Source organism: Sporosarcina saromensis, assembly GCF_054901285.1.
On the sequence record NZ_CM142738.1, the window covers coordinates 1,503,358 to 1,547,500 of the forward strand.

The 44,143-nt window shown below is 41.9% G+C and carries 46 protein-coding genes, 1 pseudogene and 1 riboswitch (2 of these 48 running past the window's edge); of the genes and pseudogenes, 27 read left to right on the forward strand and 20 right to left on the reverse strand.

Annotated features, from left to right (window positions below; all coding sequences use genetic code 11):
- Both ACVHUV_RS07375 and ACVHUV_RS07380 read right to left on the reverse strand, forming a co-directional pair.
- On the reverse strand, positions 1-58 hold the start of the coding sequence (locus tag ACVHUV_RS07375; protein ID WP_462086604.1) for a metal-dependent hydrolase family protein. 1,184 nt of this gene lie to the left of the window's left edge; 58 of the gene's 1,242 nt are visible here — the first part of the coding sequence; its start codon is at positions 56-58; its stop codon lies beyond the left edge, outside the window.
- Positions 59-71: 13 nt separating this feature from the next.
- Positions 72-1,241 (reverse strand): hypothetical protein, encoded by a 1,170-nt coding sequence (locus ACVHUV_RS07380; RefSeq protein WP_462086605.1) that lies wholly within the window; start codon positions 1,239-1,241, stop codon positions 72-74.
- A 397-nt stretch (positions 1,242-1,638) separates the two neighbouring features.
- Here ACVHUV_RS07380 and ACVHUV_RS07385 point away from each other — a divergent pair, with 397 nt between their 5' ends.
- The 5 genes from ACVHUV_RS07385 to ACVHUV_RS07405 all read left to right on the forward strand — a co-directional run bounded on the left by ACVHUV_RS07385 (position 1,639) and on the right by ACVHUV_RS07405 (position 6,874).
- The gene (locus ACVHUV_RS07385; protein ID WP_462086606.1) at positions 1,639-2,472 is read left to right on the forward strand and encodes a glycerophosphodiester phosphodiesterase; all 834 of its coding nucleotides are present in this window, start codon (positions 1,639-1,641) and stop codon (positions 2,470-2,472) included.
- Positions 2,473-2,593: 121 nt separating this feature from the next.
- Complete coding sequence (locus ACVHUV_RS07390) at positions 2,594-3,808, forward strand: carboxylate--amine ligase (RefSeq protein WP_462086607.1); 1,215 nt, start codon at positions 2,594-2,596, stop codon at positions 3,806-3,808.
- A gap of 186 nt (positions 3,809-3,994) precedes the next feature.
- Positions 3,995-4,174 carry a Fur-regulated basic protein FbpA gene (locus tag ACVHUV_RS07395; protein ID WP_462086608.1) on the forward strand — a complete coding sequence of 60 codons (180 nt, stop codon included), beginning with the start codon at positions 3,995-3,997 and terminating at the stop codon, positions 4,172-4,174.
- Positions 4,171-5,622 carry an amidase family protein gene (locus ACVHUV_RS07400; RefSeq protein WP_462086609.1) on the forward strand — a complete coding sequence of 484 codons (1,452 nt, stop codon included), beginning with the start codon at positions 4,171-4,173 and terminating at the stop codon, positions 5,620-5,622. Before ACVHUV_RS07395 ends, ACVHUV_RS07400 begins: the two co-directional genes overlap by 4 nt.
- A 70-nt stretch (positions 5,623-5,692) precedes the next feature.
- The gene (locus ACVHUV_RS07405) at positions 5,693-6,874 is read left to right on the forward strand and encodes a DEAD/DEAH box helicase (protein ID WP_462086610.1); all 1,182 of its coding nucleotides are present in this window, start codon (positions 5,693-5,695) and stop codon (positions 6,872-6,874) included.
- A gap of 53 nt (positions 6,875-6,927) precedes the next feature.
- On the opposite strand, the gene map is transcribed toward ACVHUV_RS07405, so the two are convergent.
- Together map and ACVHUV_RS07415 are read right to left on the reverse strand one after the other, a co-directional pair.
- The gene (map, locus tag ACVHUV_RS07410; protein ID WP_462086611.1) at positions 6,928-7,674 is read right to left on the reverse strand and encodes a type I methionyl aminopeptidase; all 747 of its coding nucleotides are present in this window, start codon (positions 7,672-7,674) and stop codon (positions 6,928-6,930) included.
- 96 nt (positions 7,675-7,770) lie between these two features.
- Positions 7,771-8,112, reverse strand: a complete 342-nt coding sequence (locus tag ACVHUV_RS07415) for a magnetosome magnetite crystal formation protein family (RefSeq protein ID WP_317945798.1) — start codon at positions 8,110-8,112, stop codon at positions 7,771-7,773.
- Between the two features lie 88 nt (positions 8,113-8,200).
- A riboswitch (TPP riboswitch) is annotated at positions 8,201-8,301 on the forward strand.
- A gap of 169 nt (positions 8,302-8,470) precedes the next feature.
- On the opposite strand from ACVHUV_RS07415, the gene thiT reads away from it, so the two are divergent.
- Positions 8,471-9,028, forward strand: a complete 558-nt coding sequence (gene thiT, locus ACVHUV_RS07420) for an energy-coupled thiamine transporter ThiT (RefSeq protein WP_462086612.1) — start codon at positions 8,471-8,473, stop codon at positions 9,026-9,028.
- 33 nt (positions 9,029-9,061) lie between these two features.
- Here the strand turns inward: thiT and ACVHUV_RS07425 are convergent, their stop codons facing one another.
- The gene (locus ACVHUV_RS07425; protein ID WP_317945794.1) at positions 9,062-9,796 is read right to left on the reverse strand and encodes a TspO-related membrane protein; all 735 of its coding nucleotides are present in this window, start codon (positions 9,794-9,796) and stop codon (positions 9,062-9,064) included.
- Positions 9,797-9,955: 159 nt separating this feature from the next.
- On the opposite strand from ACVHUV_RS07425, the gene ACVHUV_RS07430 reads away from it, so the two are divergent.
- Together ACVHUV_RS07430 and ACVHUV_RS07435 are read left to right on the forward strand one after the other, a co-directional pair.
- Positions 9,956-11,758, forward strand: coding sequence for a M3 family oligoendopeptidase (locus tag ACVHUV_RS07430; RefSeq protein WP_317945792.1), 1,803 nt, complete (start codon positions 9,956-9,958; stop codon positions 11,756-11,758).
- 7 nt (positions 11,759-11,765) lie between these two features.
- Positions 11,766-12,311 carry a GNAT family N-acetyltransferase gene (locus ACVHUV_RS07435; protein ID WP_462086613.1) on the forward strand — a complete coding sequence of 182 codons (546 nt, stop codon included), beginning with the start codon at positions 11,766-11,768 and terminating at the stop codon, positions 12,309-12,311.
- 98 nt (positions 12,312-12,409) lie between these two features.
- Here ACVHUV_RS07435 and ACVHUV_RS07440 read toward each other — a convergent pair whose 3' ends face one another.
- From ACVHUV_RS07440 to ACVHUV_RS07450, 3 genes are all read right to left on the reverse strand, one after another.
- Positions 12,410-12,985: a beta-class carbonic anhydrase gene (locus ACVHUV_RS07440; RefSeq protein ID WP_462086614.1), complete on the reverse strand. Its 576-nt coding sequence runs from the start codon at positions 12,983-12,985 to the stop codon at positions 12,410-12,412.
- Positions 12,986-13,076: 91 nt separating this feature from the next.
- Positions 13,077-13,214, reverse strand: a complete 138-nt coding sequence (locus ACVHUV_RS07445; RefSeq protein WP_317945786.1) for a hypothetical protein — start codon at positions 13,212-13,214, stop codon at positions 13,077-13,079.
- Between the two features lie 105 nt (positions 13,215-13,319).
- Positions 13,320-14,552, reverse strand: a complete 1,233-nt coding sequence (locus ACVHUV_RS07450; protein WP_462086615.1) for an aminopeptidase — start codon at positions 14,550-14,552, stop codon at positions 13,320-13,322.
- 175 nt (positions 14,553-14,727) lie between these two features.
- Here ACVHUV_RS07450 and motA point away from each other — a divergent pair.
- Positions 14,728-15,466 (forward strand): annotated as a pseudogene (motA, locus tag ACVHUV_RS07455) (flagellar motor stator protein MotA); the annotation flags it as partial.
- A 104-nt stretch (positions 15,467-15,570) separates the two neighbouring features.
- Positions 15,571-16,290 carry a flagellar motor protein MotB gene (motB, locus tag ACVHUV_RS07460; RefSeq protein WP_462086877.1) on the forward strand — a complete coding sequence of 240 codons (720 nt, stop codon included), beginning with the start codon at positions 15,571-15,573 and terminating at the stop codon, positions 16,288-16,290.
- Positions 16,291-16,384: 94 nt separating this feature from the next.
- Here motB and ACVHUV_RS07465 read toward each other — a convergent pair whose 3' ends face one another.
- Positions 16,385-16,606: a DUF1128 domain-containing protein gene (locus ACVHUV_RS07465; RefSeq protein WP_317945779.1), complete on the reverse strand. Its 222-nt coding sequence runs from the start codon at positions 16,604-16,606 to the stop codon at positions 16,385-16,387.
- 41 nt (positions 16,607-16,647) lie between these two features.
- A complete protein-coding gene (locus tag ACVHUV_RS07470) occupies positions 16,648-18,036 on the reverse strand; it encodes an alanine/glycine:cation symporter family protein (RefSeq protein ID WP_462086616.1) in 1,389 nt (462 codons plus the stop codon).
- Between the two features lie 244 nt (positions 18,037-18,280).
- Here ACVHUV_RS07470 and ACVHUV_RS07475 point away from each other — a divergent pair, with 244 nt between their 5' ends.
- Both ACVHUV_RS07475 and ACVHUV_RS07480 read left to right on the forward strand, forming a co-directional pair.
- Positions 18,281-18,658, forward strand: a complete 378-nt coding sequence (locus tag ACVHUV_RS07475) for a YtxH domain-containing protein (RefSeq protein WP_317945776.1) — start codon at positions 18,281-18,283, stop codon at positions 18,656-18,658.
- Positions 18,659-18,681: 23 nt separating this feature from the next.
- Complete coding sequence (locus ACVHUV_RS07480) at positions 18,682-19,668, forward strand: YihY/virulence factor BrkB family protein (protein ID WP_317945774.1); 987 nt, start codon at positions 18,682-18,684, stop codon at positions 19,666-19,668.
- 312 nt (positions 19,669-19,980) lie between these two features.
- Here the strand turns inward: ACVHUV_RS07480 and ACVHUV_RS07485 are convergent, their stop codons facing one another.
- From ACVHUV_RS07485 to ACVHUV_RS07510, 6 genes are all read right to left on the reverse strand, one after another.
- A complete protein-coding gene (locus tag ACVHUV_RS07485; protein WP_462086617.1) occupies positions 19,981-21,885 on the reverse strand; it encodes a heavy metal translocating P-type ATPase in 1,905 nt (634 codons plus the stop codon).
- A gap of 369 nt (positions 21,886-22,254) precedes the next feature.
- Complete coding sequence (locus ACVHUV_RS07490) at positions 22,255-23,790, reverse strand: fumarate hydratase (protein WP_317945770.1); 1,536 nt, start codon at positions 23,788-23,790, stop codon at positions 22,255-22,257.
- 20 nt (positions 23,791-23,810) lie between these two features.
- On the reverse strand, positions 23,811-23,984 hold the full coding sequence (locus tag ACVHUV_RS07495; RefSeq protein WP_317945769.1) for an SE1561 family protein: 174 nt from the start codon (positions 23,982-23,984) through the stop codon (positions 23,811-23,813).
- A gap of 325 nt (positions 23,985-24,309) precedes the next feature.
- Positions 24,310-24,696, reverse strand: a complete 387-nt coding sequence (locus tag ACVHUV_RS07500; RefSeq protein ID WP_317945767.1) for an OsmC family protein — start codon at positions 24,694-24,696, stop codon at positions 24,310-24,312.
- Positions 24,697-24,769: 73 nt separating this feature from the next.
- Positions 24,770-25,573: a polysaccharide deacetylase family protein gene (locus tag ACVHUV_RS07505; protein WP_317945765.1), complete on the reverse strand. Its 804-nt coding sequence runs from the start codon at positions 25,571-25,573 to the stop codon at positions 24,770-24,772.
- A gap of 52 nt (positions 25,574-25,625) precedes the next feature.
- Positions 25,626-26,525 carry a TIGR01777 family oxidoreductase gene (locus tag ACVHUV_RS07510; protein WP_462086618.1) on the reverse strand — a complete coding sequence of 300 codons (900 nt, stop codon included), beginning with the start codon at positions 26,523-26,525 and terminating at the stop codon, positions 25,626-25,628.
- Positions 26,526-26,614: 89 nt separating this feature from the next.
- Between ACVHUV_RS07510 and recX the strand changes: the two genes are divergently transcribed.
- Positions 26,615-27,427: a recombination regulator RecX gene (recX, locus tag ACVHUV_RS07515; protein ID WP_371391583.1), complete on the forward strand. Its 813-nt coding sequence runs from the start codon at positions 26,615-26,617 to the stop codon at positions 27,425-27,427.
- Positions 27,417-27,749 (forward strand): YfhH family protein, encoded by a 333-nt coding sequence (locus ACVHUV_RS07520; protein ID WP_317945760.1) that lies wholly within the window; start codon positions 27,417-27,419, stop codon positions 27,747-27,749. The genes recX and ACVHUV_RS07520 overlap by 11 nt, the downstream gene beginning before the upstream one ends.
- Before the next feature lie 42 nt (positions 27,750-27,791).
- Here ACVHUV_RS07520 and ACVHUV_RS07525 read toward each other — a convergent pair whose 3' ends face one another.
- A complete protein-coding gene (locus ACVHUV_RS07525; RefSeq protein WP_462086878.1) occupies positions 27,792-28,775 on the reverse strand; it encodes a metal-dependent hydrolase in 984 nt (327 codons plus the stop codon).
- Positions 28,776-28,905: 130 nt separating this feature from the next.
- On the opposite strand from ACVHUV_RS07525, the gene mutY reads away from it, so the two are divergent.
- From mutY to nikC, 9 genes are all read left to right on the forward strand, one after another.
- A complete protein-coding gene (mutY, locus tag ACVHUV_RS07530; RefSeq protein ID WP_317945758.1) occupies positions 28,906-29,967 on the forward strand; it encodes an A/G-specific adenine glycosylase in 1,062 nt (353 codons plus the stop codon).
- 52 nt (positions 29,968-30,019) lie between these two features.
- Positions 30,020-30,208 (forward strand): gamma-type small acid-soluble spore protein, encoded by a 189-nt coding sequence (locus tag ACVHUV_RS07535; RefSeq protein ID WP_317945756.1) that lies wholly within the window; start codon positions 30,020-30,022, stop codon positions 30,206-30,208.
- A 177-nt stretch (positions 30,209-30,385) separates the two neighbouring features.
- On the forward strand, positions 30,386-30,934 hold the full coding sequence (gene ntdP / locus ACVHUV_RS07540) for a nucleoside tri-diphosphate phosphatase (RefSeq protein WP_317945755.1): 549 nt from the start codon (positions 30,386-30,388) through the stop codon (positions 30,932-30,934).
- A gap of 62 nt (positions 30,935-30,996) precedes the next feature.
- The gene (locus tag ACVHUV_RS07545) at positions 30,997-32,742 is read left to right on the forward strand and encodes an ABC transporter ATP-binding protein (RefSeq protein WP_317945753.1); all 1,746 of its coding nucleotides are present in this window, start codon (positions 30,997-30,999) and stop codon (positions 32,740-32,742) included.
- A 285-nt stretch (positions 32,743-33,027) separates the two neighbouring features.
- A complete protein-coding gene (locus ACVHUV_RS07550; RefSeq protein ID WP_317945751.1) occupies positions 33,028-34,050 on the forward strand; it encodes an ABC transporter ATP-binding protein in 1,023 nt (340 codons plus the stop codon).
- Positions 33,998-35,035: an ABC transporter ATP-binding protein gene (locus tag ACVHUV_RS07555; protein WP_462086619.1), complete on the forward strand. Its 1,038-nt coding sequence runs from the start codon at positions 33,998-34,000 to the stop codon at positions 35,033-35,035. Before ACVHUV_RS07550 ends, ACVHUV_RS07555 begins: the two co-directional genes overlap by 53 nt.
- On the forward strand, positions 35,032-36,624 hold the full coding sequence (locus ACVHUV_RS07560; protein WP_317945748.1) for an ABC transporter substrate-binding protein: 1,593 nt from the start codon (positions 35,032-35,034) through the stop codon (positions 36,622-36,624). Before ACVHUV_RS07555 ends, ACVHUV_RS07560 begins: the two co-directional genes overlap by 4 nt.
- A gap of 113 nt (positions 36,625-36,737) precedes the next feature.
- Complete coding sequence (locus ACVHUV_RS07565; RefSeq protein WP_317945747.1) at positions 36,738-37,742, forward strand: ABC transporter permease; 1,005 nt, start codon at positions 36,738-36,740, stop codon at positions 37,740-37,742.
- A gap of 18 nt (positions 37,743-37,760) precedes the next feature.
- The gene (gene nikC, locus ACVHUV_RS07570; RefSeq protein WP_317945745.1) at positions 37,761-38,657 is read left to right on the forward strand and encodes a nickel transporter permease; all 897 of its coding nucleotides are present in this window, start codon (positions 37,761-37,763) and stop codon (positions 38,655-38,657) included.
- Positions 38,658-38,748: 91 nt separating this feature from the next.
- Here the strand turns inward: nikC and ACVHUV_RS07575 are convergent, their stop codons facing one another.
- Together ACVHUV_RS07575 and ACVHUV_RS07580 are read right to left on the reverse strand one after the other, a co-directional pair.
- The gene (locus ACVHUV_RS07575) at positions 38,749-39,831 is read right to left on the reverse strand and encodes an FUSC family protein (RefSeq protein WP_317945744.1); all 1,083 of its coding nucleotides are present in this window, start codon (positions 39,829-39,831) and stop codon (positions 38,749-38,751) included.
- Between the two features lie 81 nt (positions 39,832-39,912).
- Entirely contained in the window at positions 39,913-41,217 is a 1,305-nt protein-coding gene (locus ACVHUV_RS07580) for a glutamate-1-semialdehyde 2,1-aminomutase (RefSeq protein ID WP_462086620.1), read from the reverse strand.
- A gap of 125 nt (positions 41,218-41,342) precedes the next feature.
- Between ACVHUV_RS07580 and bcp the strand changes: the two genes are divergently transcribed.
- The 3 genes from bcp (at position 41,343) to perR (ending at position 43,335) form a co-directional block, all read left to right on the forward strand.
- Complete coding sequence (gene bcp / locus ACVHUV_RS07585; protein ID WP_462086621.1) at positions 41,343-41,819, forward strand: thioredoxin-dependent thiol peroxidase; 477 nt, start codon at positions 41,343-41,345, stop codon at positions 41,817-41,819.
- Between the two features lie 14 nt (positions 41,820-41,833).
- Positions 41,834-42,778 (forward strand): D-2-hydroxyacid dehydrogenase, encoded by a 945-nt coding sequence (locus ACVHUV_RS07590; protein WP_462086622.1) that lies wholly within the window; start codon positions 41,834-41,836, stop codon positions 42,776-42,778.
- A 113-nt stretch (positions 42,779-42,891) separates the two neighbouring features.
- Positions 42,892-43,335, forward strand: coding sequence for a peroxide-responsive transcriptional repressor PerR (perR, locus tag ACVHUV_RS07595; RefSeq protein ID WP_317945736.1), 444 nt, complete (start codon positions 42,892-42,894; stop codon positions 43,333-43,335).
- A 39-nt stretch (positions 43,336-43,374) separates the two neighbouring features.
- On the opposite strand, the gene ACVHUV_RS07600 is transcribed toward perR, so the two are convergent.
- On the reverse strand, positions 43,375-43,746 hold the full coding sequence (locus ACVHUV_RS07600) for a YgzB family protein (protein ID WP_317945734.1): 372 nt from the start codon (positions 43,744-43,746) through the stop codon (positions 43,375-43,377).
- A gap of 185 nt (positions 43,747-43,931) precedes the next feature.
- Between ACVHUV_RS07600 and ACVHUV_RS07605 the strand changes: the two genes are divergently transcribed.
- A protein-coding gene (locus ACVHUV_RS07605; protein ID WP_317945732.1) for a nucleotidyltransferase-like protein crosses the window boundary here: on the forward strand, positions 43,932-44,143 show its 5' portion. Its footprint extends 652 nt past the window's final position; the window shows 212 of its 864 coding nt (coding positions 1-212); its start codon is at positions 43,932-43,934; its stop codon lies beyond the right edge, outside the window.

The following is a 44,143-nucleotide window of genomic DNA, read 5'->3' on the forward strand; positions in this document are numbered from 1 at the left end:
TAGGCTCACCCCCATTGCCGTCAATGAGTAATCCGTTTCGAATAATTGTTTGTTTCATACATATCCCTCCATTATAGCGTTTGAATCAATAGCCCTGCAATGACAACAGAGGCAACAGTCACCGTTGTAAACCCACCAATTAACATCGGAGCTAGTAATTCATTAAAAATGATTTTTTCTTCTTCTTCGTTCCGAGCGATGCTTCTACTCACTTCTTCGCAAAGGATATAATCCCCTGGAAAACCGAATAGTGCAGTTAACGCAACAGGAATTCCTTTGTATGGATGCCATTTCATCAGTTTTGACATGACATATCCTCCGATGACCATACCAACAGTTCCAATAACAAGGATAAGCAAAATGCTTGGTAAATTACTAAGTACTTGAGAAGGTGTGACGCCGCCCATTGTTCCGATGACGACGAATACGATCCCAATCATTGTAATGGTGAATGAATTCGCTTTTTCCAACATTTTTGGTTCTAACAAACCTACTTTTAATCCAATAATCCCAATTGCGAGACACCACAAACTATAGTGAATGGGTGTTACAGTGCCAAGTGCAACGCCAATGGAAGCTCCTAGAAATACATAAAACAGTTTAAGTGTCGTGGTTGATTTGATTTTTTTCTTTGTAGAGTCTTTTTTCTCTGCATCTTGTTCGTCTGCATCTGTCTGACTAGGAGTAAAGCTTCCGTTATCCATACCTTTTTGCATGACAAGTGCGTATTTGCGCATAAAATTCAACGCTAACGGCATGCCCATTACGCCTTGAAAGGCAACGATGAGTGCAGGAATTACAATTAAACTTGTCATTCCAAGTTCAGTCAATTTATCGGAAGTGATGATCAAAGCGATAATTCCACCGCTGATTGGACCAACACCTGCTACAGCAGTTGGATAATCGAAGATGAGAGGAACAATGAGTAAAATGAGCACTCCTGCAAAAATGACGCCACCTAATGCAATCATTACGGCTTTTATTTGGCTTTTTAACAACGAAAATGGAATCATGGTCCCCATGTGTAAAATAGCTGGCCCGATGAGGATTGCTCCTAAAGCGGGGAATTGCGATTTATCGAGAATATCGTTTGGGAAAATTCCAGTCCAGACGAGAACTAGGAAGCCGACCATTGCTGTAAGAAGCATTGGGATCCTTGCTTTGGATAGGATAGAAAGCCATTCCCCAAGTGCGATGAGTGCGAATAATAATGTCGTAGCAATGATAGGGTTGCTTAACATATGATAACCTCCTAATTCTATAAAAACAAATAATTTTCAGATAAAAAGCGGTGGAAAGGTGCTCTTTCACTAGCTTCCTCTGAATTGATATACAATATATCACGCGTAAAAATGATTTGTAAATAGTATTTTGATGATTTGTATAATGTTTTTTCGTGAAAGCGCATACAACTTTATTTCGTAGAATGTAGATTTAATCAACTTTCCGATAAGTTAGTTGAAAGTGAGTAGTTTAAAAAATATAATAAAATACTATTTATTAAGGAATATGCGGAAATATCTTTATGACAAATTGCATATAGATAAGTAGAGGGTATTCAAGACTATGTTTCTGTGTTAAAATAATTTATAGATAATTCGGATTTTATACAGGAATTGGGGAATTGAGGGGATGTATATGAGGAAATATGCTGTCTTGGTTATCGTAATGGTCGGTTCATGCCTTTTGTTTCTCACGGGTTATAATCAGCAAGATAAAAAGGTCCATATGCCAGATATGCTGAGCTTTGCACATCGAGGCGCTTCGAGTGTCGCGCCAGAAAATACACGTGCCGCTTTTGCAAAAGGTGTCGAACTTCAGGCAGACTTTTTAGAGTGTGATGTTCATTTATCGAAAGATGGTGAACTGGTTATCATGCATGATGATCGGGTTGATCGTACGACAAATGCAAGCGGTTACATAAGTGATTTTACATTGGCTGAATTACGTCAATTAGATGTTGGGAGTACATATAGTAAAGAGTTTGCTGGCGAGTCAATTATGACGCTAGATGAATTGTTAGAGGAATTTTACCATCAAGTCGGTTTATTAATTGAATTGAAAAATCCGCAGGCATATCCAGGTATAGAAGAGAAAGTCGCCACGTTACTGTTGGGATATGAAGATGTCAGCTCGATTATACTTCAATCTTTTGATGTTGAATCGATGAGAAAAATGCATGAGCTGTTGCCGGACTTGCAAGTGGGTGTATTGATTCGTCCGACGGATTCATTTTTGTCTGCAAAAAGTATTGAGGACCTTACCTCATTTGCAACATTTATCAATTTTAATGTTTCATTTATAAACAAAAGAATGGTTGATAAAATCCATGCCCAAGGTGGAAAAGTGCTCGTATGGTCCAAAAAGGACAAAAGGCTTTTAGCTAAAGCCCATAAATATGGTGTGGATGGCGTCATTACGGATTTCTCAAATTGGCCAACCAATGACCCGATTTATCTTGTGCAAGAGTGATATGCGCACTAGGGTGTTTGAGCATTCATTGCGCTGCTGAAATTGAACGGTACATCAGGTTTATTGACATCGAAAAACAGGAACTCTACACTAAGTATGAGAAAAGGTTTTGGAGGAAATCATGGAAAATCACCCATTCATCCCGATTATCGTCGGAACAGATATTAATGCATACAATATGGCCATATCTTTTCATGAAGCATATGGCATCAACCCGATACTTGTTGGAAAAGAACCGCTTTCGTTTACAACATTGAGCACAATCCCTGGAGCGATTGAACTGAATGCAAAGTTAGGCGAGCGTGATGTGTTTGCAAGTTTCCTGAAAGAAGTGGCTAAAAAGTATAAAACCCCTGATAAGCAGTTGCTGTTAGTCGGTACGAACGACTTGTATGTACGGTTGATCATTGAAAACCGTGAAGCGTTACAAGAGGATTTTGTGTTCAATTATATTGATGAGCCGTTAATGAACAACTTGCTCGTGAAAAAGAATTTTTATGAATTATGTGCAGAACACGGAATTGATACACCGGCAACGTACTTTTATTCTTGCTTGTCTACGGAACCGTTCGCTGATGAAGTGAGGTTTCCCGTCATTATTAAGCCGAGTAATGGAGTTCAGTATTACAAACACCCATTTGAAGGCATGCAAAAGGTGTACAAAGTCGATTCATATGAAGAAATCAATTCTGTTATCGAGACGATTAAGAGAAGTGGTTACACGGATGACTTAATCATTCAAGACTTCATTCCTGGTGACGATACATACATGTGGGATTCAGTATTTTACGTGAATAGTAAAGGGAATACCGAGTTAATTACTTTTGGTCAAGTCGTTTTGCAGGAGCATACCGTGACGGCAATCGGTAATTATACAGCTGTCATTACGCGCTACAACGAAGAGATGATGTTAAAGCTCAAAGGGTTTTTAGAAGCGTTAAATTATGTGGGGTATGCGAACTTTGATTTGAAATATGATCATCGTGACGGGAAGTTTAAAGTATTTGAAGTGAACATCCGTCAAGGTCGCTCAAGTTATTACATTACATCTTGCGGACACAATATGGCGAAGAATTTTGTTGACGATCTTATCTATAAAGTGGAAAAGCCATTGACTTTGCTTGACGAGAAGTTCCTCTTTACTGTTGTTCCGAAAATCGTCTTAAAGAAATTCGTAGGAAATGAAAAAATCCGTCAAGAAATCAAGCAATTGTTACGGGCAGGTAAGTATGCAAATCCACTCTTTTATAAGAGGGACGAGCATTTGAAACGTAAACTATACCTCTTCATGCGACAAGTGAATTATTATCGAAAATATAAAAATAATAATTGGTGAGGATAGGGAAGTTCGTCGCGACTATAGATGGGAATTCGTTAATTGTTAACGGGTTCTCATCTTTTTTATGTTCGGAAACTGAGTTGCAAAATAGGCAGTTTTTCAACAATTACTTCCTCGTATGAAAGTGTTTATGGAGCTTCGTAAAGTGGAATAGATAGGGGGAAGATATAGGAGGAAAACAACATGAGAAAAGTAGAGTATCCTCAATTGGATGACAAACGAAATAAGATTATTGAACAACTTGTCAATGACGGCATCTATAAAATCCATGGCAAACAATTATATGAGCTTTCCTATTATGAATTAATGAAACAGTTTACAACATATACGACAGGACAAATGCATCTGGGGGGATTCGATTGAACGATTATTTGAAAGCACTTCAAAAAGAATGGCTAGAAGAAGCGACGATACGAGACATGCAACACAAAATGGATGCTGGCGAACTTTGTGCTGAAGATTTGGTCATGATGTATCTCGCGGCAATCGCAGAAAAAGACCCAAATATCCATGCAGTTCTTGAAGTGAATCCGCATGCGCTCCAAATTGCGAAAGGTTTGGATGAAGAACGTCGAAATGGGAAAGTGCGCTCACTGTTGCACGGTATTCCTGTGCTTTTAAAAGATAATATGGATACAGCGGATTGCATGCACACGAGTTGTGGTTCAATTGCCTTGCAACACCATTATGCACAGCAGGATGCGTTCCTCGTTCAAAAGTTACGTGAAGCAGGAGCTGTCATTCTTGGAAAAAGTAATATGACTGAGTGGGCAAATTTCATGTCTGATAAGATGAAAAACGGTTGGAGCTCACGTGGAGGACAGGTGAATAACCCATACGGTTTATTTGATGTTGGCGGTTCAAGCTCGGGAGCGGCGGCAGCTGTGGCAGCAAATTTGACCGCTGTTTCTATCGGCACGGAGACGACAGGATCGATCATCAATCCTGCTGTTCAGAATTCCTTAGTGGGTATAAAGCCGACTGTTGGAGCGATTAGTAGAACAGGGATTATACCTTTATCCATTACACAAGATACGCCCGGACCACTTGCGAGAACAGTGGAAGACGCAACAATCACTTTCAGCTTGATGATTGGGCAAGATGAGGCGGATTCGGTTACCAAAAGTGCAACTCGGTTTGTAGGAATTGATTGGTTAGCGCGATTGGATAAAGATGCTCTAATCGGGAAAAGGATTGGGGTCGCACGTTCAATCTTTACTCGAGAGATTTCGAGTGAACGGGAAGCGCAATTTCGTGAAGCGTTAAGGGCAATCCAGAAGCTCGGTGCAGAAATAGTGGACGATATAGAGCTCGGTACGATGGAAGATGATTTAGGGTATAATGTCTTGCTGTACGAATTCAAAGCTGCTCTTAATGAATACTTGGGCACTTCATCACCGACAAATCCAATCCGTCATCTAGGTGATCTTATCGAGTTCAATAAAGAGCACCCAGAAGAAACGCTCAAATATGGACAAGTGTTATTGGAAAAAGTGGAACGGACAAGTGGAACACTAACGGAACCGGAGTATATTGAAGCATTATTACGAAATAGGCACTTAGCTGGCGAGGTGGCGCTCAATCGTGCTTTTAAGGAGCAACGAATTGACGCACTCGTTTTCCCGCAAGATCATGGATGCAGTTTCAGTGCAGCAGCGGGATATCCGGCAATTACAGTGCCGGCTGATTTTACAATTGACGGTGAACCGTTTGGAATCACGTTTTGTGGAAAAGCCTTTTCAGAACCAGCATTAATCGGCTATGCATACGCTTTTGAACAAGCAACTCGTGCAAGACGTAAGCCTTATTGATGAAAATAGTTGAAATGAAATAGAAACCAGTCCATTATTAAATAAGGAATAATGGAAAGTAGGGATGTATATGTCCTTCTTGGATAAAATGGACGATGTACTAAAAGATAAATGGAAATTTGATAGCGAAACACCAATTCAAGCACAAATGATACCTGAAATGCTTTCTGGCAAAGATGTTGTAGCGGAATCTCCTACAGGAACAGGAAAAACGTTAGCGTATGTCCTACCGATTTTACAACGAGTAGATGGGAAGAAACAGCAAACGCAAGCACTAATCATGGCGCCATCTCAAGAGTTATCCATGCAAATTGTGAATGTCATACGCGAGTGGGTGGAAGGGACTGACATTACAGTTACCCAGCTGATTGGTGGAGCGAATATGCAACGTCAGATCGAAAAGTTAAAGAAAAAACCGACAATCGTTGTCGGTACACCTGGCCGCTTAGTGGAACTTGTCAAAGCGAAACGCCTAAAATTGCACGATATTCGCTATATCGTACTAGATGAAGGCGATCAACTACTAGCACGAGAGTACCGTGTCATTGTGAAAAATTTAATCGACGGGGCACATGAAGATCGTCAAGTTGTCGTTGTTTCTGCAACGATTACGGACGAAATCGAACGAGTTGCCCAACAGATGATGGACAACCCGATCCGTTTAAAAGTATCACTTGAAGATATGCCATCTTCAGGCAAAGTGGTGCATTCATTCGTAAAGACAGAAGCGAGAGATAAGACAGACCTTCTCCGCGGCTTGTCGCATTTGCCAGCTATTCGAGCGCTCGCATTCATGAACAATGTCGACCAACTACGTATGAAGGAAATGAAATTGCAGTACAATAACGCGCCAATTGCTGTTTTGTATTCATCCATGACAAAATTTGAACGCCAGCAAACGTTGGAGGACTTCCGGAAAGGAGAAATCCGAATCCTAATCGCCACTGATCTCGCGGCTAGAGGATTGGATATCCAAGGATTGACACACGTCATCCATGTTGATGTGCCGCATACGACAGAACAATATGTACACAGATCAGGTAGAACGGGAAGAGCGGGAGAAGATGGCGAAGTACTCACCTTATTATCCTATCATGAAGAACGGACTTATAAGAAATTGGCAAAGCCATTCAAACCTGTACAAAAAGTGTGGTTTAAAGGTAAATTGACCGAAGGAAATTCAAAGACAGTCAGCGGCCAAAAAGATTCGAATAAGAAAGATGCAAAGAAGAGCCAACCAAAAAAGAAATAAGAAAAAGGCAATGTGCTTCAGTCTTTACTGAACGCATTGCCTTTTGTAATTCTTTACAGTTGTGTCAAGATAATTGGTTTGTCTTTTGTTACGATAATCGTATGTTCAATTTGGGCGACAAGGGATTTATCCGGTGTGACAAATGTCCATCCATCGCCTAGTTCAACAATGTTTTCCGCTTTTTCGGATACGAATGGTTCTACTGCCAATACCATACCATCGACCATTAATGTTTTATCCCAAGCGTCATAATAGTTGAGGATGTGCTGTGGTTCTTCGTGCAATGAAGTACCGATTCCGTGACCCGTCAAATTCCGGATGACTGCCAATCCGTGTTCTTTCGCTTCGCGTTCGACTGCTTTCCCGATCTGGTTCAATTTTGAACCGGCTTTCACTTTTGTCATTGCACGATCAAATGCCAATTTGGCAACGTCACAAAGTTTTTGCTTTTTCTCGTCAGGTGTACCGACGACGAATGAAATGCCTGTGTCCGCAAAGAATCCTTCATATGAACCAGACACATCAATATTGACAAGATCTCCGTCTTGTAGAACGGTTGATCCTGGAATGCCGTGTGCTACCTCATGGTTGACACTAATACATGTATAGCCAGGGAAATCATATTGGTCGATTGGGGCAGAAACGGCACCACGCTCAGCAAATAGACGTCCACCGAGTTCGTCAAGTTCTTTTGTTGAAATTCCAGGGACGGCCGCTTCTTTCATCGCTTCGCGAATTTCAGCGACCATTCGTCCGATTTTTTTCAACGCTTCAATTTCTTCATTTGTTTTAACAATCATTATTTACAGGTCCCTTCTCAAAACGTACTTTTCCATTTTACTATATCATAATTCCATTCGTGAAGAGGGGTGCGGGCTTGCTGAAAATACTATCGGTCATTTTAGCACTTTAACCCCTTGGTACACATTCCAGATAACAACAACTAAAAATAATAAGCCATAGATGAGCATGAATAAGAATGGGGCTAGCCCCCAGAAATCAAATTGTCCATTCATCATCGTCGTTAATCGAGACTCATAGGAAACCATTGAAAAAGTAAACAATATAAAACCTGCAATGAGCAATACAACAGGTGCGAGATGTGAAATGAGCGATCGTTTTGCATGACCTTTCACTTCCGCATCGTCCGTAATGAAGAAGACAATTGCGGGCAGTAGAAGAGGGGAAAAGAAAATACTGAAATAGCATAAGGCTGATAAGATTTTGTTATTCGACATGTGTACCTCCTGATAAATAGAAGAAGTTTTTAAAATCATCTTGCTTATATGTACTGTACCATATACAATGGTAACGACAATTGAATTACACGACCACAAGGGGTGCCGACTTGGCTGAGATTGGACGGATGTCCTGACCCTTCGAACCTGTAAGTTCATACTTGCGTAGGGATGTGGATGGAAACTGACATATACGATACGATGTCTCGGTTCTATCCGGGATGTCGTTTTTTGTTACATAAGTTTAGTGAGTGATGAGCTTTATGTAAAGTATAATACAGAATCTGGTCATACGTCTTTGTTGACACGTTGACTTTTCTTCCGTATCCCTCCGAAAACAAAAGAGGAGGAATTCGAATTGGATCGTAGTCGTTTGCAGTTTTTATTGGAAGTAGCAATATTAGGGGCAATGTCATTTGTTTTGGATAACTTAACAGTATTTAAAATGCCTCAAGGTGGTTCCGTCACCTTATCGATGCTGCCAATTATCTTAATGGCATTCCGTTGGGGCCTTAGTGGAGGTTTATTAACGGGATTGATTTCCGGTTTACTCCAAGCAGTCATCGGCGGTTACATTATTCACCCTGTACAAGGTGCGTTGGATTATTTCATCGCGTATACGGTTGTCGGTTTGGCGGCAGTAACACTTAGATGGCTTCTGAAAAGTAAAGCGGAAGGTAAAAAAGGTTCCATGGCAACGGCCATTATTGTAGGAAGCGTTTTAGGTGGATCATTGCGCTTTTTAGCACATTTTATCGGTGGAATGGTGTTCTTCGCGGAATTTGCAGGTGACCAACCGGCTTGGTTGTACTCTTTAGGATACAATGCTTCTTATATGATTCCTTCCATAGTGTTATGTGCAATTGTAGCAGTGTTGTTATTCACATCCGCCCCACGGTTGATTCAAAGAAATTAAAATAGAGCAAGTGCATGTAGTGTGCACTTTGCTCTATTTTTTTTGTACACCTTTGCCTGAAAAAAGAAACATGCATGTAATGATGACTGCAGTCAAAAAGAGTGCAGCAGAAGTAATGAACAACTCTTCAATCCCGTTTCGAATCGCAATGCCAATGAATGTCCAAACAAAAACAAGATTCATCACATAATCCCGGTGATGGTACATAAAATGTAAAGCGAACGCAGTGGAAATCGTTAAGTAAAAGACTGTCCATAAAGGATCGCTTAGACCGAAACCTTCCCATTCATGATACATGAGTGTGTAACTGATGTTAGAAATGGAGGAGATGAATACCCAGCCCGTAAGGATACTAAAAGGTACTCTTCCATACAAACGATTTTCTTTCTTCGGAAACGTAAAATAATAGGTAAGTACGACACCGAGAAGAGCGAGTTCAGTTATAACTGCCCAGTTGAACAAGCTGTAATGCCATAGGAACAGCCAAATTGTATTTAACGCACAGCTCACTACGAACAGGAAAGTGATTCGATTTTTATGTTTGTTGCTCATTTGCTCGGTGATCTTATTGAAATTTACTATCCACATGAACAACAAAATGAAGATGACAATCCATATAATAAAAACATAATTTGCAGGATTAAAGAGCACAGGCAAACGGTTAACAATTTCAACGGTTGTTTGATGATTGAGGGTGAAAAAACTAGCGGCTATATTCGTAACGATGACCGTCAGAAGTGAAAGAGCCATCAAGATCATTCTAGACATAATAAAATCCTCCCATGAACAGTATACATAGGAAAAGCCCTACATGCGAATGAAAGTATGAAGTTTCCGTCACAAATCAAATATTTCGTATACCGAAAATTCGTGCTATAATTAATACAGGTTTTTATAGCAATTTTCCAAACAACGAGGGGGATGAACATGACGACAAAACTGTACAGTGAAGTATGGGATTTAGATGTGTTTTTTAAAGGGGGAAGCCATTCACCTGAGCTAAACGAACATTTGGAAAAGGTGAAAACGCAAATTGTCGCACTTGAAAACCGTATTGAGGCATTTTCTGTACCAACGAAAGTAGAAGATGCAAAAGAAGTACATGACTTACTAGAAAGCATAACAGCGACAGCGCTTAATCTTAGAGAAGCATCTGCAGTGATTGGCTGTTTTGTTGCAGCAAATACAAAAGACAAGCAAGCGTTATTGCTTCAATCAGATGTGAGTACAATCCAAGCTCGGTTTTCGACGGTTCGACTAAAGGTTGAACAAACGATCGCAAAAACGGAAGAAGATGTATGGGGAGCGTTGTTGGAAACGAAAGAGCTCTCCCAATTTACTTTTGTTTTAAATGAATGGCGGGAAAATGTTCAACTTCAACTTTCTGAAGCTGAAGAGAGCCTTATTACATCATTGAGTGTAGATGGTTACCAAGCATGGGGACAGCTATATAACCAACTTGTTGGTGATATGGAAATTGAAATGACTGTTGATGGTATGACGAAGAAATTATCTGTAGGACAGGCTAACAACTTGGCGTCTCATCCAGATGCTGCTGTCCGGAAAGAAGTATTCGAGAAACTTGAAGCTGCATGGAAAGAAAAAGAAGACTTCTTTGCTTCAGCTCTTAATCACCTCGCAGGATTCCGTTTAGCCGTATACAACAAGCGTGGATGGGATTCTGTCCTACAAGAACCGCTCATGCGCAATCGAATGAGCCAAGAAACGCTTGACGCGATGTGGGGAGCGATTCAAGCGAATAAACAACCATTCATCGATTACTTAACTACAAAAGCGAAAATGATTGGCGCTGAAAAGATGAATTGGTATGATTTAAATGCTCCGATCACTTCTCAAACGACAAAAATGTCCTACCAGGAAGGTGCTGCCTTCATATTAGCGCATTTCGGAAAGTTTGGACCTGAACTCGAAGCATTTTCTAGACAAGCGTTTGAAGAAGGATGGATTGAGGCGGAAGACCGTCCAAACAAACGGCCAGGCGGCTTTTGTACCGGTATGCCAGCTTCACAGCAATCAAGGATCTTCATGACATACAGTGGTTCCATGTCTAACGTCGCAACACTTGCACATGAACTCGGTCATGCATTTCACTCCTATGCATTGCGCCCAGTCCATTATTTGAATCGTCAATATGCAATGGGGGTTGCTGAAACGGCTTCGACTTTTGCAGAAATGATTGTGGCGGATGCCGCGCTTAAATCTGCGCAAACAGAAGATGAAAAACTTGCGTTATTGGAGGATAAAATTAAAAGAAGTGCTACATTCTTTATGAATATACATGCGCGCTTTTTATTTGAGACAAGATTTTATGAGGAACGAAAAGAAGGAGTCGTATCGGCTGCACGGCTGAATGAGCTGACTGAAGAAGCTCAAAAGGAAGCGTACGGTGATGCGCTTGACGTGGTCCACCCTCATTTCTGGGCTTCCAAACTGCACTTTTATATTACCGGAACACCGTTTTACAATTTCCCATACACGTTCGGTTATTTGTTCTCTTTGAGCATTTATGCGAAAGCGTTAACTGAAGGGGAAGGATTTGAGAAGAAGTATATCGATCTACTTCGAGATACAGCTGTCATGTCCGTTGAGGATCTTGCGATGAAACATTTAGGAGAAGACATTACGAAAGAAGACTTCTGGGCGAAGGGAGTCGCGTTATGTGTAAAAGATGTAGAGGAGTTTTTGAAAATAGCTTCCAAAGAAAGGTGAAGAAGCGTTGATTTTGCTTGAAGGGCACACTTGTTATTTGCGAATATTAACAGAAGAAGATGCGAGGGCTTTTACTGATCTCCTCATAGCGAACAAAGCGTATTGGACAGTATTTGAGCCGCGACACGAAGCGAGTTATTATACTGTTTCAGTTCAGAGGGATAAAATTAGGGAATCCCTTTATCAAATGAGGAATCGACGGGAATATAACTTCGGTATATTCGACGCGGAGACGAGTAGGCTAATTGGTCATATCTCGCTATACAGCATTAAGAGACTTCCCTTTTCGAGCGGTTTTATCGGGTATTCGATTGACGAACGGGAGACAGGAAGAGGAATTGCAACGGAAGCGGTCCGGATCATTACCCGTTTTGCTTTTGAAACAGTGTCCTTACATCGTGTGGAAGCTTTTGTTTCTCCTCGAAACATAGGGTCGGTTAAAGTACTGGAAAATGCCGAATTTGTCCGTGAAGGCCTTCTACGGCAATTACTCTACATCAATGGTGTATGGGAAGATCATTATATGTATGCGATGATAGCGGAAGATTTTTGAAAGGGTAAGGCCGCTTGGCGGAAATACTTTGCATTAATAAAAAACCGATTCTTCAATTAGAGGAATCGGTTTTTGTCTATTTCCCGGGAAATTTGTAGTCAATTGTCTTCGTTTGCTTCGTACCCGTTTACAATTGTCTCCAATTGACCTGTAGCAGGATGAACAACAAGACCGTGAACTGGAACTTTCTTGTCCATTAACGGGTGATTGCGCACTTGGTTTACGCTGCTTTTTACGCTTTCTGTTACATCGTTAAAACCGCGTAACCAATCTTCCAAGTCGACACCAGAGTACTTTAAGGTAGAGAAGATGCTTTCGTCTACACCACGATCAATCATACTGCCGAATGTCTTTTTCGTATCAATGGAGCTCATGCCACAGTCATGATGGCCAATAATATATACTTCATCTGCGCGTAATTCATACACAGCAATTAAGATGCTACGCATAATCCCGCCAAACGGGTGAGCAACAATTGCTCCGGCACTTTTAATAATCTTCGCATCGCCATTACGCAAGTTCATCGCTTTAGGCAATAACTCCGTCAATCTTGTATCCATACAAGTTAAAATAACAATTCGTTTGTCAGGGAATTTCGTCGTTGCATATTTCTCATATTCTTTTTCTTCAACAAATGTTTTATTGAATTCAATGATTTCGGATAATATTGTCATAGGAAGTCCCTCCATCTATTTGTAATGAGATAAGTTTACAATATAAATAAAAGAGCTGCCAAGTGGCAACTCTTTTGGTGAAGCTGGTATTTTATTTTACTTCCGGCTTTGGATCGATTCTTTCTGCATCCGAAGAATCAAGCGCCTTGCCAAGATAGTGCATTGTAAATAAAGCAGCGAGGCCAAGGACAATTGAATATCCTATGACTGTAGTGAACATTAAGCCCATTATAAGACTCCTCTCTACAATAAATGATTATTATACAACCATTATACTATAGTTTTGTAAAATTAAAAGGCTTGTTCAATATGTTTTCGTAAATTGTGACTGAAATCAGAATGCCCAGTTCCCGTTGCGGAAGACCGGTTCTACTGTTCCGTCTTCTAAGATTCCATCAATATCCATTTCAGCTGAACCAATCATGAAGTCGACATGCGTAATACTCTGATTGAGACCATGTTCTTCAAGTTCGTTGGAAGACATCGTTTTTCCACCTTCTAAACAGAACGAGTATGCGCTTCCGATTGCGAGGTGATTAGACGCATTTTCATCAAACAATGTGTTGTAAAATAGTAGACCTGATTCTGAAATCGGTGAGGCGTGAGGGACGAGGGCAACTTCTCCAAGTCGTTTTGCACCTTCGTCCGTGTCAATAAGACGTTGAAGTACTTCTGCACCTTGACCGGCTGAAACATCCGTAATTTTGCCATCCGTAAATGTTAATGTGAAATCGTCAATGATATTGCCACCGTAACTTAACGGTTTCGTGTTTTTAACATAGCCGTTTACACCTGCCATATGTGGGACCGTGAACACTTCTTCAGTCGGCATGTTCGCCATGAAAGGATTTCCGTCTACATTCACGCTACCGCCGCCACACCAAATATGCCCTTTAGGCAACTCAATTGTGAGATCTGTTCCAGGTGCTTTGTAATGAAGCTTACTATACGCTTTTTCATTCAAATGATCTGCTTTGTCATTCAGTGTTGCGTCAAGTTCTTTCCATGCTTTGACCGGATCAGCGACATCTGCACGGACCGCTTTGAAAATAGCTTCCCAAAGTGCTGGGACTTGCTCTTCACGCGGCAATTCAGGGAACATCTTCGCAGCCCAATCATGAGAAGGAGCAGCAATGACTGACCAGCTGAATCGGTCTGCTTGAAGCATTTTCCGATAGTTGCTCAGAGCTTGTCCTGACGCTTTTTGAGCATCCGCAATGCGAGATGGATCAATATCTTTTAACAAATCAGGACTTTGGGAAACGATACTGACAAACGCAGCGCCTCCTTCTGCTAACCGCTCACGCTCCATTACTTTCCATTCCGGGAAGTCTGAAAACGAATCCGCAGGGGCTTTTTCATAGCGCATTTTTGTTAACACGTCATCCGCCCAATCAACGATTACCTGACGTGCACCCGCATCATATGCTTTGTCTGCAATTTTTCTCACAAGCGCTTGCGCATCAATGGAAGCACTAACGTAAAGTACTTGATCCTTTTGTATGTTTGCGCCAACCTCAACTACTAAACTTGCGTAATTTTCTAACTTTTGTTCGAATGAGTACAAAGTGGAAACCTCCTTAACATGTATATATTCATAGTACTAAAGTGCATGCGTTCAAGCAAAATAAATCATTCATCATTCAGACAAATAATCCGTATTAATTATCCGTTCTATCTAAAGAATGATAGGAAAATGTCGAAATAAGAAGAAGTAGATTGGAACACATGGAGGTACTCGAATGGATTTATCAACCGTAGTTGGACTTGTTATTGGTATCGTTGCGCTGTTTGTTGGGATGATGTTAAAAGGTGTAACCCCTGATACCCTTTTTAATATGGCAGCATTACTCATCATTGTATTAGGAACGATTGCATCCGTCGTCATTGCCTTTCCAATGAGGGAAATTAAACGCGTTCCCAAGTTATTTGGTGTGATTTTTAAAGAACAACAGTTAACATCAGACGCAGAGTTAATTAAAATCTTTTCAGGTTGGGCAGATGTCGCAAGACGGGAAGGTTTACTGTCCTTGGAAGCAAAGACGGACGATATTGCAGACCCTTTCTTAAAGAATGGCCTTGGGTTAGCGATTGACGGTCAAAATGCCGATTACATTCGGGATGTGCTCACGGAAGAAGTTGACGCAATGGAAGACCGCCACACAGCAGGGGCTCAAATCTTCACACAGGCAGGCACTTATGCTCCGACACTCGGGGTATTAGGAGCGGTTGTCGGGCTAATCGCCGCATTAAAAGATATGAACAATATTGACGCATTAGGACATGCAATCTCAGCGGCATTCGTTGCGACATTATTGGGGATTTTTACAGGGTATGTACTCTGGCACCCTTTTGCCAACAAGTTACAGCGAAAGTCAAAAGAAGAAGTACGCCAAAAAATGATGATGATTGAAGGCATCTTATCTGTACTTGAAGGCGAAGCACCACGTGTAATTGAACAAAAGCTTGCATCCTACTTGTCTCTTGAAGAACGTCGAAAGCTCGGTGCTGAAAAAGTGACGAGTGAGAAGGGGCGGGCCAGGTTGTCGAGGAAGCGTAAGAAAAAAAATCATGACTCTGGCCATGTGAATGAGTCCTGGCTCCTACCATATGCAGATCTTCTTACGTTATTGTTAGCCATGTTCATCGTATTGTTTGCATCCAGTTCATTGGATGAAGCGAAGTTTAGCCAAATCTCTTCCGTGTTCAATCAAATCTTTGATGGTGGAACAGGGGTGATGGATAGTTCATCACCAACTGCTGTTCCGGTTCCAAAAGATTCGGCAGGGGAAGAAAACGAGAACTCTTCTTATTTGGAAGATCAACAATCATTGGAAGCAACACAACAAAAACTTGAAGAGTATATTGCGGTACATGAGTTGGAGAATCAGTTCGAGACGAAGTTAACAGAGGAAGGCTTACTTATTACAATTCGTGATAACATATTATTTGAAACAGGCAAAGCAACGATAAAACCGGAGTATGCCAATACCGCAAAGGATATAGCACAGCTGCTGATTTTTGATAAGCCGAGACAGATTGTCGTAGCGGGTCATACCGATAATGTCCCCATCAATAGTAGTGAGTTCCCTTCAAACTGGGAATTGAGTATGATGCGGGCAATTAATTTCTTAAAAACAATCGTGTCAACGGATCAGTTGGATCCGCATCTGTTCAGTGTAAAGGGCTACGGGGAAAATAAACCAATTGCTTCAAATGAAACAGCTGAAGGCCGTAGTAAAAATCGACGTGTGGAAGTGCTTATCCAACCTCTTGTGTTAAAGGATGGAACGTCAGTTGAATAGTACAAAACGTGAAGCGTGTGTCAATCGCTTCACGTTTTTTGTCTGTACAATAAAAGCCGACGGAGGGGTTGTATCCTTTCCGTCGGCTTTAAAACTATTTACGTAATGAGCCAAGTTCCGCAGCAATGGCTTGCATTTCATTCGGAGTAATCGTCTCGCGCTTCATGACCATTTCGTACATGTACACTAAGTCTTCGTACTGTTCTGTGTTGAAATGTTCCGCTTTCATTGCGTCCACGTTGACCATACGCAGTTTTTCCTTGATCTTTTCAATCATATACAAAACATTTTCTTCGGTAGGTTTTGATAAATCCATAGTTTCGTCCGCCCTTCATTAGCATCGGACTAATCATCACATTATTTAGACGAGCTGTCAACAGCTGCTGATTGTGCAAGCTTTGCTGCTTCTTTCTCTTCTTCGATTTTCTTTTTGAAACGCTTCGTCTCCATCACTATGACACCAGACAACCCTAGAAGACCGATTAAGTTCGGAATGGCCATGAGACCATTAAGAACATCCGCCAATAACCAGACGATATCAAGTGAAACAAGTGGACCGACGATGATAAATGCTACGAAAAAGATTCGGTATGCGAGTACTGCTTGTTTCTTAGGGAACAAGTATTGGAAACACTTTTCTCCATAATAACTCCACCCTAAAATTGTTGATGTTGCAAAGAATACCAATCCGATTGCGACGATGATTGGACCTGCTCCACCTAGGAATGAGCCGAATGCTTCAGCGGTCAATGCCCCTGCATCAATGTCTTTATTCTTCCATTGACCTGACATGACAATCGTTACGCCTGTAATTGAACAGATAATAAGTGTATCAAACAATACTTGAGTCATTGAAATGAGTGCTTGTCGACCTGGCATGTCAGTTTTTGCAGCAGCAGCGGCGATTGGAGCAGATCCCATACCTGCTTCATTGGAGAATAGTCCACGTGCTACACCAAATCGGATTACTGCACCAATTGCACCACCCGCCGCAGCTTCGCCTGAGAACGCATCACTGAAAATCAAACCGAATGCTTCAGGTACGAGATGGATGTTCATAATCATGATGATTGCACCAGCAATGAAATAGAATAGCGCCATAATTGGAACGAAAAATGCTGTAACCCTTCCGATGGATTTAATACCACCGAGAATAACGAGAGCTCCGAATATAACGAGTGCTATGCCCGTTAGTAAGTGCGGTACATTGAAAGTACTATTCATAACATCTGCAACTGCTTTTGATTGAGTTCCATTTCCAATTCCAAATGCAGCTAAAGCACCGAATATTGCGAAAATTACACCTAACCACTTTTGCTTTAATCCATACTCAAGGTAATACATCGGACCACCAGCCATTTGGCCGTTCGCATCCTTTGTACGATACTTTACTGCAAGAATGGCCTCACCATATTTAGTCGCCATTCCAAAAAAGCCTGCAAGCCACATCCAGAAAATTGCCCCAGGACCTCCTAAAAATACGGCAGTTGCAACTCCGACGATGTTACCGACGCCGACAGTCGCAGCCATCGCGGTCATCAAAGCCTGGAATTGAGAGATATCTCCGTCCTCTTTTTTACTGTGCTTACGAGAAAAAACCTGCTTTAACGAATACGGTAGTAAACGTAGTTGAATGAATCCTAATCTGAAAGTTAAAAATATACCGGTTCCTACAAGTAGGATTAGTAGGGGTGGCCCCCAAATAAGTCCGCTCGCTTTGTCTAGAAAATTGTACACTGCATCCATTGTCAATACCCCCTCGTTTCATTATGTCAATACAGTTACAGCGAGATAAGTTATTTTATATCGACTCCTCTCATTGAATCAAGTAGAAAAACTACTTAGAATACTTAATAGTTGTTATTGATAATATTCCGAAATTTTAGAGCGATAGTCAAGCACTTTTTTTGAAATACAGTAAGATTGTTTGTTTTTCCTCTCTACGGGTATAATGTTATATGCATATAAGTCAATATTGGAGGGGTTTGTAGTGGGTAATAGTAAATTTGGTAAATTTATTTTGATTGGGGCATTAACTGGAGCGGCTGTTAGTTTGTTCGATAAAAGTACGCGTAGGCAAGTCATGAATACTTCCAATCACATGGCGAACCAAGTAAAATTCTACGCGAGTAACCCGGATGTATTAAAAGAAAAATTTCAGCAAACTAAAGAAAAATATATGTCCTTATATGATCAGTTTTCTGGAGACGCAGCATACATTAAAACACAAGTAGACGAGTTGAAGACGCTGACACCACAAGTGAAAGAACTGGTAGTAGGAACGAAGGAAGCGTTTGTCGATTCAAAGGAAGAGTATAAAGAGCTCATAACAGAAACGAAAGAAACTGGAGATGTAAAAAAGTCGTAAGCTTTGAAAGGAGTGAGCCAGATGTGAGCCAGAAAGAACAAGTGACTCATCAACAGGAAAGCTTACACCCTAAGAGCAAAAAAAGTGGGATTCTAAAGGATTCGGAAATCATGAAGTTCATCGATGATGTAAAAGAAGGTGAAATGGAGCGATTTGATGTTACGACCACAAAAGGCTTTTGGAAAGAATTAATTATTCGGATTAAAAATGTCGATATAACGGGTTTAGGCTCTCAACTAGCGTTCTTTTTCCTGTTATCGCTTTTTCCGCTATTAATCTTTATGATGACGCTGTTGCCATTTTTGAATATTGATGAATCCCAAATATTTCTCTTCATTCGTGATTACGCTCCTGATAGTGTTTATAGTCTAATTCATGACACACTTGAAGACATATTGAGAAACCGGAACGGTGGTTTGTTATCAGTTGGTGCATTAGCAACCATTTGGTCTGCTTCCAAAGGGATGAATGCGATTACAAAAGCGTTAAATCAGTCCTATTATGTGGAAGAGTCAAGGTCATTCATTGTAGCGAGAGCAATGTCTGTTGTATTTACAGTTGCACTCATCGGTGTGCTAGTTGTTGCTCTCCTACTACCTGTATTTGGACAACAAATCGGATCCCTTGCATTTTCTTACTTTGGCATGGAAGAGGACTTCATGACCATTTGGGAGAATCTACGTTGGATTTTACCACCAATTTTATTGTTTACCGTTTTTCTAGCATTGTATTGGATTGTACCAAATAAAAAGATTCATATAACAAGTGCGATGCCAGGTGCTTTATTTGCCACGGCAGGGTGGATTATCACTTCACTAGCATTCTCTTATTATGTAGGGAACTTCGCTAGCTATTCGAATACGTATGGCAGTATTGGAGGCATCATCGTACTTATGATGTGGTTGTATTTTTCGGCCATTATCTTAATGCTAGGTGGGCAGTTAAACGCGGTGATGACGGAACGAAAACAGGCAAAGCTGGCAAAACAAAAGAGCAATGCAGTCGTTTGACTGGCATTGCTCTCAGCCTGTTGACAAACGCTCGCATCCGTTGTTGCTTGTCTCACTCGTCCGCTCATGAACTTAAGTTCTATTCGCGTCTTCGCTCGACTTCGCGCGGGCCTGCACGACGCAGGTCATGCAGGCGTTGGGACAGGACGTCCCGAACTTAGACTGCCTTCCACCTGACAAGCGTTTTCAATCAGGCTGAAGAACTTTCTATGTATAACAAATTTCATTAAAAAAGTGTAGACAAAGTAAAAATCGACTTTGTCTACACTCTGGGGGCAATGCAGTCTTATGACGGGCATTGCTCTTTTCTGTTTAGTTGATGCGATTTAACAAGCGTAAACCGTTTAAGATGACGAGAATTGTACTTCCTTCATGACCGATTACCCCTAACGGTAAGTCGACAACTTGCATGAAGTTGGACATGATTAAAATAGCGATGACGGAAACAGAAAAGAATACGTTTTGTTTTACAACGCGTTGCATTTTTTTAGAAACTTTTACCGCATAAGAGATTTTCGTCAAATCATTTTGCATGAGGATGACATCTGCTGTTTCGAGTGCAACATCTGTCCCTTCCCCCATGGCAATCCCTGATGTAGCTGTTGCTAAAGCAGGCGCATCGTTAATGCCGTCCCCGACCATCCCGACATTACCGTATTCTTTTAGTAGCCCTTTCATCTGTTCGACTTTCATCTCTGGCAGACAGTTTGCGACGTAACGGTCAAGGCCAGCTTCCTTAGCGATGGCATGAGCTGTTTTTTCATTATCTCCTGTCAACATGATTGACTGGATACCTAACTGCCTTAAGTCTTGAATTGCTTGAACTGCTTCAGGTCGGAGTGTATCTTTCAATGCGACAGCCGCAAGAATCCCTTGTGAATCCTTGATGAAAACGACGGTCTTTCCATCTTCATAGAGTTCGTGAATGATACCTTGGTGGAAGTCTTTCGTTTCTTGGGCACCGACAAAACGAGGATTTCCTACTAGGATCTCTTGCTCGTCTACAACCGCACGAATGCCAAAGCCAGGGACATCTTCAATATGTTCAATTCCTCTTGTCGTAAGGCCATGCTCTTGCGCGTAGTTTACAATAGCGAGAGCGAGCGGATGATTGGATTGGGCTTCAATGCTCGCTAGAAGTGATAATGCTTGTGTACGATCTGCTTTGCTTCGTACGAAAAAGTCCGTAACAACAGGCTTCCCGGTTGTAAGTGTCCCTGTTTTGTCAAATGCGATTGCTTGCAATGTACCTAAGTGCTCTAAATGGACACCACCTTTAAACAATATCCCTCTCTTTGCTCCGTTGGAAACAGCTGCCAATGTCGCTGGCATAATCGAAGCAACGAGTGCGCAAGGAGAAGCGACAACTAATAGAACGATTGCTCTGTAAAATGTCGTCGTCCAATCCCAACCAAACAGGAAGTGGGGGAGGAACATCATAACAAGGACAGTTAAAATAACAATCTTTACATACGTACCTTCGAATTTCTCGATGAATTGCTGTGATGGCGATTTTTCACTTTGTGCGTTTTGAACGAGTGTAATTATTTTTTGAAATAATGTATCTGAACTTGGTTTTGTCATTTCCATGTGAATGACGCCACTAATGTTCATGGTTCCTGCGAACAACTCATCGTTCTTTTCCTTCGTAACCGGAACAGACTCTCCGTTAATGGCGGACATATCAATGGAAGTCGTTCCTTGGAGAATGATACCGTCCACCGGAATGCGCTCGCCAGGTCGAACAACTATCGCAGCACCGACGGAAAGGGAAGAAGTGGGGACGCTTTTTGTTGATCCATCACCTTGTAGTAGCCAAGCCTCTTCCGGTTGCATGTTCATTAACGCCGAGATTTCTTTATGGCTTTTGTTCAACGTATACGTTTCTAACGCACCGCTCACTGCGAATATGAAGATTAATATTGCGCCTTCAGCCCAATAACCGATAATTGCTGAACCGATAGCAGCAAAGACCATTAGCATTTCTACGTTCAATTGCTTATCTGCAATTGTTTCTTCAATGCCTTCTTTCGCTTTAGCAAATCCACCGATTAGAAAGGCAATTATATAAAGCGCGATGGATAAAGATTCGTTACCATCTTTGCCGATCAACCAAGCTGAGACTATTAATAGTCCTGAAAGAAGTGCAGCAATCAATTCGATGTGCGCCGTCCAGTGACGAGGCGTTTGTTGCGCTTCTGTTGTTTCTGTTGTCATTTAAACCCCTCCTAATTGAGAATGACTATCGTTTGCAAGTGACGAACTTACATGTATTATCTTTAAAACAATTGATATAATTGGATATAGAGAGCTGTTCGATAATCATTTCTTGTTTATAATTATTATAAATAAGAGTATAGCATACTCCTACTGAAAAATGATAGTGGGTTGTTTGAAAAGTTTTTTGAGCGAAATTGATTTGTGCAAAGAGGAGAGCTGCATGTCTAAAGCATGTTGCTCCACGCGGAAAGAGGGGAGTCGTGTGCCCAAAGCAAGTCGCTCCACACAGTACGAACCTCGCCGCTTACTTCTACAGTCGCAAAAAAGCCCTGCAGTATGTACATGCTGCAGGGCTTTCCAAGCTATTTAGCTAAATACTTTCTCTTTAAATGTTGCGAGTTTTTCTAACGATGATTTGTCTACGTCGGCGTGAAGGCTGTTTCCGTGTGAGTCCATTGTGACGACCGCAGTAAAGTCTTCGACGCGTAAATGCCACATTGCTTCAGGAATGCCGAATTGAAGTAAGTCGACGCCTTCTACTTCTTTGATGCAGTCTGCATAATATTGGGCTGCCCCACCGATTGCGTTTAAGTAGACACCGCCGTGTTCTTGTAAGGCTGCGAGCGTTTTAGGACCCATGCCGCCTTTTCCGATGACTGCGCGAATGCCGAATTTTTTCATAATATCGCCTTGGTAAGGTTCTTCCCGAATGGAAGTGGTAGGTCCGGCTGCTTTGATTTCATACGATCCGTCTTCGTTTTTCAATACGACCGGACCGCAGTGGTAGATGATATGTCCATCTAAGTCGACAGGTGCATCGTTTTCCGTAAGGTGCTTATGAATTGCATCGCGTCCTGTATACATTCTTCCGCTAATTTTGACGACATCTCCAACTTGTAATTCACGGATTTGCTCTTCTGTAATAGGAGCAGTTAGTTCGACGACACGTGATGATTGTGTGTCATTCGTTTCCGTCGTAGCAGCAAAAGCTAGTTTGTCACCCTCATTGTAATGCCATTTTGTCACATCACCTGTCGTTGCATCAATATCGACGGCCATACGGCGGTATGCCCAACAATTATAAGCTACGGAGACATAGAAACTTGCAGGGATACGGTGCATGACGCCGATTTTACAACCTAATAATGTTGCTTCACCGCCGAAGCCCATTGTTCCGATACCGAGTTGGTTTGCAGTATCCAAGATGTAACTTTCCAGTGCTGCAAGATCAGGATGCGGATTCACGTCATCCACTTCGCGGAAAAGTTGTTCTTTTGCTAAATCATAACCAGAAGCGCGATCGCCTCCGATTCCGACGCCGATGAAGCCGGCAGAACAGCCTTGTCCTTGCGCTTGGTAAACGGAGTGGAGAATGCATTTACGAATTCCGTCTAAATCACGTCCAGCCCGGCCAAGTCCTTCGAGTTCAGTTGGTAAGCTGTACTGGATGTTTTTGTTTTCACAGCCGCCACCTTTTAAGATGAGCTTCACTTCAATATAATCTTTTTCCCATTGCTCGAATTTCACAACAGGGAGACCGAGGCCTAAATTTGTCCCGCTATTTTCGCCAGTAAGCGAATCAACTGCATTTGGACGCAATTTACCGTCCTTCGTCGCTTGTACCATAGCACGCGTAATGGCGTCTTTTATCTCCAACTGGTTAACGCCGATTGGTGTTTTGATTTTGAAAGTTGGTAAACCCGTATCTTGGCAAATCGGTGATAGTTTGTCGTCAGCCATGTTGATGTTGTTCGCGATTGTATCAAGACTCATTGCTGCCCGTGTACCGGCATTCTCTTTTTCCCTTGCAGCCTTTACAGCTCTACGGACATCTTTCGGTAAATTCGTAGATGTATCGCAAATGAGATCATACATACTTTTTTCGAGTTGCTCTATGTACATTCTTATTTCCCCCTAAGGAATCATTGGTCTGTTTTTAGTTTATTCATTTGTTGTTCCAATTCGTCAATTAAACTGATGAGCTGATCAATCTCTTGTAAATCAGTGTTTTCTGGCTCAATCGCTTCAAGCTTTTCCAAAAATAAATGAAGACGGTTTTTTAACTCATCTACTTGTCCACTTTGTCTTTGTTCCAACACATACACCTCTTTTCATCATTGTAATCGTATATGAAATGGCAATAGAATTCAATGTAACGCGAATCAGTTTAACTATATAGAAAATTCTACTTAACAAAATGTTTACAATACATAATCAAAGTGGTATACTACTAATAATCTAATTCGTAAAGGAGGCTGTAGAGTAGAGACGAATCGAATCCGATGTCAAAGGAGGGGATCCGTTACCGTTTGACGGCTACTGCCGATAGACGCCTACGAATTTTATGCAAATTGAAAGTGAGAGTTCTATTCATACGTAAGGCCCAGCCATCATCTTTTACAGATATGGACCGGGCCTTTTTTAGTTTACAAATTCATAGGTCTTGACGACTTCGATACAGTTTTTAACGGATTGATACATTGAACAGTTGTTGTCTGTTACTTGCATAATCTTATCCATCTTCTCATTCGTCATCTCGATGCCTTCAATCAGGAAATGCAAATGGACTCTTTCAACCCGACTCGCTTCTTCCTCATTGCGATATACATCTTTAACTTCAATCGTAATGGAAGTCGCAGGCATTCTTTTGCGTTCAAGTACTTTCCGCATGACGCCTCCCGTACAAACGGCAATTGAAGAAATGAGTAGTTGATACGGCCTGAAGCCAAACTCCTCATTGCCGGAGATTTGTAACGTACCGAAAGATGTTTCTGTTTGGAATCCGTTCTCTGTCATTTCAAATTTCATGTTTTTAACCTCCTCATTCTTCTATTATAAAAGGACGGTTCTGAAATAAGGAGATTTTTGCTTCATATAGTAACTAGCGCAAAATCGAATCGACATTTTCGTATTCCATGACAAGATCATCCAATGTACGGAACTCGTAACCGGCTTTTTTTGCATCGCGAATAAAATCCGGTAATGCTTCCGCGTTATCAGGTGATACTGTATGCATTAAGATGACAGCACCTGGGTGCAGTTGCTTCATCAGTTCATTATATGCATAATCGCGTCCACGAGGTTTATCGGCATGCCAATCAATGAAAGCGACAGACCAGAAAATGTGTCGATACCCTAATTCATTTCCTTTCGCCAATAATGCATCATTGAAAATGCCTTCAGGTGGCCGTGCGTAAATGGTCCGTTCTACACCTGCTGTTTTCAACAACAACTCGTCAAATTTTTTCCATTCTTTCTCCATGCCGTCTTCTGTCAAGTTTGCCATATTCGGATGATCATATGAGTGGTTGCCGATGTCGTGACCTTCCTCGACCATCCGTTTGACAAGCGGTGCAGCGCTCTTTAAATAATGACCCGTAAGGAAGAAAGTTGCAGGTGCATCTTCCTTTTTCAGTGTATCTAAAATGGATTCTGTATAACCGTTTTCGTAGCCATTGTCGAACGTCAAATAGGCAATTTTTTCATCTGGTTTTCCTTTATAGATTGCACCGTGTCTGTCGAGCAACGATTCCAATGCAGCTCCAGCATTAGGAGGAACGCCATTTGCAGATTTTTTGAAACCCCAATGGAATTCTTCGGCACTTGCAGCGAATGGATTGAACAAGATGCCGACAATAATGATGAATGCAGCCATGAGAATACCAGGTCCATGTTCTTCCACCATGATTACACAACTCCTTTTTCCGTAGGATGTGCGCAACGATGGAAAGTATACCTTATTTAAGCAAATCGTTCAGTGCGTCCGCTAAAACAGGAAAATCAAAATCGAACCCTGCTGTTACAATCTTTTCAGACGAAACATATTGGCCTTCCAGCACTAGTGCACTCTTTTGACCAAGCGCGCTCTTCATAAGAAAGGCAGGAGCAGGTAACCAATGTGGCCGATGAAGAACATTGCCGATTGTCTTGCCGAAATCATTCATGCGCAATGGGAAAGGTGCGGTAATATTAAATACGCCTTGGGCACTTGCATGCTCTAACAAAAAAACAGCTGCGTTCGCTACATCTTGGACATGCACCCATGAAACCCATTGTCGACCGGAACCGACTTTTCCACCGACGAATAGCTTATAGGGCATACTCATGAGCGGTAGTGCGCCTTCATCTTTTCCGAGAACGACGCCAAACCGAATGATTGCTGTTCGTATACCTTGCGCTTGCAATGTAGCTGCTTTTTGCTCCCAGTCATGGACGGTCTTACCAAGAAAGTCATCAGCGACGTCGCGCGATGCTTCACTGTAGATAGTCGTTTCAGAAGCTGGATATATGCCGATTGCACTTGCATTTAAAAAGATAGTAGGTTTACTTTGCAATGCCGAAATAATGCGGATCAGTTCGTCCGTCGCAACCATCCGACTGTCGTAGATTTGCTGTTGGTGGTCTGGAGTCCAGCGCCCATCGTTAATGGATACGCCTGCTAAGTTTATGAATGCATCTGCTGAAAGAATCTCTTCTTCGGGTTTGGATCCGTCCGTTAACCATTGCACATATTCGATGTTTTTTTCGTTCGGTCGTTTAGAACGAGTCAGAATCACAATGTCATGACCTTTCTCCTTTAGTAACGATGTGATTTTTTGTCCAATGAAACCTGTACCGCCTGCAATGACAACTTTCAACTTGAACACCTCCGTTAGTCTTGTAACCTCGCAAGCTGACCTTCCGGAATAGAACATGTATACTGATAGGAAAGGGAGGTCGAGCCGGTTTGCCTATACTTACGAAAATAACACAACAAAAACGTGATAGCGAACGTTATAATCTATTCATAGATGAAAAATATGCGTTCAGTGTCCATGAATCCATCTTAGTAAAGTTTGGTCTCACAAAAGGGATGCAGTTGGATGATTGGGCAATGGACGAAATTACATATGAAGATGAAATCGAAAAGGCGTTTAACAAAGCGTTGCATTTCCTATCCTTTAGAATGCGGACAGAATTCGAAGTGAAGAAAAAATTGCTGGATCTTGAATTTGGTGAAGCGGTCATCCTAGAAGCGATTGTGAAGTTAAGAAGACTAGGCTTTCTTGATGATGCAGCATTCTCTGAAGCATTTGTGCGAACGCAAAAAAATGCATCGAGTAAAGGACCGAAGGCGATTAAGCAAGAGTTGCACAAAAAGGGAGTCACGAAGGAGCTACAAGAAGAAGTGCTTCAAGCGTATCCGGAAGAGGAGCAATTTGCGATTGCACAAAAGCTTGCTAAAAAAGCGGCAACGTCTAACCGAACGATTCCCCCAGCACAATTGAAACAGAAAATCCAAAATGCTTTAGCGCGAAAAGGTTTTTCATTTGGTCTTATTAGTGATGTGTTGGAGTCCATTGACTTTGAACGTGAAGAAGATGAATGGGATGCTATTTGTACGTCAGTTGGTGAAAAGGCTTGGCGACGTTATGCAGCAAAGTATTCAGGTTATGATTTAAGGAATCGAGTGAAGCAATCGATGTATCAAAAGGGCATCCCCCTTGAGAAAATCGACCGTTTCATTGAAATGAAGGAGAATGAGGAAAATGGAAACTGAAAAGAAATATAGTGAAATGAATGAGCACGAATTACGGTCAGAAATCGGGCGCCTGATGGAGAAAGCGCGCAAAGCGGAACAGATGGGAATGATCAATGAATTTGCCGTTTACCAACGTAAAGCGTTAATGGCGAAGTCGTACATGATCGACCCTGCAACAATCGTTCCGGGTGAAATTTACCGAATTGACGGCGATGAGGGTGTGTTTTTCCATGTCGATTATCTAAAAGGGCGTTTTGCTTGGGGGTATCGTCTTGGTGGTGAGCGGGCAACGGAAGCCTTGCCGATAGCGATGCTCGAATCTGTGAAAAGTGGTAAGTGATAAGAGCTTGTCCCTTACTCGACCGGGGACAAGCTCTTGGTATTAAGAGTTCGGGATGAAATTTAACTTCTTCCGTAATTTATCTTCGGAGAAAATCCATCCTGTATAGGAGTTGACGACTTCCATGTCTTCATTAATATGAGCAACAGCTACAAAAGGGTAATAATCTTTGCTTCGGTAGCGGAGGTCAATTAGTCGGACTTCATATAAGTCGTTAACATGAGCAACTGACCATCGATAAATCGGTGAAAAAGAAACGAACGCCTCGATGTTTTTATCTTGCATGGCTGCATCGATGTAAGGGGACTTCGGCATTTTTTCCCGTTCAAATCGGTCGTAGATATTGACGGACCGTCCATATGCGCGTCCAACAAAATGACAATCCTTATTTGTCGCGGCCACTCTCCATTGAAAGAAGTTAATGGTAGGTGCAATGAAAATGTGGTCGGCATCTGGCACCGTATTCATAACTGCTTTCTTCACGGCTGCTTTAACAGCAAAGCGGAGTAGGTAGTAAACGAATACGACGCAATATAATACGATGAAAGTTGGAACAGGTTCTGTACCGAATAGCCAGAAAGCAAGGGCGATGACATGTAATGCAAAGATAATCGGGTCGAATGTATTAATGACCCCAATCGCTACCCATTTATTAGAAAAGGGTCGTAACGCTTGTGTGCCATACGCATTAAAGATATCAACGAAGACGTGCAAGAACACAGCTAGAAATGTCCATGCCCAGACGTGGAAAAAGGCTGAAGCAGGGAACATGAACGATAGTAGAATTGACAGAACGAGTGGCCATAATAGAACCGCGGGTATTGAATGCGTTATGCCTCGATGATTACGTATATAGACTGCGTTATTTCTCAATTTAAGGACAGTATCGACGTCTGGTATTAAAGAGCCGGATACAACGCCGATAAACACGGCAGTCATCGTTACAGAATCTGTGGCAACGACTGGGTCCGCCATTGCGAGTCCGCATATCGCGCCGCCCATGACAATATGTGTGCCTGTATCCAAGTGATCACTCCTTGTGTGAATATGCATCGGTTCTTTCATTAGTATATACCCTTTTATCGTTGAACAAAAAACATTCAGTTTTTACAATTTCATTTCATTAACGAAAAGCATATGCAGTGCGGAGGTCTTCATGCAATTAATTGAACAAAAAAGAGAATTTCAATCAGCATTGATCCAATGGTATTTGAGGGAAAAGCGCGATTTACCGTGGAGACGAACGACAAATCCTTATTATATTTGGGTGTCCGAAGTGATGTTACAGCAGACCCGTGTCGATACCGTCATTCCGTATTATGAACGTTTCATCAAAAAGTTTCCCACGCTTGCTCATTTGGCGGAAGCGGATGAAGCAGACGTATTGAAAATGTGGGAAGGTCTTGGCTATTATTCGCGTGTAAGGAATTTGCAAGCGGGTGTGAAGGAAGTCGTAACGCAGTACAATAGTCAAATTCCAAAAACCCGTAAAGAAATTTCACAGTTAAAAGGTGTTGGACCATACACGGCTGGTGCTGTGTTAAGTATTGCTTATGGAATACCAGAGCATGCGGTGGATGGAAATGTCATGCGTGTCATGTCGCGTTTACTGCTCATTGATGAAGATATTGCTATCCCGCGGAATAAAAAGATTTTTGAAGAAGTTGTCATGCACCTAATTGATAAAGAAGATCCATCTTCATTTAACCAGGCAGTTATGGAGTTAGGTGCAACGATTTGTACGCCAAATCCGAAATGCCTGCTTTGTCCGGTCCGTGAATTTTGTGGTGCTTTCCATGAGGGACGGCAGCAGGAGCTACCGATAAAATCTAAAAAAGTGAAAATGAAAACCATACCCGTCCTGATGGTGGTCATTCGAAACTTAGATGGCAAATGGTTGTTAAGGCAAAGACCTGCGACAGGTTTGTTGGCGAATATGTGGGAATTTCCGTTGGTTGAAAATTATCCATCCCAAGCAATTGAACAGCTCATGCAGCAACAATACAAAATGCAAGTCGAGCAGCCTACGCCGTTACTGCATTTTAAGCATATCTTTTCCCATTTGACGTGGGACATAACGAGTCATCTCGTTGTCACTGATGATGTTGCACCTGAAGGATTCCAGTTTTTTTCGACAGAAGAAGTCGAAGCACTACCGAAAGCAGTTCCTGTCATTAAAATATGGCAAGCAGTTAACGAAAAAGAAAAAAATTCCTAAGGATAATAAATCGGCCGTTGGACATCATATTGGTTACGGAGGTGAATATCCATTGACAAAGAAAAATCGTAACCAAAACCAAACACAAAACCAAGGTCAGTTTAACCAACAAAACATGCAAGAAGAGTTTGGGATGGAAACAGATGTGAATCATGTAAAGCAACAAAACATGAAAGCAGAGCAAAACAAGCGTAACGCTTCTGGTGCTCGTGCGAACAGTTACGAAGATCAGTCGAAGTAATGGATAATTATCACCGGCCGGCAGCTTAAAACGCTGCCGGTTTTTTGATTGGTTATACATAATTTGGGGTAACATTATGTAAGGATTGACAGGAAGGGCTTTCGTTTTCTATTTGTTTGTTCGGTTGGTATACTATAGAAATAGTAATGGGGTCGAACATAAAGGTGGTTTTCGAAAATGACAATACCTAAAGAAGGGGAAACGATACAAGTACACAGTTATAAGCATGATGGGAACATCCATAGGGTTTGGCAGGAAACGACGGTTTTAAAGGGCACGCGTAATATTGTCATTGGTGCGAATGAACGCACGCTTGTCACCGAAGCAGACGGGCGGACGTGGCTGACGAGAGAGCCTTCCATCTGTTATTTCCATGCTGAACATTGGTTCAACATCATTTGTATGCTGCGGGAAGACGGCGTATATTATTACGTCAATATGAGTTCACCGTTTGTCTATGACCATCATTCATTGAAGTATATCGATTATGATTTGGATGTAAAAGTGTTTCCGGATATGAGTTATTTAATACTGGATGAAGATGAGTATGCTGAGCATAAGCGGAAGATGAATTATCCAGAAGTGATCGATCAGATTTTACGTCGCAACCTCGATAAGTTACTGTTGTGGATTAAACAACGGAAAGGTCCGTTTGCGCCTGACTTCATTGAAGTATGGACATCGCGTTATCAGTTTTATAAACAAGTGAAGAAAAGCAACCAATAACAGCCTGTCTGCATAAACGCAGGGAGGCTTTTATTCATTGGATGAGCTGTAGGAGGATGTACATGGGTGACAGTATGAAAAGGTATATGAAGTTTGTAAAGCCATATAACTGGCTAATCGTGTTAACGGTTCTTATAGGTGTCGTCAAATTTGCAATCCCGTTATTTATTCCCTACCTTATAAAAATTGTCATTGACGATATCATTAATGGACCGGACTTATCGGATGTGGAAAAGACGCGTCAATTATTTTATTGGTTAGGCGGGACGGCGTTATTGTTTTTCATCATTCGACCGCCCGTTGAATATTACCGCCAATATTTTGCGCAATATGTAAGCAATAAAATCCTTTTTGACATTCGGGAAAACTTGTTTCATCATCTGCAAAGGCTTGGTCTACGCTATTATTCCAATACACGAGCGGGTGAAGTCATCTCGCGCGTCATTAATGATGTGGAGCAGACGAAGAACTTTGTTGTGATCGGTTTAATGAATGTTTGGTTAGACGTAGCGACTATTCTGATTGCTATAGCGATTATGCTATCGATGGATGTCCCGCTAACACTTGTGACGTTGCTGGCGTTTCCGTTTTACGCGTATAGTGTGAAGCATTTCTTTGGGAAATTGCGCGATTTGACGAGAAAACGATCGCAAGCTCTTGCGAATGTGCAAAGTTACTTACACGAGCGGATTTCTGGCATTAGCGTCATTAAAAGCTTTGCATTGGAAGACAAAGAACAACGGCGATTTGACGAAACGAATGGTGAATTCCTGGACAAGGCAATAGACCATACACGTTGGAATGCGAAAGCGTTTGCCGTCGTGAATACAATTACAGATGTCGCGCCTTTACTTGTCATCGCCTATGCAGGGTATCAAGTAATTAATGGTGATTTGTCTGTTGGGGTAATGGTTGCGTTCATTGCTTATATTGATCGTCTCTATAATCCGCTCCGACGATTGGTGAATGCGTCTACAACACTTACACAGTCTTTTGCGTCGATGGATCGGGTATTTGAATTAATGGAAGAACCGTATGATATTCGAGATAAAACAGGGGCAAATAAATTGCCGGAGATCAGTGGAGAAATTTCGTTTGATAATGTGAGCTTTACGTATGAAGAAAAAGATGAGCATGTGTTGAAAAACGTTTCATTCAATGTCAAGCCAGGAGAAACGGTTGCGCTTGTCGGGATGAGTGGTGGTGGCAAGTCGACGATCGTCAGCCTCATTCCCCGTTTTTACGATGTCACATCAGGCGCGATCCGAATTGACGGGCATGATGTTCGCGATGTGCAACTGAAAACGTTGCGCGATCAGATTGGGCTAGTGCTACAAGATAGCATCTTATTTAGTGATTCCGTTAAAAGCAATATACGAATGGGCAATCCGGATGCGACGGAAGAAGACGTGATTGCTGCAGCTAAAGCGGCGAACGCGCATGACTTTATCGAATCATTGCCGGACGGGTATGATACAAAAGTTGGCGAACGAGGTGTGAAATTATCGGGAGGTCAAAAACAACGTATCGCCATTGCACGCGTATTTTTAAAAAATCCACCTTTGCTCATTTTGGATGAAGCGACGTCTGCACTGGATTTAGAAAGTGAAGCACTTATTCAAGATTCACTCGAACGACTTGCCAGTGATCGGACGACATTCATCGTTGCCCATCGTCTGTCAACCATTACCCATGCGGATAAGATTCTCGTCATTGATCATGGTACGCTAAAGGAAATGGGCACACATCAATCGTTAATGGAGAAGAAAGGCATTTACTACGATTTGTATCAGGTGCAAGGGATTTGAAGATATAGTGAGCGGCATGTGCTAATCGCTGCCGTTCATGAGAAATAGTAGAACCGTATGAAACCGCGAGTATTTGGTTTTATACGGTTTTTTATTGATGGAAAGGGATTTGTAAACGGTGGTTGTAAAAGAATGAGAAATCAACATACGTACTCGGAGGGATGTATATGCCTCGCTGTTTTTGGTCGTAGCTGGAAAACTAGTATTGAATTTTATTGAATTGAAAGTATAATAGGTATAATCAGATGTTTCCGTTAAATATGCCATAGAAAAAGGTGATGCTTAATGAGTGGACCGAATCGTGTGTTAGAGGTGAACGATTTACAAACGACATTTTTTACAGATTCAGGAGAGATTCCAGCAGTGGATCACATCCATTTTCATCTGCAAGACGGAGAGATTTTAGGAATTGTAGGTGAGTCGGGATGTGGAAAAAGTGTCACGTCATTATCTGTCATGGGGCTCGTTCCCTCGCCTCCTGGAAAAATTGTCGGTGGTGAAGTTTTGTATAAAAATCGCGATTTGACCCTTTTGTCTGAGAAAGAGATGCGACAAATACGAGGCAATGAGATCGCGATGATTTTTCAAGAACCGATGACATCTTTAAATCCACTGTTTACAATCGGTAACCAAATGATTGAAGCCATTCGGATACATGAAAAGAGCTGGTCCAAAAAGCAAACCAAAGCGCGGGCAATTGAAATGCTGAAACTAGTCGGTTTACCAAGAGCGGAAGAGTTATTAAGTGATTATCCCCATCAATTATCAGGTGGTATGCGACAACGCGTTATGATTGCAATGGCATTGGTGTGCGATCCGAAAATACTAATTGCGGATGAACCGACTACTGCGCTTGATGTAACAATCCAAGCGCAGATCTTAAAGCTAATGAAGTCTTTGAATGAACGACTTGGGACTGCCATCTTGTTAATCACACATGACTTAGGCGTTGTAGCAGATGTATGTGAGCGGGTTATCGTCATGTATGCAGGGCAAGTCATTGAAGAAGCACCGACGAAACAACTGTTTGAAGATCCTCAACATCCATATACAAAAGGACTTATCCAGTCTGTACCGGATATGCGGTTTAAAAAAGAAAGACTCTATTCAATTCCAGGGAATGTCCCTAAACCAGGTTCGATTACGAAAGGATGCCGGTTTGCAGCTCGATGTGCGTTTGCATTCGAACGTTGTCAAGTAGAGGATCCTGAACTGATTCAAACTTCCGAACAGCATCAAACACGTTGTTTTTTATATGCAACAGAGGGGGTGGAGCGAGTTGGAGACAACGCCTTTGTTGAACGTTAAAAACTTAAAGAAACACTTTCCTGTTAAGAAAGGGATGTTCGGCAAGACAGTTGGTTATGTGAAAGCGGTCGATGATATCACATTTCATGTAAATGAAGGGGAAACACTTGGAATTGTTGGAGAGAGTGGCTGTGGAAAGTCGACAACTGGCCGTGTACTCATGCGGCTATTGGAACCAACGAGTGGCGTAATAGAATTTAACGGGAAGACACTTACATCGCTAGGTGACGAAGAGATGAGAAAAGTACGTCGGGATATTCAGATGGTGTTTCAAGATCCGTATGCCTCGTTGAATCCACGGCATACAATTGGAAAGATCTTAGAGGAACCGTTACTTGTTCATACTGATTTGGATACGAAGGAAAGAAAGCAGAAGGTCCATCGTTTTTTGGAAATCGTCGGTTTGCATCCATTTCATGCAAAACGTTATCCTCATCAATTTAGTGGAGGACAGCGACAGCGTATTGGGATTGCACGGGCTCTTATGACGAATCCAAAGTTAATTATTGCAGATGAGCCCGTATCCGCCTTAGATGTGTCGATTCAAGCGCAAGTACTGAATCTTATGCAAGATCTTCAAAAAGAATTTAACCTTACGTACATCTTCATTGCGCATGATTTAGGTGTCGTCCGGCATATTAGTGATCGTGTAGGTGTTATGTATTTAGGGAGAATCGTGGAACTCGCGACGAGTGAAAGTCTGTATGAAAAACCGCTGCACCCCTATACTCAAGCGTTATTATCAGCTGTGCCGATACCTGATCCGAACTATTCAAAAGAACAACTCATCATAGAAGGAGATATCCCGAATCCGGCGGAACCACCAACTGGATGTGCATTCCACACACGTTGTCCATTTAAGATGGATATTTGCACAAAGGTAGCTCCACAGCTCCAAGAACAACTCGATGGTCATTCTGTCGCTTGCCATCTTTATGAGCAGCAAGTCGACAATGATATAAAACAATTGGAGGGGTCTCTATGAGGAAAACGAGAATGTGGTCTGTTGCGTTCGTATTATTACTAGTACTGTCTACTGTACTTGTTGCTTGTAACGAAGGCGGATCGCAAAGTAGCGGAAGTCAAGAGGATACATTAGTGTTTGGCCGTGGTGGGGATTCAACTTCCCTGGATCCGTCGCGTGTAACTGAAGGAGAAACCTTTAAGGTGACGGTCAATATTTTTGAAACGTTATTGAACTTTGGAGAAGACGATACAACCATCCAGCCAGGTTTGGCGAAAGAATGGAAGACAGATGATGGATTGACGTATACATTCACATTGGAAGAAGGCGTGAAATTTCATGACGGCACAGATTTCAATGCAGATGCCGTTGTGAAAAACTTTGAACGATGGGCGAATGGAGATGCGGATAAATTCCCATATTATAATTCCATGTTTGGTGGTTTTAAAGGGGATGAAGGTCATGTCATCGAGTCGGTGACGGCCGATGGAGATTATAAGGTCGTCATCACGTTGAAGAGACCGCAAGCACCATTTTTGAAAAACATTGCAATGAGTATGTTTGCCATTGCAAGTCCAGATGCGTTTGAAAAGGGTGACGATCAATTCGAAAGAAATCCAGTTGGAACAGGGCCATTTAAATTTGTTGAGTGGAGACCGAACGAAACGATTACAATTGAGAAATTTGATGGGTATTGGCAAGAAGGTTTACCGAAGTTAAATAAAGTCATTTTCAAATCAATTCCTGATAACTCGACACGTCTTAATGCATTAATGACAGGTGAAATTGATCTTGCGGACGGCATTAACCCGGCAGATGGTGAGAAGATTGAACAAAATGAAGAACTTCAATTGATTGAAAGACCGTCCATGAATGTCGGTTATCTAGGGTTAACAGTTACGCGACCACCGTTTGATAAGAAGGAAGTACGCCAAGCGATGAACTATGCAATTGATAAAGAAACAATTATTAATTCATTCTTCGAGGGGCGTGCAAACATCGCGAAAAATCCGATGCCACCTTCTATTTCGGGTTATAACGAAGACATAGAACCATACGAATACAATCCAGAAAAAGCGAAAGAATTACTTGCGCAAGCAGGTTATCCAGACGGGTTTGAAATGGAACTTTGGGCAATGCCAGTTCCACGCCCGTATATGCCAGATGGCGCTAAAGTGGCTGAAGTCATTCAAAGTAACTTGGCAGATATTGGCGTGAAAGCAAAAATTGTTTCATACGAATGGCCAACGTATCTTGATAAGGCGAGTAAAGGAGAAGCGGATGCTTTCATGCTAGGTTGGACTGGGGATAACGGAGATGCTGATAATTTCCTCTATGTCCTTCTTGATGAAGACAATATCGGCAGCAATAACTACACGTACTTTAAAAATACGGATATGCATGATTTGCTCATTGAAGCACAAACAGAAGTGGATGAAAACAAGCGGATTGAACTTTATAAGAGTGCACAAGAAATTATCCATGAAGAAGCACCATGGGTTCCAATTGCTCACTCTACACCTTTGCTAGCAGCAGCTAAAGGATTGAAAGGGTTCAAACCACACCCGACAGGATCAGACATCTTATCAAAAGTAGAGCTGACGAAGTAAGGTTTTATAAAAGTACAAGGGGAGGTCATTGATTTCCCCTTGTTTTAGATAATTCCTATTGGCAAGAAACACGAGCAGGCATCGAATGAACGAGACTCTGTGAGGTGAAAAGCATGCTGAGTTACATAGGAAGAAGGTTGTTGCAACTCATACCCGTTTTGCTTGGTATGGTATTTATCGTATTTATGATGATCCGTGCAATTCCAGGAAATCCTGCACAAGTAATATTAGGCCAACAAGCGACACCTGAGGCGGTTGCGGCTATGAATGCAAAACTAGGATTGGACCAGCCTTGGTATATTCAATTCTTCAAATATCTGGGTGGTATTTTGCAGGGGGATCTTGGCGAGTCGATGCGAACGCGTTTGCCCGTAGCCGATGAAATATGGCCCCATCTTGCGGCAACGATTGAACTCGCTTTTTTTGCAATGCTTATTGCTATTATTGTTGGGATTAATGCTGGAGTCATTTCAGCTTGGTTCCAAAATTCTTGGTTCGATTACATTGCAATGGTGTTAGCGCTTGTCGGTGTTTCCATGCCAATTTTTTGGCTTGGGTTACTTGGTCAATGGGCGTTTGCAATTGAGTTTAGTTGGCTTCCGACGACCGGTCGCGAACAAGTGCGCGATCCAGTCAATGCAATCACTCATCTGTATATTGTGGATACAATCATTCAAGGACGGTTCGACCAGTTGTTACAAGTACTTCGTCACCTCATCTTACCAGGGATGGCGTTAGCGACAATCCCGATGGCAATCATTGCGAGAATGACACGTTCAAGCATGTTGGAAGTGATGCGTTCCGATTATATTCGAACGGCAAGAGCGAAAGGGCAGAAAATGTTTTGGGTTGTTTACAAACATGCGTTTAAAAATGCATTGATCCCTGTGTTGACAATTATCGGCTTGCAAACAGGGTTGTTACTCGGTGGAGCGATTTTGACGGAAACAATTTTTGCATGGCCTGGTATCGGTCGTTATATATACGATGCAATCAATTTTAGGGACTATCCTGTCATACAATCTGGCATATTAGTAGTCGCTTTCATTTTTGTCATGATTAATCTAATCGTCGATCTCCTTTATAGTTTGATTGATTCGAGGATTAAATATGATTAAAGAAAGGGGACGGTAAACATGTCAGAGTTTATGCCTAAAGTAGATGGGATTGCAAATGCTGAATTAGAAAAAACAGTAGGACCTTGGGGAGAAGCATGGCGTAACTTCAGAAAAAGTAAAACGGCAGTTATTGGAATGGTCATTATACTCTTTTTTATAGCTCTAGCTCTATTCGGGCCGATTTTTGCCAAAGAAGGTATCAATGAGCAAATGGCAGCTGACCGTCTACAACCCCCTTCAGCAGAATATTGGCTCGGCACAGACGATTTTGGAAGAGATATTTTGTCGCGTATTATCCATGGAGCGCGAATTTCAATGTCAGTAGGCTTTTTGTCGGTCATTCTATCGGTCATTGTCGGCAGCTTTTTAGGAATTATTGCGGGGTATTACGGTCGGTGGATTGATACGATTATTTCGAGGATATTTGATATTATGCTTGCATTTCCATCCATCCTACTTGCCATTGCCATCGTTTCGGTGTTAGGACCTGGCTTGGAAAATGCCTTGATTGCTATCGCGATTATTAATATACCGAACTTTGGACGGTTGATTCGCTCGAAAGTATTAAGTATTAAGGAAGATGAATACATTATGGCCGCCAAAGGGATAGGTATGAAGGATGCAAGAATCCTGTTTTCGCATATCCTTCCGAACTCGATGGCCCCTGTCATTGTACAAGGGACACTTGCGGTTGCAACAGCTATTTTGGAAGCGGCAGCATTAGGGTTTTTAGGGTTGGGAGCACAAGCCCCTCAACCTGAATGGGGAAAAATGTTAGCAGATTCCAAATCCTATTTGCAATCCGCCCCATGGACAATGATCTTCCCTGGACTTTCTATTATGCTGACCGTTTTAGGCTTCAACCTGATGGGTGATGGTTTGCGAGATGCATTGGATCCCAAAATGAAAAATTAATGTCATTGGACAGCAAATTTATAAGAAAAACCGCGTGAAGCCCATACTCATTGGACTTCACGCGGTTTTTCAGTTGAATGCGTTCGATTCATTAATAAATCTCATCCTGCAATTCCGTACTCACTTCGTGTCCATGACGACGTTGGCTTGAAATAATGAGCCGGTCTAAATGCTCCAGCTGCTCTTCGTAGTTCAATATGGAAGATAGGACATGGAGCAAGTGATAGGCGGAAAATTCCTCTTCCTCTTTCGTAATCGCGATTTCCTTTGCGAAAATGTCCATCACTTCTTGTCGTTGAATGAATTCTCCACTCATCTTGTCAATCATTTTATCCGACTTCAGTTTTCCAACGAACTTCAGATGGATTTGCTCGTGATAAGTAAGTAAGGCATCGAGGCGTTCTTGTATCATCATTCTGAAATGCTCTGGTAAACTGCTCAGTTCATTTTCAAATTTATGGAGTCGTGATAGCACTTCGTGACTGCTTTTGGAAGTTGCAATCATTTGTCTGTAAATGACCAACTTCCTTGCTTTTGCCACCGTATTTTTCTTAAAGTAACTACGCTCTTCTTTAAATAATGAGTACAACAGGTCGACTTGTGTCAAACGCTCACTCAATTTATCTAAAGATTTCTTTGTGGCAATATGTTCAGATGCCTGTCTGCCAGCTAACCGAATCCACCTGATGATTTCATCTTGTGCTTGGTGGATGGCCTGGAACAATTTTGTTTCATATTTAGGTGGCACAAATAGCAAGTTGACGATGAAGGCTGAAAGGACACCTATCACAATGGTTACTAACCGAAGCAGGGCGAAGGAGAGGAATTCATCTCCTTTAATTTCCATAATGGCAATCATAGTTACAAGTGCCAGAGAAATCGACTTTTCTAACCCTAATTTCAACATTATCAAAATGATAATAACAGCTGCTAGACCGACAGTTACAATTTGATGGCCGAACACTAACACGAATGTGACAGCTGTGATGGCACCGATCAGATTTCCTTGAATTTGTTCAATAATTGTTAAATACGAACGATATAAGGTTGGTTGGATTGCAAAGATGGCGGCAATGCCAGCAAACACGGCATTTGGTAACTGCAGCATTTCTGCTACAAACAATGCGACAACAATCGCTATACCCGTTTTAAAGATGCGGGCACCAAGTTTCATAGGATTTTCCTTTCCACAAACGGTTTTTCAATATACACAAACATGCTTTTTCCGCTACTGTACCGTATCTCGGCGAGCTGGTCAACTGTTCAAGAGCTGTGCAAGTTCTTGGAATGAACGGTCGACTGCCTCTAATGTATGAATGACGTCTTCCTCTTTATGCGCAATTGTTAAGAACCACGCTTCGTATTTGGAAGGGGCAAGGTTTATGCCTTTCTCTAACATCAAATTGAAGAACTTCCCGAAAATCTCTCCATCGCTCTCCTCGGCTTGCTCATAGTTCTCAACTTTGCAGTCCGTGAAGTAGAGTGTAAGGGCTCCGCCAAGTCGATTGACAGTCATCGTAATGCCGTTTTTCTTCGCAGATTCTAAAATGCCATTTTCTAACATCGCTCCAAGACGGTCCATCTCTTCATAGATACCCGGTTGTTGCAACACTTCTAAACAAGCGATTCCAGAAAGCATCGATGCAGGATTTCCTGCCATTGTTCCAGCTTGGTATGCCGGTCCTAATGGCGCGACAGTTTCCATAATTTCTTTTCTGCCACCGTAAGCGCCAATTGGGAGTCCACCACCGATGATTTTTCCAAACGCTGTTAAGTCAGGTGTTGTTCCGAAAAGCGTTTGAGCTGCTCCGTAATGGAAACGGAATGCCGTGATGACTTCATCGTAAATGATGAGTGCGCCCTTCTCTTTCGCAAGGTCATGCACAAGTGGTAAAAAGCCTTCGTTCGGTTCAACGATTCCAAAGTTCCCCACAATCGGTTCGACTAATATACAAGCTAACTCGTCACCCCATTTGTCCATCGCTTCTTTATAGGCTGCTGGATCATTGAATGGAATCGTAATCACTTCTTGTGCAATGGATGCAGGAACGCCTGCAGAATCAGGTGTCCCTAACGTAGCAGGGCCTGAACCGGCTGCGACAAGCACTAAATCGGAATGTCCGTGGTAGCAACCTGCAAATTTCATGATTTTCGTTCTTCCTGTATATGCTCGAGCTACGCGGATTGTCGTCATGACTGCTTCTGTTCCTGAATTAACGAAGCGGACTTTATCCATGGATGGGATTGCTTCTTTCAACATCTTCGCAAACTTCACTTCATGCGCAGTAGGTGTACCATACAAAACACCTGATGTCGCCGCTTTTGTAATTGCTTCTGCAATATGGGGATGTGCATGGCCCGTAATGATGGGTCCATATGCACCGAGGTAGTCGATATATTTATTCCCATCGACATCCCAAAAATAAGCACCTTCTGCACGCTCCATTACAGTTGGCGCTCCGCCACCGACGGCTTTATATCCACGTGAAGGGCTATTGACGCCTCCTACGATATGTTCACATGCTTCTTTGTAGATTTCTTCTGACTTTGTTCTAATCATTTTAATTCCTCCGTTCAAATGAGTACCGTCTCTATTCTAAACAAAAAAGTGCTCGTACGCCAAAGAAATTGAAACTCCCACCGTAGTTCGGTACGATGAAAGAAACGATTGTGGGAGGAATCTGCATGGAGAAACTAGAAGGATTACACGCACCTCAATTTTCATTGCCAAATGAAAAAGGGGAAACCGTTTCATTAAGCGATTACCAAGGGAAGAAATACGTCATTCTTTATTTCTATCCGAAAGATGCAACGCCGGGTTGTACGACACAAGCTTGTGATTTTAGAGATGCTTTTCAAAACTTTACCGAATTAAACGCGGTCATTTTAGGTGTCAGTCCAGATAATGAGAAGTCCCATCAACGGTTCATTGAAAAACAAGGCTTACCATTCTCGCTACTCGTCGATGAAGACCATGAAGTAGCTGAAGCCTATGGTGTTTGGAAGCTGAAGAAAATGTTTGGCAAGGAGTACATGGGAATTGAGCGATCAACATTCTTAATTGATCCGACAGGGACGGTTGTAAAAGAATGGCGTAAAGTGAAAGTGGATGGGCATATTCAAGATGCTTTGGCGACGTTGGAACAATTGACAAAAGGGTAATGGGGGAATGGCGTATGAACGTTTTATTCACATTTAAGATTAAGGATCATCAATTAGAAGCTTTGACGAATGATTTTCCTGACATTCAATTTTCCTTTACGAAAGATTTGGCAAATGAACCGATTGCCCAATATGAAGTCATTGTTACATATGGAGAGGACATTACATCTGAAGTGCTTGACAGCGCAACAGCACTTAAATGGCTAATGGTTGCATCGGCAGGTGTGGAAAAAATGCCGCTTGCTGAAATTGCTGAGCGCGGAATTGTGATGAGTAACGTTCGTGGGATTCATAAAACACCGATGGCGGAATCCGTATTAGCGCACATATTATCAGAAGGTCGTGCATTGCCCGTGCTACATGCACAACAAAAACGGAAAGAGTGGAACATGAAAGTCCGACAAACGGAATTGCGTGGTTCTACCGCACTGATTTTAGGACCAGGAGCAATCGGTTCTGAAATCGGAAGGTTGTTGCAAGCGTTCGGCGTAGAAACAATCGGTTGTAACCGGTCGGGGGCAATTGCTGATTTCATGGATAAGACGGTTCAATTCAATGAGCTGTTGAACGTCCTTCCGCATGCAGACTTTGTAATTTCAGTCTTGCCAAGCACGAGCGAAACAAGAGGTTTATTGAATGAAAGTCATTTCGCTGCAATGAAAAACACGGCAATGTTCATGAACTTCGGTCGCGGTGACCTTGTTAAAGAATCCATACTAGTAGATGCATTGCGGAATGGTGAAATTCGCCACGCAGTGTTAGATGTATTTGAACAAGAACCGTTGCCGGCAGAAAGTAAGCTGTGGGAATTAGACAATGTCACGGTTTCACCACATGTATCCAGTCACTCTGGTAAATATGTAGAGCGGGCATTGGAGTTCTTCACCCGGAACTTAGTAAAATGGCAACAAGGAGATAGGGATTTACTCAACATCATTGAACCAAAAAGAGGCTACTAGTACGAGAGAGTGCGGCTGCTCCTCAGCTTCTTGATTGACAACTACGCCACTTCTTCAGTAAACTAATTATAATGATTATAAAGAAGTAATCCTTATGGAATGGAGTGTTGGCGATGTCTGAGGTCTATCTTAAAGACGCGCTTGTCACATTAAAGGAAAGCGGAGTACGTATTACACCGCAAAGACATGCAATTTTAGAGTACCTGATTTCTTCTGAAATGCATCCAACCGCTGATGAAATATATAGAGCACTCGAGAATGATTTTCCGAACATGAGTGTTGCCACTGTCTACAATAATTTACGTGTTTTCCGCAATGCGGGATTAGTAAAAGAGCTCACATACGGAGATGCCTCAAGCCGATTCGATTTTGTCACCCACGATCACTACCATATCATTTGTGATGGATGCGGCAAAATCGTTGACTTTCATCACCCGGGGCTTGAAGAAGTGGAACATTTGGCTTCTCATGTGACAGGATTCCAAGTCAACTCGCATCGACTCGAAGTATATGGAACGTGTCCTGAATGTGCATCAAGTGCTATGGAAGTAAAATAAGAAAACCGGTTCCGCATTTAATCGGGAACCGGTTTTTTCTTATTTCTTATCCGTTTGCTCGTTTTGACGATTAGGTCGGTTGTATGATTCATCAAACTCTTTGCCTTCTAAAGATGGATCTAGTGTAAGCGGCTCTCTACAATGACCGCACATATCGACTCTGCCTAACATCTTTGTCGCTTTCCCGCAATTTGGGCATACGATTTGAACGGCTTTTGTCGATAAAGTACCAATCCATGCATAAACGACGGTGCTCCCTAAAATAGCAAGTAGTCCAAGAACCATAAAAATCAGCATAATGATTTCGTTGCTTCGGAAGAATATGCCGAGATACATAATGACAACGCCGATGAAAATAAGGGATAGCGCAAAAGAACGGATGCGGTTAATTTTATTTTTATAAGGTTTCACGAATAATCCTCCTTCGTAAATAGTGATGGTCGTAGGTACGATTGCCTTCCACAGTGCGAAAAGGACTGTGTATAGGCTCCTCAACTAATATAGCATAAAAAAACAAGTCACATCCTATTTTTGAAATATACCTAGAAGGATTTTCATGAAAGACCGTCGAAAAGAATACTATGGAGGTGTTTACTATGGAACAAGTGCTTAGACCGATCTATCAGGAACGTGCAAGTTCTCCTGAAACGCTTGGCGTTATTCTCGTAGAAAAGAGAGGCGCGGGCGATCCGATTACTGATACGTTCGATGAAATTATGTTAATCATTACATCTAATGAAGAAACACCTATATATACGAAGCATTATACAGATGGTACAGGAAAAGCTGCGATGCATGTCATCAGTGA

Coding starts and splice junctions, on each gene's coding strand:
- ACVHUV_RS07380 (WP_462086605.1), bottom strand. CDS start 1,241: ATGTTAAGCAACCCTATCATTGCTACGACATTATTATTCGCACTCATC.
- ACVHUV_RS07385 (WP_462086606.1), top strand. CDS start 1,639: ATGAGGAAATATGCTGTCTTGGTTATCGTAATGGTCGGTTCATGCCTT.
- ACVHUV_RS07390 (WP_462086607.1), top strand. CDS start 2,594: ATGGAAAATCACCCATTCATCCCGATTATCGTCGGAACAGATATTAAT.
- ACVHUV_RS07395 (WP_462086608.1), top strand. CDS start 3,995: ATGAGAAAAGTAGAGTATCCTCAATTGGATGACAAACGAAATAAGATT.
- ACVHUV_RS07405 (WP_462086610.1), top strand. CDS start 5,693: ATGTCCTTCTTGGATAAAATGGACGATGTACTAAAAGATAAATGGAAA.
- map (WP_462086611.1), bottom strand. CDS start 7,674: ATGATTGTTAAAACAAATGAAGAAATTGAAGCGTTGAAAAAAATCGGA.
- ACVHUV_RS07415 (WP_317945798.1), bottom strand. CDS start 8,112: ATGTCGAATAACAAAATCTTATCAGCCTTATGCTATTTCAGTATTTTC.
- ACVHUV_RS07425 (WP_317945794.1), bottom strand. CDS start 9,796: ATGTCTAGAATGATCTTGATGGCTCTTTCACTTCTGACGGTCATCGTT.
- ACVHUV_RS07430 (WP_317945792.1), top strand. CDS start 9,956: ATGACGACAAAACTGTACAGTGAAGTATGGGATTTAGATGTGTTTTTT.
- ACVHUV_RS07440 (WP_462086614.1), bottom strand. CDS start 12,985: ATGACAATATTATCCGAAATCATTGAATTCAATAAAACATTTGTTGAA.
- ACVHUV_RS07445 (WP_317945786.1), bottom strand. CDS start 13,214: ATGGGCTTAATGTTCACTACAGTCATAGGATATTCAATTGTCCTTGGC.
- ACVHUV_RS07465 (WP_317945779.1), bottom strand. CDS start 16,606: ATGGATTTATCAAAACCTACCGAAGAAAATGTTTTGTATATGATTGAA.
- ACVHUV_RS07470 (WP_462086616.1), bottom strand. CDS start 18,036: ATGGATGCAGTGTACAATTTTCTAGACAAAGCGAGCGGACTTATTTGG.
- ACVHUV_RS07485 (WP_462086617.1), bottom strand. CDS start 21,885: ATGACAACAGAAACAACAGAAGCGCAACAAACGCCTCGTCACTGGACG.
- ACVHUV_RS07490 (WP_317945770.1), bottom strand. CDS start 23,790: ATGTACATAGAGCAACTCGAAAAAAGTATGTATGATCTCATTTGCGAT.
- ACVHUV_RS07500 (WP_317945767.1), bottom strand. CDS start 24,696: ATGAAATTTGAAATGACAGAGAACGGATTCCAAACAGAAACATCTTTC.
- ACVHUV_RS07505 (WP_317945765.1), bottom strand. CDS start 25,573: ATGGTGGAAGAACATGGACCTGGTATTCTCATGGCTGCATTCATCATT.
- ACVHUV_RS07520 (WP_317945760.1), top strand. CDS start 27,417: ATGGAAACTGAAAAGAAATATAGTGAAATGAATGAGCACGAATTACGG.
- mutY (WP_317945758.1), top strand. CDS start 28,906: ATGCAATTAATTGAACAAAAAAGAGAATTTCAATCAGCATTGATCCAA.
- ntdP (WP_317945755.1), top strand. CDS start 30,386: ATGACAATACCTAAAGAAGGGGAAACGATACAAGTACACAGTTATAAG.
- ACVHUV_RS07545 (WP_317945753.1), top strand. CDS start 30,997: ATGGGTGACAGTATGAAAAGGTATATGAAGTTTGTAAAGCCATATAAC.
- ACVHUV_RS07550 (WP_317945751.1), top strand. CDS start 33,028: ATGAGTGGACCGAATCGTGTGTTAGAGGTGAACGATTTACAAACGACA.
- ACVHUV_RS07555 (WP_462086619.1), top strand. CDS start 33,998: ATGCAACAGAGGGGGTGGAGCGAGTTGGAGACAACGCCTTTGTTGAAC.
- ACVHUV_RS07560 (WP_317945748.1), top strand. CDS start 35,032: ATGAGGAAAACGAGAATGTGGTCTGTTGCGTTCGTATTATTACTAGTA.
- ACVHUV_RS07565 (WP_317945747.1), top strand. CDS start 36,738: ATGCTGAGTTACATAGGAAGAAGGTTGTTGCAACTCATACCCGTTTTG.
- nikC (WP_317945745.1), top strand. CDS start 37,761: ATGTCAGAGTTTATGCCTAAAGTAGATGGGATTGCAAATGCTGAATTA.
- ACVHUV_RS07575 (WP_317945744.1), bottom strand. CDS start 39,831: ATGAAACTTGGTGCCCGCATCTTTAAAACGGGTATAGCGATTGTTGTC.
- ACVHUV_RS07580 (WP_462086620.1), bottom strand. CDS start 41,217: ATGATTAGAACAAAGTCAGAAGAAATCTACAAAGAAGCATGTGAACAT.
- bcp (WP_462086621.1), top strand. CDS start 41,343: ATGGAGAAACTAGAAGGATTACACGCACCTCAATTTTCATTGCCAAAT.
- ACVHUV_RS07590 (WP_462086622.1), top strand. CDS start 41,834: ATGAACGTTTTATTCACATTTAAGATTAAGGATCATCAATTAGAAGCT.
- perR (WP_317945736.1), top strand. CDS start 42,892: ATGTCTGAGGTCTATCTTAAAGACGCGCTTGTCACATTAAAGGAAAGC.